The following is a 55,276-nucleotide window of genomic DNA, read 5'->3' as shown; positions in this document are numbered from 1 at the left end:
ACGCCGAGGTAGACGGTCTCGGCGGGGGCCGCCGCACCGCCGGTGTGGAAGGCGGCGTTGCCGACCCCGATCTTCGAGGTCATCGCGGCGGCGACCGCATGCTCCCAGTCGTTCTCGCCCTCGGCGTGCATGAGGCCGCCGACGTTCTGCGCGCCGGTCTCCTCCAGGAGCCGGACGGCGGTGGTGATGTAGTTCGGCGAGAGCATGCCATGGCCGTCGACGCGGACCACTATGGGATGCCGGGAGGCCTTGATCGCCGCGTTCAGCGCGGCGGGGGTGCGGCCGGTGGGGTTCGGCACGGTGCGGACGCGCGGGTCGTCCCGCACCAGCTCGGCGGCGATCTCGTCCGTGCGGTCCGTGGACGGACCGAGGGCGATGACGACCTCCATCTCGCCGGGGTACTCCTGCGCGAGGATCGCTTGGACGGCCCCGCGCAGATGCCGCTCCTCGTCGAGGACGGGCATGATCACGGAAACAGCGGGGTGTCGCACGTCGGGCTTGGCGTTCATAGAGGGCTCACGTTACCGCGAACGGGGGACACCGGTGCGCGCCGCCGAGTCGTAAGACCGGGCTGGAGATCGTATCGGCCTACGGTGCTCACGGATCCCACGTACGGCCTCGCCCGGAGGTGTCCTTCTTGGCCAGCCCGCCTCGGTCGCCTGCGCGCCCACAGCGCCGACCGCAGCCACCCCGCCGTGTGCCGCGCCCGCCCGAGCGGCCCGTGAGGTCCGTCCGGCCGCCGCGGCGGCCCCGCTGGGCGATGCGGGCGATGACGACACTGTCCGTGCTGGTGCTGGCCTCCGCCGGGATCGGGCACGCGGTGATCAGCAGCCTGGACGCGGGCATCGCCCGGGTCGACGCCTTCAAGGACATGAAGAACCGGCCCAGCGCGGGCCATGGCACCAATGTGCTGCTGGTGGGCACCGACGGCCGCGACAAGATCACCGAGCGGGAGCGCCGGCAGTTCCGGCTGGGCGGGGTGCCCTGCCACTGCACCGACACGATGATGATCGTGCACATCTCGGAGAACCGGGACCGGGCCACCGTGGTGAGCCTGCCGCGCGACTCCTACGCCGAGGTGCCCGAGCACACCGACGACGGTTCCGGCCAGCAGCACGCCGCGCACCCGATCAAGCTGAACGCGGCCTACGCCGAGGGCGGCCCCCAGCTGACGATCCGCACGGTCGAGAACATGACCCATGTGAAGATCGACCACTACCTGGAGGTCGACTTCGCGAGCTTCATGAAGACCGTGGACGTCCTCGGCGGGGTGCGGATCTGTACGGCGACCCCGCTGAAGGACTCCTACACCGGCCTCGACCTCGCCCCCGGCACCCACACCCTCACCGGCGGGCAGGCCCTGCAGTACGTACGGGCCCGGCACATCGACGGGGCGAGCGACCTGGGCCGGATGAAGCGGCAGCAGCAGTTCCTGGCGGCGCTGATCGACCGGGCCACCTCCTCCGGGGTGCTGCTGAACCCGATGCGGTTCCGGGACGTCACCCGGGCGGTGCTCGGCTCGGTCCGCGCCGACGAGGGCTTCGGCGCGGACGAGCTGCTCGACCTCGGCCGGGCCATGCGCAGCTTCTCCCCGTCCTCCTCCGAGTTCGTCACCGTGCCCATCGGGCAGATGAACTACGACGTCAAGGGCATCGGCTCGACCCTGAAGTGGGACCAGGTCAAGACGGACCAGCTCTTCACGGCCCTGCGCGACGACACGTCGCTCACCGCGGACCACCCGCACCATCCGCACACCCCGCCGCCCGCGACGGTGGACGTGGACCCGCGGCAGATCCGGGTCCAGGTGGCGAACGGCACCGGCACGATGGGCCTCGCGGGGCGCGTCGACGCGGCGCTCGCGGCCACCGGCTTCGCCACGACCCGCCGACCGGCGACCGCCCCGGCCCATGTGCCGCACACGGTGATCTTCTACGACCCCCGCTGGGACCGCTCCGCCCGCGCGCTGGCGGCGGCCCTGCCGGGCAGCGAACTGCACCCGGTACCGGGCCAGGGCCCGATGCTGAAGGTGACCGCCGGGGAGGACTTCAAGGAGGTCCACCAGATCCGCTTCGAGGACCCCGCACAGCCGCAGCAGGCCGCGGTGCGGGGGGACGAGGTGGTGTGCTGAACGCGTCGCTGTGAGGGGCCCGCGCCCCTTCGCGGAGCCGCCCTCAGGGTGCCTAGTCCTGAAGCCCCTCCGCCGCCCTCTTCTCGCGGAGTTCGCGGATGGCGCGGCGGCGGGCCAGGCGGTGGGTGCGGCGGATCTGGGCCTCCTGGTGGCGGCGGCGGTCACGGTCGGTCTCCGGGAGCACCGGCGGCACCCGGCGGGGCTTGCCGTCGGAGTCGACGGCGGCGAAGACCAGGTAGGCGGAGCCGACCTGGGTGGCCGGGGTCGACTCGTTCCAGCGCTCGGCGAGCACCCGTACACCGACCTCCATGGAGGTCCGGCCGGTCCAGTTGACCTGCGCCTTCACATGGACCAGATCGCCGACGCGGATGGGTTCGAGGAAGGCCATCTCGTCCATGGAGGCGGTGACGGCGGGACCGCCGGAGTGCCGGCCGGCCACCGCGCCCGCCGCGTCGTCGACCAGCTTCATGATCACCCCGCCGTGCACCGTCCCCAGCAGGTTGGTGTCGTTGTGGGTCATGATGTGGCTGAGCGTGGTGCGCGAGGCGGACGTCGGCTTGCCGGGGATGTCCGGTTCCGGGTCCGTGACCTGGTCTGTCATGGCCTCCACCTTATGCCGCCGCGCCGATCCCGGATTTTGTGTTGGCTTCGCAACAGCGTCGCTCCTATTTTCCGACAGCCCTTGTAAGCCATACGGCGGAGCCCTGCACACTGGTCCGCATGAATGACTGGCCCGAGGGATGGTCCGACAACAACGGCGGACCCCGGTACGGACGCGGAAGCGCCGGCGCGCAGCCGGAGGGCGCGCGTGCGATGCGTCAGGTGCGGCGCGGCCCGGCGGTACCGCCCGGGCAGCGCTCCTACGGCGACCCCGGTCCGGCGGCGCCGCCGTACGGGGCCGGTATCCCGCAGCAGCCGTCGTACGTCGACGGCCAGGGACACGACCAGGGCGCCGACTACGACAGCGGCTACAACACCGGCCAGGTGTACGGCGGCGGCCGCGGCGGCTTCGTACCCAACGACAACGACCCCGATCCGGACTACCAGCAGTACCGGCCGCGCCCGAACTGGCGGCGCCGGATCAAGTGGATCGCGATCACGCTGGTGACCGTGTTGGTCGTCACAGGCGTGGCGACCTACTTCTGGGCCGACTCCAAGCTGCGCCGCGAGGTCGACCTGTCCACGGTGATCGACCGGCCCGCGTCGGGCGCGGGCACGAACTACCTGATCGTCGGCTCGGACAGCCGCGAGGGCATGTCCAAGGCGGACGAGAAGAAGCTGCACACCGGTGCCGCCGAGGGCAAGCGCACGGACTCGATGATGATCCTGCACGTCGGCGACAACGGCGACACGCTGGTCTCGCTGCCGCGCGACTCGAACGTGACCGTCCCCTCGTACAAGGGCTCCACGTCCGGGAAGGTCTACCCGGCGCAGGGCCGGCAGGAGAAGCTCAACGCGACCTATGCCGAGGACGGCCCGACGCTGCTGGTGCGCACGATCGAGGCCAACACCGGGCTGCACATCGACCACTATGTGGAGATCGGCTTCCAGGGCTTCGCGAACATCGTGGACGCGGTCGGCGGTGTCGACATCAACATCGACAAGCCCTTCAAGGACAAGTGGTCCGGCGCCGACTTCAAGGCCGGCGACCAGACCCTGAACGGCCAGCAGGCCCTCGCCTTCGTCCGTACCCGGCACGCGTTCGCCGCGTCCGACCTGCAGCGCACGAAGAACCAGCAGAAGTTCCTGTCGGCGCTGGCCCACCAGGTGGCCACCCCGTCGACGCTCCTGAACCCGTTCACGTTCTACCCGGTGATGGGCGCGGGCCTGGACTCCCTGATCGTCGACAAGGACATGTCCCTGTGGGACCTGGCCTCGATGTTCTGGGCGATGAAGGGCGTCCAGGGCGGCGGGGGCACCTCCCTGAACATGCCGATATCCGGCTCCGTCGGCGGCAACCTCGTCTGGGACAAGACGAAGGTCAAGACCCTGGTGGACGAGCTGAACAACGACCAGAAGGTCACCGTCTCCGGCAACTGACCGACGGCACGCAGATCGAGGGCACCCGCGCGGACGCGGGTGCCCTCGATCGTGTTCAGACGGGCCTCACATCTTGGCGCCCGCCATCGCGCGGCACATCTCCGCCGCGCGGCGACACGCCTCCGCACAGCGCATCATCTGGGGATCGTCCGGCATCGCCATACACGCGTCAGCACACATGTCGCAGGCCTTGGCACACATCGCGCACATGTCGCCCGACATGGGCGAGCGGCGCATCATCATGTCGGCGCACATGCGGGTCGTCTCGGAGCAGTCCATGAGCGCGCGCATGATCTGCATCTGGGCCTGGCCGCCCATGTGCATGCAGGAACTCATGGTCTCCTCGCACATGGTGTGCGCGGCCATGCAGGCGTTGACGCAGTCCTGCATCTGCCGGGTCATGGGCGTCATCGTTCCGGGCTGGGTCATGGCTCCTCCTCAGGAGGCGGGGACCCGGGCCGGGTCCCGTGTGCTTCCGTCCTACGACGCCCCGGCCCACCCCGCATGTGACCGACCGGTCGGCAGGTGCACCCCCATGCCAAATCTCGTAGGGACCTCCGACGACCCGAACGAACCAGCGGTCTCGGGCCGACACACGGCTACGGAGGCGAGATCGAGTCCGCGAACTCCAGCCAGTTGCGCCTGAAACCCCGGACCGCCCAGTTCACCGAGGAGCAGCCCGACCTGCCGGCCGGCGCACCCGGTGGCACCGGACCGGCGGCGCACTTGGCGTCGTGGGCGCAGGTGCTCCTGGGGCCGCCCTTCGAGGCCCCGTAGCGTCCGTCTCGCGCCCCCTGAGGCGCACGGCCCCCGGCGCAGGTCGCCCTGCGGGCCTCTCGCGTACATGCAGCAGCCGCGTACGCTCCGCGCATGGCTGACTTGCTGCAGGTATCCACCGCAACCCCCACCCGAGACCAAGCCGTTGACCTCGCCCGTACCGTCGTCGCCGAACGGCTCGCGGCCGGAGCGCAGATCGTCGGCCGCGTACGACAACAGCCCCCGGCGTCACGCCGGGGGCTGTGTTGTCTGTACAGGTCAGTGGCCATTTTCAGCCCGGCATCTGCCCAGGATTCCCCCAGCATGACGCCCTGGAACGGCCCTGATCGGGTCGCAACGGGCAGAAAGCCAAGGAGCGCCCCTCCGGACCTTCGAAACAGCTTCTGACCTGCAAAAACCCCGCTAGGGAAGATTCCTGGCCATCACGATCCGCTGAACTTGGTTCGTGCCCTCATAAATCTGCGTGATCTTGGCGTCGCGCATCATGCGCTCCACCGGGTAGTCGCGGGTGTAGCCGTAGCCGCCGAGGAGCTGGACGGCATCGGTGGTGACCTCCATGGCCACGTCCGAGGCGAAGCACTTGGCGGCGGCGCCCAGGTAGGTCAGGTCGGCGTCGCCGCGCTCGGAGGCGGCGGCGGCCTGGTAGGTGAGGGCGCGGGCCGCCGAGATCTTCATCGACATGTCCGCCAGCATGAACTGGATGCCCTGGAAGTCGGCGATCGCCTTGCCGAACTGCTTGCGCTCCTGGACATAGCCCTTGGCGTAGTCGAAGGCGCCCTGGGCGACACCGAGCGCCTGGGCGGCGATGGTGATGCGGGTGTGGTCCAGGGTCTTCATGGCGGTGGCGAAGCCGGTGCCCTCCGCGCCGATCATGCGGTCGGCGGGGATGCGGACGTTGTCGAAGTAGACCTCGCGGGTCGGGGAGCCCTTGATGCCGAGCTTCTTCTCCGGGGCGCCGAAGGAGACGCCCTCGTCCGACTTCTCGACGACGAAGGCGGAGATGCCCTTGGTGCGCTTGTCCGGGTCGGTCACGGCCATGACCGTGTAGTACTCGGAGACGCCGGCGTTGGTGATCCAGCGCTTCACGCCGTTGAGGATCCAGTGGTCGCCGTCGCGCACGGCCTTGGTCTTCATGCCGCCCGCGTCCGAGCCCGCCTCCGGCTCGGAGAGGGCGTACGAGAACATCGCGTCGCCCTTGGCGAGCGGGGTCAGGTACTTCTTCTTCAGCTCCTCGCCGCCGGAGAGGATCACCGGGAGCGAGCCGAGCTTGTTCACGGCGGGGATCAGGGAGGAGGAGACGCAGGCGCGGGCCACCTCCTCGATCACGATGACGGTGGCGAGCGCGTCGGCGCCGCCGCCGCCGTACTCCTCGGGGACGTGCACGGCGTGCAGGTCGTTCGCCACCAGGGCGTCGAGGGCCTCCTGCGGGAAGCGGGCCTCCTCGTCCACCGCCGCGGCGTACGGCGCGATCTTCGCCTCGACCAGGGAACGGACGGCGTCGCGGAGCATGTCGTGCTCCTCGGACGGGCGGTACAGGTCGAAGTCAGCCGATCCGGCCACGGTCTCTCACGCTCCAAAGACGCAGTGATACTGACGCTAATTACCGTTAAGTAACTCAAATTTTAGAGGCCCGCCCGCAGCACGCCTACGTGAGCTACACGACAGCGGGGAAATTGCCCGGTGGGCGGCCCGACTATGCTCGGCTCCGCATCACCGACGCACCCGATCTGGAGCACATCCATGAGCCTGAAGATCACCGTGATCGGCACCGGATACCTGGGCGCCACGCACGCCGCGGCCATGGCCGAGCTGGGCTTCGAGGTGCTGGGTCTCGATGTCGTGCCCGAGAAGATCGCCATGCTGGAGCGCGGCGAGACCCCGATGTACGAGCCGGGTCTCGAAGAGCTGCTGCGCAGGCATGTCGCGGGCTTCGAGGGGTCCACGGGGCGGTTGCGGTTCACCACCGACTGGGCCGAGGTCGGCGCCTTCGGTGATGTGCACTTCGTGTGTGTGAACACCCCGCAGAAGCACGGCGAGTACGCGTGCGACATGTCCTACGTCGACTCCGCGATCTCCGCGCTCGCCCCGCATCTGCACGGTCCGGCGCTGGTCGTCGGCAAGTCGACGGTGCCGGTGGGCTCGGCCGACCGGCTGGCCGGCTATCTCGCCGAGCACGCCCCGGCGGGCGGCGACGCCGAGCTGGCCTGGAACCCCGAGTTCCTGCGCGAGGGCTTCGCCGTCGAGGACACCCTGCACCCGGACCGGATCGTGGTGGGCGTGCGCAGCGAGCGCGCCGAGAAACTGCTGCGCGAGGTGTACGCGACGCCGGTCGGCGAGGGCACGCCGTTCGTCGTGACCGACTTCCCGACCGCCGAGCTGGTGAAGACGGCCGCGAACTCCTTCCTCGCCACGAAGATCTCCTTCATCAACGCGATGGCGGAGGTGTGCGAGGCCGGCGGCGGCGACGTGGCGAAGCTGGCGGAGGCCATCGGGTACGACGACCGGATCGGGCGGAAGTTCCTGCGGGCCGGCATCGGCTTCGGCGGCGGCTGTCTGCCGAAGGACATCCGGGCGTTCATGGCGCGGGCGGGCGAGCTGGGCGCGGACCAGGCGCTGACCTTCCTGCGCGAGATCGACTCGATCAACATGCGCCGGCGCGGCGCGATGGTGGAGATGACCCGGGAGGCGCTCGGCGGCGGCTCCTTCCTCGGCAAGCGGGTCGCGGTGCTCGGCGCCACGTTCAAGCCCGACTCGGACGACGTGCGGGACTCGCCCGCGCTGAACGTGGCCGGCCAGATCCACCTCCAAGGCGGCCAGGTCACCGTGTACGACCCGAAGGGCATGGCCAACGCGCGCAAGGTCTTCCCGACCCTCGGCTACGCCGGCTCCGCGCTGGAGGCGGTGCGCGGCGCCGATGCCGTCCTGCACCTGACCGAATGGCGGGAGTTCCGCGAGCTGGACCCGGCGGCGCTCGGCGAGACCGCCTCGTCCCGGCTGATCCTGGACGGCCGTAACGCCCTCGACCCGGAGCTGTGGCGGCGGGCCGGCTGGACGTACCGGGCGATGGGCCGCCCCACGGCGTAAGGCGCGTCCAGGGTGACGCCGGTTCGGCCGAGGCTCAGTCGGCCGAACCGGCGTCTTTCCGCATTCTGCACCACCGGACACATACATGGCCGGTGAACTCCCTGTGTGTTACCCCTCCTTGGCCCGGTACCGGCGCATCTTCGCCCGCGCCCCGCACACCTGCATGGAGCACCAGCGGCCGCGGCCGGCCGGGCTGCGGTCGTAGTACGCCCAGTGGCAGGTCTCGGCCTCGCACGCCTTCAGGCGGTTCCAGGTGCCCGCGACCAGCGCCTCGGCGACGGCCGCGGCGACCCGGGTGAGCAGCGGTGAGCCGGCCGCGGGGGCCGCGAATCCGGCGGAGCCGTCCCGCTCGTCGACGGCGACGTACAGGGGCGCGCCGGACAGCAGCGCGCCGAGCGGGGTCACCTCGCGGTGCGGGCGATGACCGGCGTGCGCGAGCAGCGCGGCCCGCAGCGACTCCCGCAGCTCCCGTGCCTGCTCCAGCCCGCTCTCGGCGATCCCGAGGCGGTCACGGCCCTCCCGGGTGTCCAGCGCGTCGGCGCCGGTCTCGACGTCCAGGGTGTTGACCAGGGACTCGACCAGCGCCAGGGCTCCGGGGGCGGCCGATCTCTCATTCATGCTTGCGACGTTACCTCCGATGGGGGACCATGAGGTAACCGTTACCGGTTGCCCGCCTTTACGGGTAACCCGAGGAGGTAGTCATGGCTCTCGCCAAGCTCGGCGTCGTGGTGCTGGACTGTCCCGATCCCCGTGCGCTGGCCGGTTTCTACGCGGCGGTGCTCGGCGGCGCGGTGGAGGGGGACGGGGAATGGGTGGACCTGAAGGTGCCCGGCGGGCCGGCCCTGGCCTTTCAGCAGGCCCCCGGGCATGAGCCGCCGGTGTGGCCCGCGCCGGACGGCTCCCAGCAGTTCCATCTGGACCTGACGGTGGAAGACCTGGACGCGGCCGAGAAGGGCGTGCTGGAACTGGGCGCGCGACCGCTCGACGCGGAGGACCGCGCGCGGACCTTCCGTGTGTACGCCGACCCCGCGGGGCACCCGTTCTGTCTCTGCGCCTGCTGAGACGTCCCTGCTGTCCCGACCGTCCCGGAGGAGGGAATCATGGGCTCCGTCGCCCGTTTCCGTAACGTCGTGCTCGACTGCCCCGATCCGCATGCGCTGGCCGCCTTCTACGCGGCGGTGGCCGGTGGCACCCCGCGGGCCGAGGACGACGACTGGGTCGTGCTGCAGGTCCCGGACGGGCCGCGGCTGGGCTTCCAGCGGGTCGAGGGGTACGCCCCGCCGCGGTGGCCGCGGGCGGACCGCGACGGCCAGCAGTTCCATCTCGACTTCGACGCGGGCCGCACCTGGGCGGAGATCGACACCGCCCATGAGCGGGTGCTCGCGCTGGGGGCGCGGCCGCTGGACCTGGCGGACCGGGAGACCAAGGACTTCCAGGTGTACGCCGATCCGGCCGGGCATCCCTTCTGCCTGTGCCGGATCGAGCACCCCTGAGGTGAGCGCGGGCCCACGACCTGGGCGAGGGCCCGCGCCGGTCTAGGGCCTGTCCGGCGGATCCTGTCGCGGACGCGGGGGCCGATGAGGCGCCGTCACTTTCCCGCGACCTGATCCGCCGGACAGGCCCTAGAGGGGGTCCGGGCGGCGGTGCTGGGCCGCTCGGGCCGCGAAGTCCGCGCTGCGCAGCACCCGTTGGACATTGCCCCAGGTCAGCAGGGCCAACTCGGGCTCGGACCAGCCGCGCCGCAGCAGTTCGGCGATCAGATGCGGGTAGCGGGAGGCATCGGCGAGGTCGCGGGGGTGGACGACCCCCGAGTCGTAGGTGCCGGACAGGGCGACGGACTCCGGTCCTGCCACCTCGCGGACGTGGTCGAGGTGGTCGGCGACGTCCTGGACCGTCGGCCCGGTCTGCTCGGCTATCAGCGGCACCATGCACAGGCCCCTCGCCGCGCCCAGCGCGGCCAGCAGCTCGTCGGGCAGGTTGGCCGGGTGCGGGCGCAGCGCACGGGCGGCGGAGCGGCTGCACAGCACCGGGGTCCTGGACAGCGCGAAGACGCGTTCGGCGGTTGTCTCGGGGGCGCCGGAGACATCGGCGAGCACACCGAGCCGGTTCATCTCGCGGACGACCTCCTCGCCGAAGCGGGTCAGCCCGCCCTCGCCCGCCCAGGCCGTGCCGGTGAGCGTGAGCACGCGCAGACCGAGGGCGCACAGGATGCGCAGCACGCCGAGGGAGTCGTCGAGCGCGGTGGCGTGGGCGGGGCCCAGCACCACGGAGACACGGCCGCAGTTGCGGGCGTCGATGACCTGCCCGGCGCTGCGCACCAGGCGCAGTCCGTCCGGGTGGGACTCGATCACCGAGCGCGCGTGGTCCAGCTGCTCCAGGGTCAGGGCCGTGGCCCGGCCGGCGCCCGATCCGTCGTGCAGGTGCAACGACCAGAACAGCGCGCCCACATGCCCCTCCCGCATCCGGGGCAGGTCCGTGTCGATGGTCGCCTCGCCCTGCTCCAGGTCGTACCGGGGCTGCTGGCGCAGGGCCCAGGGCAGCCCGCTGTAGCCGTCGGCGACCGGGTGGGCGGCGAGCAGCGCGTGGGCCTGGTCCAGAAGCACCCCGCCCGGGGTGTGCGGCTCCGGGGCCCGGGGCTCCTCCTGCCGGAGCGAGCGCGCGGGAGGGGCCGGGAGGGCGGGAAGAGTCGTGAGCGAGGGAGGGGCGTCCGGTGGGGCGTCGTCCTCGCCGGCCTCGGCCGTGCGGGGCATGTCGGGCTGGAGATCGGCCATGGCGGCTCCGTACGTCGTGGGCTACGCCGGTCATGGCTCACGCCATGACGCGGGCGGCGTACCGCCACGGTCGCACGGAGAGGAGCAGGACTTCCCGGTGAGTGGGGCGTTCGGGGTACACCGGTCAGCTCTCGCCGGCCGTGCGGATCACCTCGTCCAGGGTCTCCCGGGAGCGCTGGAGGTCGGCGATCACGCGGTCGATGCGCTCGCGTTCCGCGGTGAGGTCGGCGACCAGCCGGGGCGTGGCGATCGCGGAGGGCCCGCCGTCCTGGTCGCGCATGCAGGGCAGCAGCTGCCGGATCTTCTCGCTGTGCAGCCCGGCCGCGTACAGCTCCTGGATCCGGATGACCCGGTCGACGGCGCGCTCCGGGTAGTCGCGGTGACCGCCCGGGGTGCGCTCGGCGGCGAGCAGCCCCTGGGCCTCGTAGTAGCGCAGGGACCGCTCGCTCACGCCCGTGCGCCGGGCCAGTTCACCGATCCGCATGTCCGCCTCCGCCGGGAACAGGGCTTGAATCTGACATCAGTGTCACGTTCTACCGTGCCGGCATGACGCAGACAACGGACCCCGCGGACTCCATGACCTCCGCGACCTCCACGGACTCCACGGACTCCACGGACTCCGCGATCTCCACAGACTCCACGGATTTCCTGGCCCCCGCCCGGCTGGGCCGGCTCGGCCTCCCGCACCGCCTGGTGATGGCCCCGCTGACCCGCAACCGGGCCGAGGCGGACGGCACCCCGACCGATCTGATGGTCACGCACTACACCCAGCGCGCCTCCGCCGGGCTGATCATCGCCGAGGGCTCGACGCCGAACCCGGTCGGGCAGACCTACCCGGACATCACCGCGATCCACACCGACCGGCACCAGCAGGGCTGGCGCAAGGTCACCGACGCGGTGCGGGCGGCCGGCGGGCGGATGTTCCTGCAGCTCCAGCACGGCGGGCGGGTCAGCCATCCGGCGACGACGGGCCTGATCCCGGTGGCGCCCTCGCCCGTCCCGCTGCCGGAGACGATCTTCACGCCCGGCGGGCACCGGCCGGCCGCCGTACCGCGGGAGATGACGGCGGACGACATCCGCGCCACCGTCGCCGACTTCGCCTCCGCCGCGCGCCGGGCCGTCGACGCGGGTTTCGAGGGCGTGGAGGTGCACTCGGCCAACGGGATGCTGCTGCACCAGTTCCTCGCGGACAACACCAACCGCCGCACCGACGGCTACGGCGGCTCCGTCCGGCGCCGGGTGCGGTTCGCGGCCGAGGTGACCGAGGCGGTGGCCGACGCGATCGGCGCGGACCGGGTGGGCATCCGGATCTCCCCGGCCTCCACCGTCAACGGCGTCCACGAGGACGACACCGACGGCCTCTACACGGCGCTCCTGGACCGTCTGAAGGGGCTGGACCTCGCCTATCTGCACCTGGTGCGCTCGGCCCCCGAGGCCGGCTGGTACCGCCGGATCCGCGCACAGTGGCCGGGGCTCCTGATCGGCAACCCGGACCTGACCGACCTCACCACCGAGGCCGTCGCCGGGGCCGCCCGGGAGATGCTGGCGGCCGGCGCCGACCTGGTGGCGCTCGGCCGGCCCTTCCTCGCCAACCCGGACCTGGTCGAGCGGCTGCGCGTCGGCGCGCCCCTCAACCCGGTCCGGGACCGGTACTTCATGTACGTGGGCGGGGCCGCCGGTTACACCGACTACCCCGCCCTCGCGGATCAGACGTCGCCGTCGAGCGACTCGATGGTGGCGTTGGACGGCGCGCGCGTCGCCTGAAGCCCGCGTGCCACGTCCTCCGCGGCGCCCAGCACCCGCACCGCGTTCTGCCAGGTCAGCTTGGCCAGGTCGGCCTTGGACCAGCCGCGTTCCAGCAGCTCGGCGAGCAGGTTCGGGTAGCCGGAGACGTCGTCCAGGCCGTCCGGGGTGAAGGCGGTGCCGTCGTAGTCGCCGCCGATGCCCAGGTGGTCGACGCCGGCCACCTCGCGCATGTGGTCCAGATGGTCCGCCACCGTGGACACCGTGGCGATCGGGCGCGGGGTGCGCTCCTCGAAGGCGCGGTGGATCTTCATCGCCTCGGGCGAGGTGTCCAGGTGGTGCAGCCCATGGGCGCGCATGTTCTCGTCGGCCGCCAGCGTCCAGTCGACGGCCGCCTGCAGCACGAACTTCGGCACGAACGTCACCATCGCCATGCCGCCGTTGCCGGGCAGCCGCTCCAGGACGTCGTCAGGGATGTTGCGCGGGTGGTCGCACACGGCGCGCGCGGAGGAGTGCGAGAAGATCACCGGCGCGGACGTGGTGTCCAGCGCGGCGCGCATCGTCGTGGCCGCCACGTGCGAGAGGTCGACCAGCATGCCGAGACGGTTCATCTCGCGGACGACCTCGCGCCCGAAGGCCGTGAGGCCGCCGGCCTTGGGCTCGTCGGTCGCCGAGTCCGCCCAGTCGTTGTTGTCGTTGTGGGTGAGCGTCATGTAGCGCACCCCCAGCTCGTACAGACCGCGCAGGGTGCCCAGCGAGTTGTCGATCGAGTGCCCGCCCTCGGCGCCCATCAGGGAGGCGATACGGCCCTCAGCGCGCGCCGCCTCCATGTCGGCGGCGGTCAGCGCGGCCCGCAGATCGGCGGGGTGCCGGTCGATCAACTGCCGTACGCAGTCGATCTGTTCGAGCGTCGCCGGCACCGCGCCCGGCAGGTCCGAGCGCACATACACGGACCAGTACTGCGCCCCGACCCCGCCCTCGCGCAGCCGCGGGATGTCGGTGTGCAGATGGTCGTTCTGAGGTACGGCGATGTCGCGGGCGTCGAGGTCGTAGCGGACCTGCTCGCGCAGCGCCCAGGGCAGGTCGTTGTGTCCGTCGACGACCGGGAACTCGCGCAGCAGGGACCGTGCTTCGTCCAGTGAGGTCATGGTCTGTTACTTCCCGAAGCCGAAACCGCCAGACCCCTCGACCTTGGAGCGCAGCCGCTTGCCCTTCTCGGTGGCCTGGTCGTTGAGGTCCTGCTGGAAGTCGCGCATCTTGTGCAGCAGGTCCTCGTCGTGCGCGGCGAGGATCCGGGCCGCGAGCAGACCCGCGTTGCGGGCACCGGCGACGGAGACGGTGGCGACCGGGACACCGGCCGGCATCTGCACGATGGACAGCAGCGAGTCCATGCCGTCGAGGTACTTCAGCGGCACCGGCACACCGATGACCGGCAGGGGCGTGACCGAGGCGAGCATGCCCGGGAGGTGGGCGGCACCGCCCGCACCGGCGATGATCACCTTCAGCCCGCGGTCGGCGGCCTGCTCGCCGTACGTGATCATCTCGCGGGGCATGCGGTGCGCGGAGACGACGTCGACCTCGTAGGCGATCTCGAACTCGTCCAGCGCCTTGGCGGCGGCCTCCATGACGGGCCAGTCGGAGTCCGACCCCATGACGATGCCCACGACAGGGCCGGCAGCGGTACTCATTCGGTGATCGTGCCTCTCAGATAGCCGGCTGCGTGACGGGCGCGCTCCAGCACGTCGTCCAGGTCGTCGCCGTAGGTGTTGACGTGTCCGACCTTCCGGCCGGGCTTCACGTCCTTGCCGTACATATGGATCTTGAGCTTGGGGTCGCGGGCCATGCAGTGCAAGTAGGCGGAGTACATGTCCGGGTAGTCGCCGCCGAGGACGTTGACCATCACGGTCCACTTCGCGCGCGGGCGCGGGTCGCCGAGCGGGAGGTCGAGGACGGCGCGGACGTGGTTGGCGAACTGCGAGGTGATCGCGCCGTCCTGGGTCCAGTGGCCGGAGTTGTGCGGGCGCATCGCCAGTTCGTTGACGAGGATGCGGCCGTCGCGGGTCTGGAACAGCTCGACGGCGAGGTGCCCGACGGCGTCCAGCTCCTTGGCGATGGTCAGGGCCATCCGCTCGGCCTGCAGCGCGAGGGACTCGTCCAGGCCGGGGGCCGGGGCTATCACCGTGTCGCAGACGCCGCCGACCTGCTGGGACTCCACCACCGGGTAGGCGACGGCCTGGCCGTGCGGGGAGCGCACGACATTGGCGGCCAGCTCGCGGACGTAGTCGACCTTCTCCTCGGCGAGGACCGGGACGCCGGCGCGGAACGGTTCCGCGGCCTCCTCCGGGGTCTCCACGACCCACACGCCCTTGCCGTCGTAGCCGCCGCGGACGGTCTTCAGGACCACCGGGAAGCCGTCGCCCTCGGCCGCGAACCGGATCACGTCCTCCGGGTCGGCGACGATCCGGTGCCGTGGGCACGGCACGCCGATCGCGTCGAGCTTCGCGCGCATCACACCCTTGTCCTGGGCGTGCACCAGTGCGTCGGGCCCCGGACGCACGGGGATGCCGTCCGCCTCCAGGGCCCTGAGGTGCTCGATGGGTACATGTTCGTGATCGAAGGTGATCACATCGCAACCGCGCGCGAACTCACGCAGCGTGTCCAGATCGCGGTAGTCGCCGATGACGACATCACGCACGACCTGCGCCGCGGAATCCTGAGGAGTGTCACTGAGGAGCTTGAACCTGATGCCCAACGGGATGCCCGCCTCGTGCGTCATACGCGCGAGCTGCCCCCCGCCGACCATGCCGACTACCGGGAACGTCACACCCCTAGCGTATCGGCCACGCCGGGGCGGCCGGATCGTGTCCCTCCGGCGGTCTCTTACCCGCCGCTTTCCGCCCTCTTTCCGACCTGTTTCCTCGCGATGACCCGGTCCGGAGGCATCGGCGGGTTCGCCTGGATAGCATGGCTGGGCTACGAAACCTACCGACGGGAGCTTGCTCAGCCATGGAACCTCGTTCCTCGGGGCTGCGACGGCTCGTACGCGAGGTGGCCAAGTTCGGCACCGTCGGCGTTGCGGGCATCTTCGTCAATCTCGGCGTCTTCAACCTGGTCCGGCACGTCTCCGACCTGCCGGTGGTGCGCGCCAGCATCATCGCGACGGTGGTCGCGATCGTCTTCAACTACGTGGGCTTCCGGTACTGGACGTACCGGGACCGCGACAAGGGCGGGCGCACCAAGGAACTCACGCTGTTCCTCCTGTTCAGCGCGATCGGCCTGGTGATCGAGAACGGCGTGCTCTACCTGGCGACCTACGGCCTCGGCTGGGACAGCTCGCTGCAGAGCAACATCTCCAAGTTCGCCGGCATCGGCATCGCCACCCTGTTCCGCTTCTGGTCCTACCGCACCTGGGTGTTCCGCGTGCAGCCGACGCAGGAGGCGGAGTCGATCCTGGTGGCCGAGTCGAAGAGGCCGCACCCGGAACCGAAGTCCCAGCGCGTTCCGTAACCGGACAGCGTCCCTCAGGGGAGCGTCCCTCAGGGGAGCGCGGCCTCAGCGGACCGTCGGACGGTCCTCGTCCGGCTTGCGGGCCGGGGGCGTGCGGGAGAGGAACAGGCCGAACACCGGCGGCATGTTCTGGAGCAGCTCCAGCCGCCCGCCGTCGGCCTCCGCGAGGTCCCGGGCGACGGCCAGGCCGATGCCCGTGGAGTTCCGTCCGCTGATCGTCCGCTCGAAGATCCGCGCACCGAGGTCGGCCGGGACACCGGGCCCCTCGTCGGTGACCTCGACCACGGCCTGATTCCCGGTGACCCGGGTGCGCAGCGCGACCGTGCCGCCACCGTGCATGAGGGAGTTCTCGATCAGCGCGGCCAGCACCTGGGCGACCGCGCCCGGCGTGCCGACGGCCTGCAGATGCCGTTTGCCGGAGCTGACGATGGCCCGGCCGGCGCTGCGATAGGCGGGCCGCCACTCGGCGAGCTGCTGCTGGATGACCTCGTCCAGATCGAAGGTGACGGCGGAGCCGGTGCGCGGATCGCGGGAGTTCGTCAGCAGCCGCTCGACCACGTCCGTGAGCCGCTCGACCTGGGTGAGCGCGACGTTCGCCTCTTCCTTCACGATGTCCGGGTCGTCGGTGAGGGTGATCTCCTCCAGCCGCATGGACAGCGCGGTCAGCGGCGTGCGCAGCTGATGGGAGGCGTCGGCGGCCAGGCGCCGCTCGGCGGTCAGCATCCGGCCGATCCGCTCGGCGGAGGAGTCCAGCACATCGGCGACCCGGTCCAGCTCGGGGACGCCGTAGCGCTTGTGCCGGGGGCGGGGGTCGCCGGAGCCGAGGCGTTCGGCGGTCTCCGCGAGGTCGGTCAGCGGGGAGGCGAGCCGATTGGCCTGCCGTACGGCGAGCAGCACGGCCGCGACCACCGCGAGCAGCGCCACCAGCCCGATGATCAGCAGGGTCCGGCCGACCTCGCGGGTGACCGCGGAGCGCGGCTCCGACACGGTGACCGTCTCGCCCTCTTCGCCCTGCTGGGTGGCGTGAATCACGTCACCCTGCGGCTTGGTGCCGATCTCGATCGGGTCATGGCCCGGCATGCGGATCACCGCGTACTGGTCCTTGCTGACCGGGTTGCGCAGCACCTCCGCGTTGACGTTCTCGGCGGCGAGGATCCGGCTGTCCACGATGCTGGCCAGCCGCACCGCCTCGGAATCCACCCGTTCCTGGGCACTGTTGCTGATCGTCCGCGACTCGACGATCACCAGCGAGATGCCGAAGACCGCGATCACGACGAGGACGACGGCGAGGGTGGACTGGATGAGACGTCGGCGCATGATCCGTTACCTGAAGTGATCGCTGGGCCCTGCGGGGCCCATCCGGGGAGGGAGCCGCCCGGGGAGGGGTCAGCTCTTCTCGAAGCGGAAGCCCACGCCGCGGACCGTCGCGATGTACCGGGGGTTCGCCGCGTCGTCGCCGAGCTTCTTGCGCAGCCAGGAGATGTGCATGTCGAGGGTCTTCGTCGACGACCACCACGTGGTGTCCCAGACCTCGCGCATCAGCTGGTCACGGGTGACGACCCGGCCGGCGTCCCGCACCAGCACCCGCAGCAGGTCGAACTCCTTGGCGGTGAGCTGCAGTTCCTCGTCGCCCATCCACGCCCGGTGCGACTCGACGTCGATCCGCACCCCGTGCGTGGCCGGCGGCTGCTGGGGCTCCGCGGCGCCGCGCCGGAGCAGTGCCCGGACCCGGGCGAGCAGTTCGGCGAGCCGGAAGGGCTTGGTGACGTAGTCGTCGGCGCCGGCGTCCAGGCCGACGACGGTGTCCACCTCGTCGGCCCGCGCGGTCAGGATGAGGATCGGCACGGTGTGGCCGTCGGCGCGCAGCCGGCGGGCGACCTCCAGGCCGTCCATGCCGGGCAGGCCCAGGTCCAGTACGACCAGATCGACGCCGCCCTGCATTCCGGCGTCGAGCGCGGTGGGTCCGTCCTCGCGCACCTCGACCTCGTAACCTTCCCGGCGCAGGGCGCGGGCCAGCGGCTCCGAGATGGACGCGTCGTCCTCGGCGAGCAGTACACGGGTCATGAGGTGATGGTAGACCGCCCGCGTCCGGTGCTGGGGTGTGATCGCTACCAGGACTTCTTACCTTCGTACTCCACTGGTACGAACCATTGCTCCGGGGATGGGATCGTTGGGGAGACCTTGGAATCCGTTCCCGCGGTTCCCTCGACACCTGTGATCCCCGTCTCAAGTCCTTCCATATCCGGCAGTGTCCTGCCGTATGGTGACCTGAACGCCTGTAGTACACCGGGGACCTTCGGCGGGAACATGACGCTGAGGGTCTCTTTTGTGTGCGGGCTGGTGAACACCAGCCTTGAAAGGAATGACCTCTGGCCGGGCCCCGGACGCATCGTCGCGTCGGGGCGTGGATCCCGGTGGTCGCCGTCCGCCGCCTCCGTGACCCGGAGGCGGACTCCTCCTGGGCGTGGGGGTGGGCGGCCGACCCTGCCGGTGCCGGCCGCACCCCCACCGGGCGCGCGACGCTCCAACGCGCGTCCCGACCAGCAAGGAACGACCATGGCGTCCAGCCTGACGAAGGACTCGGTCCGCCCGGGCACCCCCGGCTCCGAGAAGACCTTCTTCGGCCACCCCCGCGGCCTGGCCACTCTCTTCATGACCGAGATGTGGGAGCGATTCTCCTACTACGGCATGAGGGCCCTGCTCCCGCTGTATCTGGTGGCCCCGGGCGGCCTGCACCTGAACGCGGGCACGGCCACCGCGATCTACTCGGTGTACGTGTCGCTCGTGTACCTGCTCGCCCTGCCCGGCGGCTGGTTCGCCGACCGTGTGCTCGGCCCCCGCAAGACGGTCGCCGTCGCGGGCCTGATCATCATGCTCGGCCATCTGTGCCTCGCGCTGCCCGTGGCCGCCAGCTTCTTCGTCGGCCTGGGTCTCGTCGCCATCGGCTCGGGTCTGCTGAAGGCCAACATCTCCACGATGGTCGGCCACCTCTACAAGGGCCCCGAGGACCCGCGCCGTGACGGTGGCTTCACGCTCTTCTACATCGGCATCAACATGGGCGCCTTCGTCGCGCCGTTCGTCATCGGCACCATCGGTGAGAACGTCAACTGGCACCTGGGCTTCGCGCTGGCCGCGCTCGGCATGGCGCTGGGCCTCGCCCAGTACCTGCTGGGCGGCCGCCACCTGAGCGAGAAGAGCAGTGTGGTCCCGACCCCGCTGTCGGCCCAGGAGAAGTCCGCCACGCTGCGCAAGGGCCTGATGTGGCTGGCCGTCGCCGCGGTCTTCTACGGCGTCGTCGGCGGCACCGGTCACTTCACCCTGAACTGGGCGCTGATCCCGCTCACCGTCATCGGTCTGATCGTGCCGATCCTGGTCATCGGCCGGATGCTGCGGGACAAGGACCTGGACTCGGGCGAGAAGTCGAAGGTGCGGGCGTACATCTGGTTCTTCGCCGCCGCCGCCGTCTTCTGGATGATCTACGACCAGGGTGGTTCGACCCTGTCGCTCTTCGCGAGCAGCTCGGCCAAGAACTCGATCCTCGGCTGGGGCTTCCCGGTCTCCTGGTACCAGTCGGTCAACCCGGTCATGGTCATGACTCTGGCACCGGTCTTCGCCTGGCTGTGGCTGTGGCTGAACCGGCGCGGCAAGGAGCCGAGCACGATCGTGAAGTTCGCCTCCGGTCTGGTCATGATCGGTGCGTCGTTCTTCGTCTTCCTCATCCCCCTGTCGATCGCCGAGGGCGGTCACAAGGCCGCGGCGCTGTGGCTGGCCGCGATCTACTTCGTGCAGACCATCGGTGAGCTGACGCTGTCCCCGGTGGGTCTGTCCGTGACGACGAAGATGGCGCCGAAGAAGTACGCCTCCCAGATGATGGGCGTCTGGTTCCTCGCGGTCACCGCGGGCGACTCCATCACCGCGCTGCTGTCGAACCCGGCCGTCGGCGGGGTCAACCTCGACAAGACGGGCTTCGTCACCCTGGAGGCCGTGCTCGCGGTGATCGCCGGTGTGGCGGTGTGGATGTTCCGCAAGAACGTCAACAAGCTCATGGGCGACGTTCACTGACGTAGTTCCGTGAACCGGTCCCGCTGAAGAGGGCCACCGCATCTCCGGATGCGGTGGCCCTCTTCCGTTCGTTCTTCCGTCCGCTCCGGGTTCAGCGCGTCCTGCGTCGCGGCATGAACGTGAAGACCGCGCCGCCCAGCAGGATCGCCGTGCCCGCCACCAGGCCGAGGGCCTTCAGGGCGCCGTGGTCGTCGGCGCCCGTCTGGGCGAGGCCGCCGGCGCCGGTGCTGCTGCCGCCGGTGCTGGTGCCGCCGGTCGAGCCGCCGGAGGTGGACGTGCCGCCGGACGCCCCGCCCGGCTGCTGGCTGGTGTCCAGCGTGAGCGAGACCTGGGTCCTGGTCGGCGTGCAGACCGTGGTCGTACCGAGCGCCTTCACCGTCAGGACGCCCGGGGACAGGGTCGAGGAGCCGCTCGCGCCGGGTTTGTAGGTGCCGGTGAGGTCGGGGATCGCGATCGGGTCGCCGGACTTGATGGGCTTCGCGTTCATCGGCCCCTCGACATGCACCGTGCCCTTGTCGGCGCCGCCCAGCGCCACCTCCATGGACGGCTTCACGGAGTTCGCCGGTATGTCGGCGGGACTGTTCATCACCGACTTCTTGAACTGCACGGTGAGGTCGAAGTTCCCGCTGTTCTTCCTGGCGTTGATCTGCACCGGCGAGGTCGCGTTCTTGTCACCGATCGGGGTCTTGCAGGCGTAGGGGATCTGCACCTCCTTGCCGGTGAAGTCGCTCTGACCGCCGCTGCCGCCGGAGGACGTGGCGGTCGGGGTGGCCGTGGGGGTGGCCGAACCGGTGGGCGTGCCCGACCGGGTCGGGGTGGCCGTCGGGGTCTGGGTCGGCGTCGTGGTGGGTGTGCCGCCGCCACCCGTCACCTTGATCGTCGCCGCCTTCTGCACGGTCTCCTTGGGCGTGCACTTGGTGTCCGTCGACATCGCGTTGACGGTGTACGCGTCCGGGGTCAGCGTCACCTCGCCGGCCGCCGTCAGTTTGAGGCTGCCCTTCATGTCGGACAGCACCATGGCGCCGCCCTTGGGGATCGCCGGGTTCTGCCGCGGCCCCTGCATCGCGATGTCGGCGCTCTGCGCGCCGGCCGCCTTCAGCACGCCGGACGGCTGGACCGAGTTCGCGGGCAGGTCGATGATGTCCGGGTTCTTGGACGCTGCCTGGACGAACTTCCATACGACGTCCACCGTGTCGCCCACCTTCGCCGTGGCCGGCGCGGTGATCTCGACCTTCGTGGTGCCGTCGACCGGGCTGATGCCCGCCGGCGGCACACAGTGGGTGGCGAACGCCACCTCGGCCGCCTGCGCCGGGGTCGCGGCGAGGCCCAGCAGGACGCCCGCACCGCTCAGCGCCAGCGCGGCGCCCGCGGCCGTACCTCTCCTTCGGATGCTCACGTGGGTCCCTTCCTGGTGGGAGTCGTTGGACTCGTCGGGCTGTCGGGGTGCGGTGCGGAGAGCCGGCCGGCCGGGTCGCCCGGGACGGAGTCCGGGCTGAACCACGGCAGGGTCGGGGTCGAGGGGGGCGGTTCGGCCGCGCGGGAGCGCGGCAGCGGCAGCCGCAGGGCGGGCCGGGCCAGGCGCCGGTGGGCGCTGCGGGCGCCGCCGCCCGGACGGCGTGGCCGTACCCGGTCCACCACGGCCATACCGATGCGGAACACCGCGGCCGGGATCACGAGGCAGAGCAGGAGCCAGAACAGCGTCACGCCCCAGGGGCGGCCCACGCCCCACGGCTGTTCGGCGAGGACCTTGCCGGCGTACCGCAGGGAGACGGTGTAGTCGCCGTGAGCGCCGGCGGTCAGTTCGACGGGCAGTCTGACCTCGGCCTTCTTGCCGGGCGACAGGGTGCCGTGCCACTGCTGGTCGTCCCACTGCGGGGCGAAGACGCCGTGTGCGGAGCCGACCTGGAAGACCGGATCCCTGATCGCGCCGGTGCCGGAGTTGCCGACGGTGAAGACCAGGGTGCGGCTCGGCGGGGCGCCGAACCAGGTCAGTACTCCGCTCGACCCGGTCAGCCGGGTGTCGGACAGGATCGACAGCCGGCCGCCGGTGTCCTCGGCGGGCAGCGGGGCGACGGGATGCCCGGCGACCCGCAGAACGGCGTCCGCCTCCGCCTCGGCACCGGTGACGGTGGCCACATGCACCACACAGGGGCAGGGCACGGGCGGTTCGGCGACAGGGAGCCGCTTGCCGAAGGTGCCCCGGGCGTCGGTGGTCACGGCCCGGCCGTCGCCGTTGGCGCAGGAGTTGGTGCCACCGATGACACCCCGGGACGGTGTGGCCTGGCCGCACACCAGCAGCATCAGCAGGGTGTGCGGCCTCCAGCCCGTGCCGGTGGCGGTGACCGAGCCGCCGGTGCCGGCCTGGGATGCCGACAGCTTCACGACCGGGCCGTCCGCCGCGGCCGCCGGGCCGGCGAGCGACAGCGGCAGGAGGGGCAGGAGCAGCGCGCACACCGCCGCCGCCACCGCCGCCGGCACCCGCACCATCCGCAGCTTCCCGCTCACTTCACCGCGCCTTCCGTGAACGCGCCCTCGGGCCACAGGTCTTCGGCGGCGCCGGCGCCGTGCGCGCCACCGTCGGATGCGGTGCGGCCGCCGTCCGCCGGGGCACCGGTCGTCGGGCCCTCACGCGCCGGGGCGCCTGGCCGTGCGCGGTGCCGGCGGCGCACCGCGAGCAGTGCGGCCGGCCCCGCGAGCAGGGCGGCGCCCGCGCCCGCCACCGCCGGCCAGGGCACGAACCGCGCCGACGCGGTCGCGGTGCCGTGCGCTCCGCCGGGGGCGGTGACCGTCAGCCGTACGTCGACGGCGTCCAGCGCGGGGCGGTCGGGCCACGGCTCGGTGAGCCTCACCCGGGCGCCGGGGCGCACCCGGACGGGAAGGGTGCGGGGCGCACGGTCCAGGACCCGGCCGAGCACCCCGTCCGCGCGCACCGCGAGCCTCGGCACGAGGACGGTCGTACCCCGGTTGACCAGCTCGTACGTGATGCGGTCGGTGTGCACCGCGAGATGCTCGACGGTCAGCGCGGCGAGCGCCGGACCGCCGATGCGCAGCCGGACGGGGACGGTCGCCGTACGGCCCCGGGTGTCCCGTGCGACGACGGCACCGGACCGGTCGCCGGGTGCGGCCCCGGCCGGCACGGTCACCGTGAAGGGCACCTCGGCGCGGGTGCGGGCCGGGACGCGTATCCCGTTCCCGGCCTGCTCGGCGAAGACGGCCCGCAGGCCGGTGCCGGACAGCCGGACGACGACCGGCGCGCGTCCGGGGTTGGTGACGGACACCGTGTCCTGCAGAACCGTTCCGGGCGGGCCCTCGGCGTAGAAGGAGGGGCGGCCGCCGCCCGCGGGCAGGACGGACCAGCCCGTGGCGGCATGGGCGCGGGGCGCGGTGGCCGCCACGGCGCCCAGCGCGGCGCACAGGCACAGCGCCGCGGGCAGGGCGGCGCGGGCCAGGAGCCCGGTGCGGGCCCGGGGCGGGCGGCGGGTCAGGGCGCGGGCGGCGGACGGCATGGGCGGCTCCAGCGGTGGCCTGGGGTTCGGCGGTCGTCGGCCGGTCAGCGGCGCGCGGTCTGGCCGCGCCGGGTCAGCCAGAGCGTGCCCGCCGCGCCGGCGAGGAGCACCGTGCCGCCGAGGGTGCCGAGGGCGACCGCGGAGTCCTCCGGCCCGGTCTGCGGGAGCTGTCCGCCGGAGGAGGACGAGGAGGACGACGACGAGGCACCCGAGGACGCCGAGGACGAGGAGGAGGAGCCGCCGGGCGCGGTGACGTCCAGCGTCAGCCCCGGTCCCGGATTGTTGGTCGGCGTGCAGGTCGTCGTCGTACCCAGCGCCTTGATGACGAGCGTGCCCGGCGTGAAGGTGACCTTGCCGGTCTTCTTCGGCGTGTAGGTGCCGCTCAAGTCACTGATCTTGATGGGGGTGTTGGCGGGGATCGCGGCCGCGTTGGGCGGACCGCTGACCGGCAGGGTCCCGCTGTCGGCGCCGCCCAGCCCGACACTGGCGCTCGGGGTCATCGCGCCCTTGCCCAGCTCGACGGGGCTGGAGGAGACGCCCTTCTCCCAGGACATGGTGATCTTGTAGCCGCTGCCGCTCCTGACGCCCTTCATGTCGATGGGCGAGACGGCGCTCTTGACGCCGATCGGGGTCTGACAGCGGTAGTTGACGTTGACGGCGTCGGCATGGGCCGCCGGCGCGGCCAGCAGCACCGCCGAGCCGGCCAGGGCCGCGGCGGACGCGAGCGCGGCGGTTCGTTTCGGGTACGACACGATCGGTCCACCCCATTCATTCCCGACGAAATTCCCGACGACAGTTACTGACGTTTCCTGACGGCACATCAGATTCGGCCGTCAAGGTACGCCCGGCGTCGTGAGGAAGGAAGACGCATCACACGCCGGAGTTGTGGCGATCCGGCGTGTGCGGCGGGTGGCGGGAGTGGAGGGTGGGCCCGGGGTCCGGGCGGCAGGGTTCTACGGCCTGCGCAGCACCTCCGGCAGCCCCCAGCGCCGTAGCACCTCGGGGACGGCGACGCTGCCGTCGGGCCGCTGGTGCTGTTCCAGCAGCGCCGGCACCAGTCGGCTGGTGGCCAGGCCCGAGGCGTTGAGGGTGTGGACGTACGCCGTCTTGCCGCCGCCGGCCGGGCGGTACCGGATGCCGCCGCGCCGGGCCTGGTAGTCACGGGCGTTCGAGACCGAGCTGACCTCGGCGTAGGTGCCGAGGCTGGGCAGCCAGACCTCGACGTCGTACGTCTTGGCCTGGGCGGCGCTGGTGTCGCCGGCGGCGAGCCGGGTGACCCGGTGGTGCAGCCCCAGCCCGGCGACCAGCTCCTCCGCTCGGGCGAGCAGTTCGAGCTGCGCCGCGTCCGAGTCGTCGGGCCGGGTGAGCTGGAACAGCTCGACCTTGTTGAACTGGTGGCCGCGCAGGGTGCCGCGCTCGGCGGTGCGGTAGCCGCCGGCCTCCTGGCGGTAACAGGGCGTGTAGGCCACGTACTTGAGCGGCAGCTCGGGCTCGTCGAGGGTCTCGCCCTGGTGCATCGCGGCGAGCGCGGTCTCGGCGGTGGGCAGCAGGAACCGCTCGGGACGGCCGTCGGCCGCGCGCTCCGTCACGAAGACGTCGTCCGCGAACTTCGGGAACTGGCCCGCGGTGTAGCCGGCCTGCCAGGTGAGCAGATGGGGCGGCAGGACGAAGGTGTAGCCCGCCCGGCGGTGGCTGTCCAGGAAGTGGTTGAGCAGCGCCCACTCCAGCGCGGCGCCCTCGCCGCGGTAGATCCAGTTCCCGCTGCCGGCGAGCGCGGCACCGCGCCGGTGGTCGACCAGGGCGAGCTCCTGGCCGAGCCGGACGTGGTCCCGGGGCGGGAACGCGAACTCCGGGCGGACGCCTTCGGCGCGGATGACCTCGTTGTGCTCCTTGCCGCCGGCGGGCACGTCCGGGTCGGGCAGATTGGGCAGGCCGTCGAGGAAGGCGCGGTGTTCCGCATCCAGCCGGCCGTGTGCGGCGGTGGCCCCGGTGACCCGGTCGGCCAGTTCCGTGGCGCGGGCCAGCAGTTCGCCGGGCGCCTCGCCCGTGCGGCGCCGGGCCGCGATCTCCGCCGAGACGCGGCGCCGCTCGCCGCGCAGCCGCTCCAGGGCCGTACGGGCCGCGCGCAGCCGTTCGTCGAGGGCGAGGAAGGCGTCGAGGTCCACGTCCAGGCCGCGTTTGCGCAGCCCCGCGCGGACCCGTTCGGGATGCTGTCGGATGAGGGTGACGTCGAGCATGGCGCTCTGCTCCGTATGTTCGGCGGGGCGGCGGCGTCCGCCCCGGGGCGTCCCTCGGGGCGTGGGCGAGAGGGTGCTCGCGGTGCCACCACGCCTTCGCCGTCTGCGACGGCCTCGTCGGGCCCGATGACGGGGGCCGGCCGGCGGGGCATGAGGGCCGCCGTGGCGCGACGGTCCGTTCCTCCCCGCGCTCGGGAGGGGATTCACCCGGGGTGCGAGGCCGCCTTCCCAGCTGCCGGCGGCTCTCTCGGCTCGCGAACGGCCCGGGTTACTCGTCTCCGTCAGCGCGTTGCGCACAGCGTAGGCAGCGCCGTACCCGGCGGCCATCGAATTTCCGCGCGCCGCCCGCGGACGGACCCGGTCGGACTACCCCGGGCCGCCCAGCTCCGCCCAGACCGTCTTGCCCGGCCGGCCCGTGGTGCGCACGACGCCCCAGTCCAGGCACAGCCGCTGCACGATGAACATGCCATGGCCGCCGGGGCGCCCGGCGCGGTGCGGGGTGCGGGGGGCCGGCTGGCCGGTGCCGTGGTCCGAGACCTCCAGCCGGATCACCTTGTTGTCGCAGGCCAGGACCAGTTCGTCGGGGCCCTCGGCGTGCAGACAGGCGTTGGTGACGAGTTCGGAGACGACGAGTAGCACGTCCTCGGCGGCGGCCCGCTGGTCGGCGCCGACGGCGGGCAGCCAGCCCCATGCGTACAGCGCCTGCCGGGTGAAGTCGCGGGCGAGCGGGACGACCCCGCTCTCCCCTTGCAGGCGGAGTCTGCGGACCAGTGGTCCGCCGGTGTCCGCGGTACCGCCGGGGGTCCCGGACGGCACGGACGGCGCGGCTGCCCCCGTGGGCGCGCCGGCCGTCGGCGTGCCCTGCTCGGACGCCCCGGGAGCGCCGCTGGGCTCCGGGCCGCGGTCGCCCGGCGGGTAAGGCCGGGTGGTGCTCATCAGCGCTTCACCTCACCGATTCACCGGTTCACGATTCAAAGGCCGGCACGGGTCCGTGCCGGCCGGTCCATGGTCCGCCCGCCGTCCGCACGGGATGTGCTGCTCGCCCGTCCGTCGCACGTACGTCCCGTCCATCGTCGCGCCGGTCCCGGGGCGGTCCGGGCCGGCTGTCGTCAGGGTGTGTCCCGCCTCCTCCTGCCCTCTCCTGCCCGGCCGATCCGGCACAACACCCCTGTTTTCGGCGTTGCGGACGCGGGCGCGCACGGCCGGCGGCGCGAGGAAGGGCGGGGACGGCGGGCTCAGTCGGCGCCGTCGGCCAGGGCCGCCTCCACGGAGTCATGCACGGTGAAGACCGCCTCGGCCCCCGTGATCTCGAACACCCGGGCCACCACGGGCTGCATCCCGGCCAGATGGACCCCGCCGCCGGCGGCCTCCGCCTTCAGCCGGGCACCGAGCAGCACGTTCAGGCCCGTGGAGTCGCAGAACTCCAGGCGCGTGCAGTCCACGACCAGGCGCGCGAAGCCCTTGGCCAGGAGGTCGTCGAGGGGCTCACGCAGCAGATCGGCGGTGTGGTGGTCAAGCTCACCCGCCGGCTGCACGACGGCACTGGAGCCCGCTTCCCGCACCTCCACCAGAAGCCGGCCCGACTGTGCGCTGCCGACCATCCCGTGGTCCATGCCGTCTCTCTCCCGAGGTCGCGAACGCTGACTGCTCTCGAACATTACGCCTTCCATGCGCACTCCGGCACCCGAAGAACTTCACAGAATAGGACATACCTGAACAGAACGCACTTGCGATCGGTTCGGTGGAGCAGGTAGGGCTAGTAAGTACACCTACCGCTACACGCCGGCTTTGGAGGCGCCGCACACCGCAGTGCACGAACTGGCTTCGGCAGCCATATGCCGAGAACGATGGAGGACACCATGTCAGCCCGGCTCGACGCATCGCATACCCGGACCGCGACGTCGACACCCCCTCCGGAACCGCCGGATCATCCCATCGACGCCCTCGACCCCTTCGAGGGACTCCCGGAGATCCCCCCGTACGACGAGATCGGCCCGGTGGATGCGCGGGCGCTGTCCAAGACCCTCTTCGAGCGCCTGGAGTCGCTGGAGGAAGGGACGCACGAGTATTCGTACGTCCGCAACACCCTCGTCGAGCTGAACCTCGCACTCGTCAAGTTCGCCGCCTCCCGCTTCCGCTCGCGCAGCGAGCCGATGGAGGACATCATCCAGGTCGGCACCATCGGCCTGATCAAGGCGATCGACCGCTTCGAGCTGTCGCGCGGCGTCGAGTTCCCGACCTTCGCGATGCCGACCATCATCGGCGAGATCAAGCGTTTCTTCCGTGACACCTCGTGGTCCGTGCGCGTGCCGCGCCGGCTGCAGGAGCTGCGCCTGGACCTGGCCAAGGCCGGGGACGAGCTGGCCCAGCGGCTGGACCGCGCGCCGACCGTCCCGGAGCTGGCCGACAAGCTCGGCATCTCCAACGACGAGGTCGTCGAGGGCATGGCCGCGTCGAACGCCTACACCGCCTCGTCGCTGGACGCCCAGCCCGAGGAGGACGAGACCGAGGGCGCGCTCGCGGACCGGATCGGGTACGAGGACCACGGCCTGGAGGGCATCGAGTACATCGAGTCGCTCAAGCCGCTGATCGCCGAACTCCCCTCCCGGGACCGGAAGATCCTCTCCCTGCGCTTCGTGGCGAACATGACCCAGTCGGAGATCGGCGAGGAACTCGGCATCTCCCAGATGCATGTCTCCCGCCTGCTGTCCCGCACGCTGGTACGGCTGCGCAAGGGGCTGACACTCATGGAATGACCGCGCCGGCCCGGCGTCGCCAACGACGCCGGGCCGCCGCGGTGTTGACCGTCGCCGCCGACCGGCGCCCCATGCGCCAACCGTTATCCGATTACCCGCGGTAACCTCTTTTCCCCTCCCGTCCCCTCCACCACCATGGGCCGCCGAACCGCTTGGTTGGTCAGATGCCTTCGCGGGACGGACGGTGGTGCATGACCGAGGAGGACCGGACCGCTGCGGCCGAGGAGTGCGCGGACGTACCGGACGCCCGGCTGACCGACCTGCTGCACTCCCCCGCCCCGACGGCGTACCCCGACCCCGACGCCCGCGTTCGTCCCCCCTGGCACCTCCTTCGCACAGGTGGTGAACCTGTCGACGGGCCGCTGCCTGGACATCCGCGACGGCGACCTGGAGCAGGGCAACGACGTCGTCACGGCACCCTGCTCCGGTTCCGCGACCCAGCGCTGGCGGTTCGACACCTATCTCGGCGTGCTCCGCTCGGCGGCCGACGACGACTTCTGCCTGGACAGCCGCGGCGCCACCGACCGCGGTGTGGGCATCTGGACCTGCGACTCGGTCCACAGCGACAACGGCGACAACCTCCGCTTCAGCGTCGGCCCCGACGGCACGATCCGCCCGGACATCGCCATCGAAACGGCGGTGACTCCGGACGGCCGGCACGGGGTGGCCCTGCGTCCGCTGGACGGCGAGCGGGACCAGCGGTGGCGGGCGGGGACCCGGTAACCGCCCCCTGCCGACGACTACGCTGTCCGCGCACCGTCAAGTCCTGGTGATCGCGTGCACAGCACCCTGAGTGCCGACGGCCGATGGCGCCCGTCCCCTTCGTCGCACCGTCGTCCCCCGCTTTGTGGAGGAGTGCCCATGACCGTCACCGCGGCCCGCAGCGGCCGGCTGACCGATCTTCCCGTCCTGCTGGTCGCGGTGGTGTGGGGTTCCAGCTATCTGGCGGCCAAAGGGGTCACCACGGAACGGACCGTACCCGCCGTGCTGGTGCTGCGGTTCGCCGTGGTGCTGCCGGTGCTGGTCGCCGCGGGCCGGCGGCGGCTGCGCGCCCTGAGCGCCGTGCAGCTGCGCGGGGCCGGGCTGCTGGGACTGATACTCGCCGGGATCTTCCTGCTGGAGACGTACGGCGTGGTGCACACCTCGGCGACCAACGCCGGGCTGATCATCAGCCTCACCATGGTGTTCACCCCGGTGGCCGAGAGCCGGGTGCGCGGCACCCGGCTGCCCGGCGCCTTCCTGGCGGCCGCGGGGCTGTCGGTGCTCGGCGTGGCGCTGCTCACCCAGGGCGCCGGTTTCACCGCCCCGACCGGCGGCGACCTGCTGATGCTGGGGGCCGCCGTCGCGCGTACCGTGCATGTCCTCGCCATGTCCCGCATGGAGTCGGTGCGCGGCGCGGACGCGCTGTCGCTGACCACCGTTCAGCTGGGCGGGGCGGTCGTCGTGTTCGCCGCGCTGGCGGCGCTGCCGGGCACCGGTGCCTCGCCCTGGGTGGCCGCGGCCGGCTTCGGCGCCGGGGACTGGCTGGGGCTGCTCTATCTGTCCGCGTTCTGCACCCTGTTCGCGTTCTTCGTGCAGATGTGGGCGGTGCGCCGTACCTCTCCGTCCCGGGTGAGCCTGCTGCTCGGCACGGAGCCGGTGTGGGCCGCGGCGGCCGGCATCGCCGTCGGCGGGGACCGGCCCGGCTGGCTGGGCCTGCTGGGCGCGGTCCTGGTGCTCGCCGGCACCTCGTGGGGACGGTCGGTGGCGGACCGGGAGCGGGGGTCCGGAAGGACCACGGAGACGGCGACCGCGGGGACGGCGACCACGGGGACGGGGGCCGGGACCGCGGGGACGGGGGCCGAGGCCACGGGGGCCGGGGCCGCGGTGTGAGGTCATGCGCCTCCGGGCCGCCATGGCCGCCCGTGGCCGCCGAGCACCCGCTCAGACGACCCGTACGCCGCCCCGCCACACCCCGCTGACCAGCGGCACCCCCGGCCGGTACGCCAGGTGGACATGGCTCGGGGCGTCCAGGAGGGTCAGGTCGGCGCGGGCGCCCGGGGTGAGGTGGCCGATGTCGGTGCGGCGCAGGGCCGCCGCGCCGCCGGCGGTCGCCGACCAGACCGCCTCGTCCGGGGTCATCCGCATGTCACGGACGGCCAGGGCGATGCAGAAGGGGACGGAGGAGGTGAAGGACGAGCCCGGGTTGCAGTCCGTGGACAGGGCGACCGTCACGCCCGCGTCGAGGAGGCGGCGGGCGTCCGGCCACTTCGCCCGGGTGGAGAACTCGGCGCCGGGCAGGAGCGTGGCCACCGTGCTGCCGTTGGCCAGGGCGTCGACGTCGTCGTCGGTGAGGTGGGTGCAGTGGTCGGCGCTGGCCGCGTCCAGTTCGACGGCCAGCTGGACGCCGGGGCCGTAGGAGAGCTGGTTGGCGTGGATGCGGGGGTGCAGACCCTTCGCCCTGCCCGCCGTGAGGATCGCGCGGGCCTGGTCGCCGTCGAAGGCGCCCTTCTCGCAGAACACGTCGATCCAGCGGGCGTGCGGGGCGCACGCGTCCAGCATCTCGCCGGTGACCAGGGCGACATAGGCGGCCGGGTCGTCGGCGTGGTCGGGCGGGACGATGTGCGCGCCGAGGTACGTCACCTCGTCGGTGTGCCGCGCCGCGAGGCGCAGCGCGCGGGCCTCGTCCTCGACGGTCAGGCCGTAGCCCGACTTCGTCTCGAAGGTGGTGGTGCCCTGGCGGAGGGCCTCCGCCAGGTAGTGGGTCAGGTTCGCCTCCAGCTCCGCGTCGCTCGCCGCCCGGGTGGCCGCGACCGTGGTGCGGATACCGCCCGCCGTGTAGGAGCGGCCGGACATACGGGCGTTGAACTCCTGCGTGCGGTCCCCGGCGAAGACCAGGTGGGAGTGGGAGTCGACGAAGCCCGGCAGCACCGTCCGGCCGCCCGCGTCGACCCGGTTGTCAGTGGCGGGTGCTTTGCTGGCTTCACCGGTCCACGCGACGCGGTCGCCGTCGATGACGACGGCCGCGTCCTGGACCAGGCCGAGGGGGGACCCGTCACCGAGGGAGGGGTCGTTGGTGACCAGCGTGGCGATGTTGGTGATGACGGTGCTGCTGCTCATGGTGTCCTCGTGGGTGGTGGTCAGGAGCGGAGGGCCTCGACTGCCCGCGCGAGGGCCTGCGGCACATCGGGTACGAGCGTGTGCGCGCCGTCGCGTACGACCTGCCGGCCGCCCACGACGGTATGCCGTACGTCCGCCGAGGTCGCCGCGAAGACGGCCGTCTCGGCGCCCAGCCTGGGCAGCGTGCCCGCCGTCCTGACCGAGTCGAGGGCGATCGTCGTGAAGTCGGCGAGGGAGCCCGCCTCCAGGGTGCCGGCCTCGTCCCAGCCGAGGGCGGCGTGGCCGTCGACGGTGGCGGCCCGCAGCAGGGAGTTCGCCGTCCAGTGGCCCCGGGTGCGGGTGCGCAGCCGCTCGTCCAGCTCCATCGCGCGCGCCTCTTCGAGCAGGTCGATGACGGCGTGGCTGTCGGAGCCGAGGGAGAGCGGGGAGCCGGCCCGCTGGAGGGCGACGGCGGGGCCGATGCCGTCGGCGAGGTCCCGCTCGGTCGTCGGGCACATACAGGTGCCGGTGCCGGAGCCGCCGAGCAGGGCGATGTCCTCGTCGGTGAGATGGGTGCTGTGCACACCGGTGGTGCGCGGCCCGAGGACGCCGTGGTCGGCGAGCAGCCGGGTGGGCGTGACGCCGTGGGCGGCCAGGCAGGCGTCGTTCTCGGCGGTCTGCTCCGACAGATGCACATGCAGCGGGGCCCGCCGCTCCTGCGCCCATCCCGCCACGGTCGCCAACTGCCCGGCGGGCACGGCCCGTACGGAGTGGATCGCCGCCCCGATCCGCGCGTGATCCCGCTCCTTGAGAACTGCACAGCGTGCCGCCCAGGCCTCCGCGCTGCCGTCGGAGAACCGCAGCTGGTGGGTGTTGGGGGCCTCACCACTGTGCTTGTTCAAGAGGGCGGAGGACAGATAGCAGGTGTCGAGGAGGGTGATCCGGATGCCGGCCTCGGCGGCGGCGTCGATCAGTGCCTCGCCCATCGCGTTGGGGTCGGCGTAGGGGGTGCCGCCCTGCGCGTGGTGCACGTAGTGGAACTCGCCGACACAGGTGATGCCGGCCAGGGCCATCTCGGCGTACACCGCGCGCGCCAGGGCGTGGTAGGTCTCCGGGGTCAGACGGTCGGCGACGGAGTACATCACCTCGCGCCAGGTCCAGAAGGTGCCGCTGCCGACCTGGACGGTGCCGCGCAGCGCCCGATGGAAGGCGTGGCTGTGGGCGTTGGCGAGCCCCGGCAGCGTGAGTCCGCGCAGCACCTCGGCGCCGGGCGGCGGGGTGGGGACGCCGGTGCGGACGGCACTGATCCGCCCGCCGTCCACATCGAGCAGCACGCCCGGCTCGACGGTGGTGTCGCGCCAGGCGTGTTCCAGCCAGTAGGTCGCCCTGGTCACCTGCAGGCCAGCCCTTCCAGTACGTCGGCGAGCGCACGCACCCCGGCCACGCAGTCGTCCTCGGCGGCGTACTCGGCCGGGGAGTGCGAGACACCGGTGGGGTTGCGTACGAACAGCATGGCGGTCGGAATGCTGCCGGAGAGGATTCCGGCGTCGTGTCCGGCTCCGGTCCCGAGGACGGGCACCTTCAGCTCGGTGTCCTTGCCGAGGATGCGGGCGAGTTCGTCGCGCAGGGCGTGGTCGAACTCGACGACCGGGGTGAAGGACTCCCGCACGACGTCGAGATCGATGCCGTGGGCGTGCGCGTACTCCCGGGCCGCCTTCTCGACACCGCCGACCACCGTGTCCAGGGTGTCCTGGTCGGCGGCGCGGGAGTCGAGCCAGCCGCGCACGAGGGAGGGGATCGCGTTGACCCCGTTGGGCTCCACGGCGATCTTCCCGAAGGTGGCGACGGCGCCCGCGAGTTCGGCCTCCCGGCGGGCGGCGAGCACGGTCTCGGCGTACGACAGCATCGGGTCGCGCCGGTCGGCCAGCCGGGTGGTGCCGGCGTGGTTGGCCTCGCCCCGGAAGTCGAACCTCCAGCGTCCGTGCGGCCAGATGGCACTGGCGATGCCGACCCGGTCGCCGGACAGGTCCAGCGCGCGGCCCTGCTCGACGTGCAGTTCCACGAAGGCGCCGATGCGGGCCAGCCGCTCCGGGTCGGCTCCGATGCCCTCGGGGTCGTACCCGGCGGCCTCCATGGCCTGCGGCAGGCTGATCCCGTCCCCGTCGGTGAGCCGGTGCGCCTGCTCGACGCTCAACTGCCCGGCGGTGAGCCGCGACCCGACACAGGCGAGCCCGAACCGGGCCCCTTCCTCGTCACCGAAGTTGACGAGGGCGAGGGGCCTGGTGAACCGCACGCCCCTGCCACGCAGTTCGTCGAGCGCGGCGAAGGAGGACACGACCCCGAGGGGCCCGTCGAAGGCCCCGCCGTCCGGCACGGAGTCCAGATGCGACCCGGTGACGACGGCGTCCCCGGCGGCCGGGTCCCCGAGCCAGGCCCACTGATTCCCGTTCCGGTCGACCTCGTGGACCAGCCCACGGTCCTCGGCCTGCTGCCTGAACCAGGCCCGGCAGTCGGCGTCGGCCCCGCTCCAGGCATAGCGGCGGTAGCCGCCGGAGGCGGAGTTGCGGCCGATCGGCAGCAGCTCCGCCCACATGCTGTGGAAGGTCACGCCTGGTCACCCTCGCGCATCGGCACCCGGACCCCACGCTCGGCCGCAACCGACTCCGCGATGTCGTACCCGGCGTCCACATGCCGGATGACACCCATACCGGGGTCGTTGGTCAGGACCCGACGGATCTTCTCGCCGGCCAGCTTCGTCCCGTCGGCCACCGTCACCTGACCCGCGTGGATCGACCGCCCCATGCCCACGCCGCCACCGTGGTGGATGGACACCCAGGACGCCCCGGACGCCACGTTCACCATGGCGTTCAGCAGCGGCCAGTCGGCGATCGCGTCGGACCCGTCGAGCATGGCCTCGGTCTCGCGGTACGGGGAGGCGACGGAGCCGCAGTCCAGGTGGTCACGGCCGATCGCCAGCGGAGCGGCGAGCTCCCCGCTCGCCACCATGTCGTTGAACCGCTCGCCGGCCTTGTCGCGCTCGCCGTAGCCGAGCCAGCAGATGCGCGCGGGCAGGCCCTGGAAGTGGACGCGCTCGCGGGCCATCTTGATCCAGCGGGCCAGGGACTCGTTCTCCGGGAACAGCTCCAGGATCGCCTTGTCGGTCTTGGCGATGTCGGCGGGGTCGCCGGACAGGGCGGCCCAGCGGAAGGGGCCCTTGCCCTCGCAGAAGAGGGGGCGGATATAGGCGGGGACGAAGCCGGGGAAGGCGAACGCCCGGTCGTATCCGGCGAGTTGGGCCTCGCCACGGATGGAGTTGCCGTAGTCGAAGACCTCGGCGCCGGCGTCCATGAAGCCGACCATGGCCTCGACGTGCCGGGCCATGGACTCCCGCGCACGCGCGGTGAAGCCGGCCGGGTCCTTGGCGGCGGCGTCGGCCATGTCCTCGAAGGCCACGCCCACCGGCAGATAGGACAGCGGGTCGTGGGCGGAGGTCTGGTCGGTGACGATGTCGATGGGGGCGTTCATCGCGAGCAGCTGCGGGACCAGCTCGGCCGCGTTGCCGAGGACGCCGATGGACAGCGGGCGGCGGGCGTCGCGGGCCTCGGTGGCGAGCTGGAGCGCGTGGTCCAGCGAGTCCGCCCTGACGTCCAGGTAGCGGTGCTCGATGCGGCGCTCGATGGCGCGCGGGTCGCAGTCGATGCAGATCGCGACGCCGTCGTTCATGGTCACGGCGAGGGGCTGGGCGCCGCCCATGCCGCCGAGGCCGGCCGTCAGGGTGATCGTGCCGGCCAGGGTGCCGGCGAACTTCTTCGCGGCGACGGCGGCGAAGGTCTCGTAGGTGCCCTGGAGGATGCCCTGGGTGCCGATGTAGATCCAGGAGCCGGCGGTCATCTGGCCGTACATGGTCAGGCCGAGGGCCTCCAGACGGCGGAACTCCTCCCAGTTGGCCCAGTCGCCGACGAGGTTGGAGTTGGCGATGAGGACGCGCGGGGCCCACTCGTGGGTCTGCATCACACCGACCGGGCGGCCGGACTGGACCAGCATGGTCTCGTCCTGCTTGAGGGTCTTCAGCGTGCGCACCATCGCGTCGAAGGAGCGCCAGTCACGGGCGGCCTTGCCGGTGCCGCCGTAGACGACGAGCTTGTCGGGATGCTCGGCGACCTCCGGGTCGAGGTTGTTCTGCAGCATCCGCAGGGCGGCTTCCTGCTGCCATCCCAGGGCGCTCAGTTCCGTGCCGCGCGGTGCTCGTACGGGGCGGGGTCCCGACATCGTCTGCCTCCTCCTGTTACTGCCTCTATTCACATCCTGATGGCCTGAATAGAACTAGTCAATACATCTGGCCGAGCCCGTCCGCGCGCCGCCGGTGTTTGGCTGGATGCACAGGCGACCCAGACGAGGGGAGAGACCGTGGAGCGGGACACCGGGGGCATCGGGGACAGCGGGGGCAGCAGGGACAGCGAGGCGCGGCAGCGCGCCGCCCGGCGGGACGAGGCGGTGCGGGCCGCCGTGGAGCAGGGGCTGCTGGGGCCGGACGCGGCCGTGGTCGGGCTGCTCGACGTGACCGGGATCCAGGAGTCGGCGGCGGCCCTGCGGGCGGCGTTCGACGCGGTCGTGGCGCCCGGGACGCCGGTGCTGCACGCCTTCGCGGTGAAGGCGACCCCGCTGGTGCCGGTGCTGCGGCTGCTGCATGAAGCGGGCATCGGCGCGGAGGTGGCGAGCCCCGGCGAGCTGGCGCTGGCCCGGGCGGCCGGGGTGCCGGCCGCGCGGACGGTGCTGGACTCCCCGGCGAAGACCCCGGCGGAGCTGCGCGAGGCGCTGGCGCTGGGCATCGCCGTGAACGCCGACAACCCGCAGGAGCTGGACCGCCTGGACGCCCTCGTGCGCACGGCCCCCACCCGGTCCCCGCTCGGCATCCGGGTCAACCCGCAGATCGGCGGCGGCACCATCGGGGCCACCTCGACGGCGACGCCGACCTCGAAGTTCGGGGTGGCGCTGCGCGACGAGGGGGCGCGCGAGTGGGTCGTACGGGCGTACCTGGAGCGGCCCTGGCTGACCCGGCTGCATGCGCACACCGGCTCGCAGGGCATCCCGCCGGCGCTGCTGGCGCGCGGCGTGGCGGAGACGTACGCGCTCGCGGAGGAGATCAACGAGCGGGCGGGCGGGCGGCAGATCGACACGCTCGACATCGGCGGCGGGCTGCCGGTGAACTTCGCGGGCGAGGCGACCGCGCCGTCGTACGCGGACCATGCCCGGCTGCTGGCCGCCGAGGTGCCGGGGCTGTTCGACGGGCGGTACGGGCTGGTGACCGAGTTCGGGCGGTCGCTGCTGGCCAAGCAGGGGACGGTGGTGGCCCGGGTGGAGTACGCCAAGAGCGCGGGCGGGCGGCGGATCGCGGTGACGCACGCGGGCGTGCAGGTGGCGACGCGCACCGTGTACGCGCCGCAGGCATGGCCGCTCAGGATCGCCGCGTACGACGCCAAGGGGCGGCCGAAGCCGGGGCCCGAGGTGGTGCAGGACGTGGCCGGGCCGGCCTGTTTCTCCGGCGATCTGCTCGCCGAGGGGCGCGCACTGCCCCTGCTGGAACAGGGCGACTTCGCGGCGGCGCTGGACACGGGCGCGTACTACTTCGCCCACCACTACGCCTACAACTCCCTTGCCCGGCCCGGCATCCACGGCTTCGCGCCGGACGGCTCGGGCGGCGTCACCTTCGCGACCGTACGGGAGCCGCAGACCGTCGACGAGGTGGTGGCGGAGTCCGGCGGGGCGCACGCGGACGCACTCACCACCCTCCGGGCGTCCGGCAGCCGTTGACGCACGCCGGGCGCCCCTCGAACGAATGGATCAACTCACCTGGCACACACGTCAGTTGACCAACACTAGTACCCCGGACGCATGTTCCACTGGAAAATGCCAAAGGCTCCTCCTCCCGCGCACACGTTGCGTAGTGTCGCTGTCACTCAACCGGATTCCCAGGCGGGAGGGGAGCCACGGTGCCCGGAATCGACGAGTGTCTGCTGGCAGCGATGCGGTTGCCCGGTGCGCGGGGCGCGGCACTGGTGGACTGGACGAGCGGACTCGCCCTCGGCACGGTCGGGGACGCGCCCGGCGGCGATCACGAGACGACCGCCGCGGAGGCCGCCGAACTGGCCCGGATGGCCGCCGAGCACGGCGCCTTCGCGGCCCGGAGCGATGACGGGCGCCCGCCCGTCGAGGACGTGATCGTCAGCAATCACGACAGCTACCACCTGCTGCGGTTCGTGGACACGTCCTTCGACAGCAGCGTCTTCCTGCATCTGTGGCTCGGCCGCGAGGAGGGCAACCTCGCCCTCGCCCGGATCCGGCTCGGCGAGATGGCGGCCCGGCTGGTGCTGGGATGACCCTGGTGCAGATACCTACGCCGCCTCCTCTGCCGGTGCGGGACAAAACGGCCGGCCGGGCGCTGTCGCCGATGCTGACCCGGCTCGCCGAGGAGCGGGCCACCGGCATCCTGGTCCGTGAGCACGGCACCCTGTATCTCGCCGAGGGCCGGGTGGTACACGCCGAGAGCCCGTTCGCCCCCGGACTCGATGTGCTCCTCACGGCCCACGGCACCCTCGCGAGCGCCGCCTGGCAGCGGGCCGCCGCCCGCGCGTCCGGCCCGCTGCGGGCCGCCGAACTCCTGCTGGACGAGGGGCTGTTGCCCGCGGGCGCGCTGGAGCTGTGCCATCTGGACGCGGTGTACGACGCCGGGTACTTCACCCTGGCCCCGAGCAGCACCCCGGGCCGCTTCCGCTACGACAACACGCCCCGCGTCGGCCCGCTGCCCTCGGTGCCGGTCGTCGCCCTCGAACGGGAGACGCTGCGCCGCCGGCTGCTGCTGCACCGGCTGTGGCCCGACCCGGCCGCCGACGGCGCCCCGCTGATCCGCACGGACCCCGCGCGCGCCGCGCCCGTCACGCCCCGGCAGCGGGCGGTCCTGGACCGCGTGGACGGTGTCCGCACGGCCGTCGGGATCGCCCGGAACCTGGGCCGGCAGGCCTTCCACACGCTGGTCGACGTGCGCCGGCTCGCGGCGGCCGGCCATGTCACCCCGCTGGCACCCCACCCGCCGGAACCCCGTGTGACGGCGCCTTCCCCGCTGCCCCCACCCCCGGTCACCGACCCCGACATCGCGCTGCTGAAGAGGCTCAGGGATGCACTGGAGGCGCTTTGAACGGCACCGCCCCGCCGAGAGGAGAGAGCTGATGGTGTCCGAGGAGGACCTCCAGGCCGTCCTGGACGAGCTGCACCGGCTGCGCAGCCGGGTACCGCAGCTCACCGGGGCCCTGGCGGCCGGCGTCGACGGTCTCGTCGTCGCCCATGACACGCCCGGAGTCGACCCGGAGGGCCTCTCGGCCCTGACCGCCGCCGCGCTCGGCGTCGCCGTCCGGGTCACCGACGCCACCGGGCACGGCGGCTTCCGGGAGCTGCTGGTGCGCGGCGAGCGCGGCTATGTCGCCACCTACGCGGCCGGCCGCACCGCCGTACTGACCCTGCTCGCCCAGGACCGGGTCAACGTCGGCCGGCTGCACCTGGAAGGCCGCCGGGCCGGCGCCCGCGTCGGAGAGCTGCTCGACGCCGCCGAGGCCACGGCACAGGCCGTACGCCGGCCCCCCGCGACCACACCCGCACGCGCCCGGAGCACGCGCACACCACGCGCCGGTACCGCACGCACCACAACCGACAGTTGAGAGGATCACCATGGCAAACACCGAGACGGCCCTGAAAGAGGCGCTGACCTCCGTCGAGGGCGCCACCGGCGTCGCGCTCGTCGACTACACCAGCGGCATGGCGCTGGGCACGTTGGGCGGCAGCAAGAGCTTCGACATGAACGTGGCCGCGGCCGGGAACACGGATGTGATCCGCGCCAAGATGCGCACGATGGAGATGCTGGGCCTCAAGGGTGAGATCGAGGACGTCCTGATCACGCTCTCGGACCAGTACCACCTGATCCGCCTGCTCAAGAGCCGCGGCGGCAACGGCCTGTTCCTCTACCTGGTCCTCGACTCCTCCCGGGCCAACCTGGCGATGGCCCGTCACCAGCTGAAGAAGATCGAGCAGGAACTGGAGATCTAGGGCGTGTTGCGAAAGTCCCGGGAGACCGGGACCAGCTCGGCGGTACGGCGGCGGGCCCCGCCCGGGGCCGCGTCGCCGGCCGCGACGCCCGTGCCGCGCAGGCCCTTGACGGCCTTGCCCGCCGGGCGTCCACCACGCCGGTCGAGCCAGTCGACGCGCACCCACAGCAGTGTCTCCTCGGCGCGCTCGCGCCGCCCGAGCCAGGCGGCCTTCAGCCGCAGCCCGGTGCCGAGACCGGCGAGCAGCATGCCGCCGGCGGCGGGCAGCGCGAAGGACGAGCCGAGCGCGACGACGGAGGCCGCCAGCAGCCACCAGCGGTGGCCCCGCCGCCAGTTGCGCACGGTCACCGCCCGGTCCTGCAGTACGTCGTACTTGCCCGCGCGGGCCGCGCCGCGGGCAAGGGCGACGTACCGACCCCGGCGCACCAGTGCCACGACCGCCATGCCGACGAGGAACAGCGCGGCACCGGTGAGCACCCCGATCCGGCGGCCGGTCACCCCGGGCGGCAGCACCCCGATCCCCGCGGCGCACACCCCGAACCACCACAGCGGAGCCGCCCCGGCCCGTACGACGACGGCCACCCGGGCCAGTCCCTGTCCTCCGCGTCCTCCGCGCGCCACGATCCGCCTCCTCTTCGTACCGGCACCGTCTCTTCGTACCGGCACCGTCCGCCGTACCGGCACAGTGCTGTCGGCCGGGCACGGTAACGAGGGAACGTGAGACGAGTCTGAGAGCGCGCCCGCGGGCAGGTCACTCCACGAACAGGCCCCGCGCCGCGGCCTTCGCGTCGAACTCCTCCAGCCGGGCCTGCGCCTCGGGAAGATCGTCGCAGACCGCCTCCAGCAGCACCCGTCCGAGCAGCATCGGCGCGCACGCGGTGTCGAAGGCGAGCCCGGTGCCGACGGCGGCGGGCAGCAGCAGATCGGAGTGCCCCGCGACCGGCGCGAACGCGGAGTCGGCGACGGTGACGGTGGTCAGGCCCATGTCCTTGGCGTAGGCGAGGGTGTCGACGACCTCGCGCGGATGCCGGGGCAGCGCGAAGCACAGCAGCGCGGAGGCGCCCGCGCGGACGGCGGCGTCGATCCGGTCCTGGACCATCGTGCCGCCCTCGTCGAGCAGCCGGACGTCCGGGTGGACCTTGGCGGCGAAGTAGGCGAAGCCGTACGCCTGGGAGGCGGCCGCGCGCAGGCCGAGCACCGGCAGCGGGCGGGAGGCGGCGAGGATCCGGCCGGCCTTCTGCACCGGGCGCGGGTCGGCGAGCAGGTCGGCGAGGTGCCGCAGGTTCTCGATCTCGGCCTTGACGGCCTGCTGGTACTCGTTGAAGGCACCCGCCTCGGCGGCCGGTTCGGCGGGCACGACCTCGCGCAGATGCCGGCGCAGCGCCGGATAGCCGTCGAAGCCGAGCGCGACGGCGAACCGGGTCACCGACGGCTGGCTGACGCCGGCCAGCTCGGCCAGCTCCACGCTGGACAGAAAGGGCACGTCGGCGGCCCTGCGCACCATGCTGTGCGCGATCCGGCGCTGGGTCGGCGTCAGCCGGTGGCCCTCGAACAGCGCCTGCAGCCGGTTCGCGGGACTGTCGCTCACCGCACCGGAGGCCACCTGGGAGGCGGCGCCTTCCGTGGCATCTGCACCGATACCCCTGTCCACGCTCATGACGCGCTCCCCCTCCAGATGTCCGTGAACCGGTCGAGCAGTGCGGCCGCCTGCGTCACATCGTCCGTGAGCGGCCGGTCGGCCGGGTCGGCGTCGAGGACCGGCTCGGCGAGCGCGAACGCCGCTCCGGCCGGCAGCCCGGGGTCGGGCCTGAGGTCGCGCTGGCGCAGCGCCCGGACGGCGGCGACCAGCTCACAGCCGACCACCAGACGGTACGCACCGCACGCGCGCAGGGTCTGCCGCGCGGCGAGCGAGGCGAAGCTGGCCTGTTCCTCGACGCCCCGGGAGAGTACAGCGTGGCCGAGCGAGGCGGGCGCGGAGAAGGCCCGCAGATCACCGAGGGCCGCGCCGGCCGCGTACTCCAGGATCATCACCCCCGAGGAGGCCGGCTCGTGGTCGGCGAGGAAGGGGCGCAGCCGGGTGTAGGCGGGCTCGTTGAGGGTGGACAGACGGGATGTCGACAGCCGGGCCACCTGGGTCGCGGCGAGCCTGAAGTGGTCGAGGGCGAGGGCCAGTTGAGCCGCGTAGAAGCCGCCGTGGTGGTAGGCGGCGAGGTCCTCGGCGGCGATGAGCGGGTTCTCGGCGGCCGCGTTGATCTCCACGGCCAGCACCCGCTCCAGGGCATCGGCGGCGTCGTGCGCGGGGCCGTGGATCTGGGGCAGACAGCGCAGGCCGTAGGGGTCCTGGATCCGGCCGAGCGGCGGGGTCGGCCGGTCGGCGGCGCCGATCAGCTCGCGCATCCGCCGGGCCACCTCGACGCTGCCCCGGTGCGGGCGGGCGGCGTGCACCGGGTCGGCGTACGCCTCGTGGGAGCCGTCGACGGCGAGCAGGGACAGCGCCGCGACGACCTGGGTGGCGCCGATGAGCCCGCGCAGCTCGTGCAGGGCGAGCGCGGACTGGCCGAGGGTGAGGGCGTTGCTGCTGATCAGGGCGAGGGCGTCGTTGTTGTCGAGGGGCTGCGGCGCGGGGGCGCCCACACCGCGCCAGGGGTGTTCACCGGCGAGCGCGAGCCCGACCTGGGCCAGGGCCGCGATATCACCGGTACCGACGGAACCGAACTCGTTGACGACCGGATACGCGCCGCTCTCCAGCGCCTCGCACAGCGCGGTGACCACCCCGGGCCGCAGCCCGGCACCGCCGGCCAGCAGCTGATTGGCGCGGACGGCGAGCATCGCCCGCACCTCACGCGCCGGAAGCTCTTCGCCGATGGCACCGGCGTGGCTGCGCAACAGCCGCAGACCGTGCCCGGCGGCGGCCTCGGTGGGCACGTCCTCGTTCCGGTTGGCACCGACACCGGTGGACCGGCCGTAGACCCGCCCGGTGGCCGCGATCTGCCGCGCGGCACTCCAGGACCGCTCCACCCGCCGCATCGCACCGCCCTCGGCAACGGGACGGACGGCACCGCCGGCAAGACGTACGACACCCTCGACACCGAGTCCGGACCCGTCGAGGACCACGGTCGCCGATCGCTCGGACGGCACGGGCTGCGACGTATCCACGGCACGAGACGACACCATGCCCAGACTCCCCTCGACCCGTCACCAGACTATTCACACACCAAGAACTCTGCATGACGTTATACAGCCGAGCAAGGGGCGTCTCATGACCCAGCCCGACCCGGCAGCCCGGTCCCGAAAGGGGGGCTTTCCCCAGTGCGCGGGGCGGGTGTGGTTTCTAGGGTGGGGGCATGAGCACACTGGACTCGCGGGACGCCGGCCTGAATCTGCGGAAGGACCCGGACCTGCGGAAGGAACTCGACGCCACCGTGCGGGCCCGCACGGATCTCGGTGCCGAGTACGACTCCGCGCTGGTCGACTCCTTCCTGGAGAAGGTCGAGCAGCGGATCGACGACGCCGTGGACCGCCGGGTGCGGCGGCACCTGGCCGAGCAGCGGATGACGACCGCGCGCGGCACCCGGCGCCCGAAGGACGCCGACAGCTGGCCGGAGCGCTTCGGGTTCGCCATCGTCTCGCTGGTCCTCGCCGTGCCGCTGACGGCCATCAGCGGCGCCTTCGGAGGGATGACCGGGATGGTGGCGACCTGGGCCGGCATCGTCGGTGTCAACGCGGCCCAGGCCGTGCGCACCAACCCGGAGATCCTCTCCGGCCGGCGGCGCACGGAGTCCGACGGCTGACGTCCCGGAAGAAGACTCCGGGAAAAGACTCCGGAAGAAGGCCCCGGGAAAAGACTTTCGCGGGGACCGCCGCACCCCCGTTTCCGGGGGGCGGGACGACGGCGGTCCCCGCGAGGGACGCGGTCCGGGTCAGGGCCGGGCCTCCGCGTCCGTGGCGTCCATGGAGGTCCGGGAGCCGCTCCGGAGGTTCCTTGGCGCCGTTCGGCGTCGGCCTGGGCGGAGAGCCGCTCCCCCCTGCCGACACCCCTAATGTGCCGGATCCGTGTTAAGCGGGTGCTGCGCGCACGTGACGCGCTCGTACCACTTCCGCGAACCCCGCCTCACCTCAAGTGGTCGGCGTAAACCACCAGTTCACCGGGGGTTCGCCGGCATGTGCGGCCCCTTGCCTGCCGCCCTGCCTGCCGCCCCTACTTGCCGCCCTTGGCCAGGAAGGCCAGCAGGTCCTGCCGGCTGACCACACCGGTCGGCTTGCCCTCGACCAGGACGATCGCCGCGTCGGCCGAGCCGAGCACGGACATCAGGTCGCCGACCGGCTCGCCGGAGCCGACCTGGGGCAGCGGGGCGCACATGTGCTTCTCCAGCGGGTCGTCGAGGGACGCGCGCTTGTTGAACAGGGCGTCCAGCAGCTCCCGTTCCACCACGGAACCGACGACCTCGGCGGCCATCACGTCCGGGTGTCCCGCGCCCGGCTTGACGACCGGCATCTGCGAGACGCCGTACTCGCGCAGCACCTCGATGGCCTGGCCGACGGTCTCCTCGGGGTGCATGTGCACGAGGGAGGGGATGACGTCGCCCGCCTTGTGGCTGAGGACATCGGCGACGCGGGCGCTCGGGCCCTCGTCCTCCAGGAAGCCGTAGTCGGCCATCCACTCGTCTAAGTCAATCTGTAAACCGGTAGTCAGATCCCAGACCGCTTGGCGACCATGGTCGGGGGCTGATCACCGCAGGTGACCAGTACAGACGAAGGGGAGGGACATGGCCGGCAGCTCTCGCAGCTACCTCAACCCGGAGCTTGTGACAGCGCTCCAGCAAGGCCGCACGTTTGAGGAATGGCTCAACGGCCGTATACCGGGGATCGACTACGCCAGGATCAGCGGGGACCAGGCCGTCAGGTCGACCACGCAAGCCTTGACCAAGGAGAAGGGCCGAGGTGTCCGGCACCAGCACGAGGGCAACCAGGAAGTTGCAGGCGAGCACGGCATAGCCATCGTGCGCTTCTATGAAGACAACAACATCACCGCTGCCGACCCTGACATAACCCGCCCCTCCTTCCTGGAGATGACGAAGGCTCTACTTCACCGCAAGGTCCCCGAGGGATTCCCTGTCCAAGCCATCGTGGCCCAGGAGCACGAACGGGTTTGGCGCCTCCCAGAGGACTACATCAGGTTTCGGCGCGCCGTCATCACCGCCGATGACGGGGTCTTTATCGAGCGAGGCAAGGTCTACGACATCTCAAGCACCGGCGGCCACATCGTGGGCCTGGTGAACTCGGGGGTATCCGAAGGAGAGGTGTCCAAGACCAAGGAGCGCATCAAGCGAAACATCAGCCGTCGCGCACAGGACGGAACTACCCCCGGCGGCCGTCGCCGTTTCGGTTACCTTGCCCAGGACCCTTTGAAGGGACGCAAGGTTAACGAAAAGCTGTGCCCTGAAGAGAGCCCCTGGGCTATCAGGATGAAGGAATGGGCCATGGCAGGGGCAGCGTGGAAGACGATTGCAATTCACTTGCGCGAGAAGGGGATCAAAGGAGCAAGCGGCGCAGATTGGTCCGGTGAGACCGTACGCCAATACCTGACTAATGCCACTAACTACGGCTACCGCCAGATCAGAGGGAAACTGGTTGTCGACAAGGACGGAAAGCCGATTGTCGGCAAATGGGAAACCATAGGCACCCCGGATGAGTGGCGATACATCTGCAACCTCTCGAAGCAGAGAGGCGCCAAGACGGGAAGTAGGCTAACCAATGGCGGGGGAAAGAATCCTGGTCCGCCTGAAGGTCGAGCTAGGAAATACCTCTTTAGCGGGTTCCTCCGCTGCGGGAACATCCCGATTGACGTCGTATGCAACACAAAGATCGGGGGGACCCGCCGCCCGACCAAGAGCGATCCAGATATGCATGAATACGTCTGCACCGAGATTGGGTGTGGAGGCGTAGCCAGGAGCGGGAAAGAGGTTGACGCGCACCTCGAAGCCTTGGTAGTTGCAGCCCTAGAAGCGAGGTACAAGGCCGTCCCCAAGAAGGTGGATTCCTGGGATGGGGCGGAACTCCTCGCTTCCATCCTGGAAAAGAAAAAGTCCCTCTCATCCAAATGGATGGAAGGCGACATTAGCGATGAGACGTTCTATGACCTACTCCCCGACCTTGACGATAAAATCAAGGGGCTTGAACAAGATCGGGAAGAGCACGCCGTAGCTGTGGCCGAAAGTAATGCCTTCAATGGGTGGGACCGTTCGCGCTGGTACGGAAATCCCAAGAAGGGAATTCCACCCATGGACCTGACTCAAAAAAGGATGGCCATAGCCAAGATCATTCGAGCCGTTATCATCGCGCCTCTACCTGAAGGGCGATCCAGGCGAGCTCCCTTCGATCCGAATCTACTGAAGGTCATTCCTCGTAGGTGACGTCAGACAGGCCGAGGATTTGCCGGAGTTCTCGGTCCTGTTCTTCCGAGAAGGGCGGGAGCTTCTCCAGCTCCCGCTTCACCCACTCTTCGAGAGGGATCAGGGGATTACCATCGCCGTTACGCGGCATACCTCCACCCCTCAGCTATCATTTCCTTTCTGAGTTTCCGTAGGTTCGCTAGGTCTTCGGCTATGCCGTATGCAATGTCCGCTTCTGCCGGCGAGTGCCCCGAGCCGACATAGCGCCAGGCTGATTCCGTGACGGTCTCTCGGTCCTCCAAGGCGAGCGCGCCGCCGCCCTGGTAGTCCGCCCGCACCGCGCGCAGCTCCCCGTAAGTGGTGGAGTACTGACGTGATTTGGTGAGCACATGGCCCCGGTAGCCAAGCGTGTGGGCCCAGGCCCGCAGGTTCAGCCCCTCCAGCTCTGGCAGGCCGCCCAGGCGCCAGGACGTGGCCATAAGCGCCCGCAGGTGGGCATTCACTGGTGCAAGGCGGATGCTGTCGACGTCCTGTATTCGGTAGTCGATGCCGCCCGAGTCGCCGACGCTCTTGGATACGTATTTGGCGACGTAGGCCGCAACGGCGCTATCCGTCATGGCCGATGATTCGGTAAATGCGTCGCTACGGATCGCGTGAACGTCGAGTTGCTTCCCCCACTTGATGACCCGCTCACCGGTTGCCGGGGAATACGGGGTATGCACCTCTATTTGGTCGGCAGCCGACCGAACGGCATCTGAGAGCAGGTCAGTTGTCGCCCACAAAGGCGGGGGCGAGGAAGGGCCGTCGGGCCCGTCGAGGCGTACGACCGCGTGGAAGTGAACAGCGCCCCGCTTCTGGTACTCGGCGACCTTGGCGAACGACAGCGTCAGGTGTTCCCGCAGACGGGTTTGTGTGATTCCTACGGCCGTTGCCAGGTGCCGGCGGAGCATGTGGCAATAGCGATTCCAGAGCTTGCCCGCCGAGGCGTGCCAGAGCACGTGTCCGGCGTAGTCGTAGCAGTCCCTGCACAGCGGCTGTCCCACCGCTGGATCGTTCTCGGTGTGTCGTTGACCGCAGCCGGCAGGCCGCCCGTGTTCGCAGACACCGCCATCTCGGCGGGGACGGCATACGGCGCCGTCAAAGGCTCCGTGTACGGCGCCGAATGAGGGGGCAGTCAGGGTGACGAAGAGCCGGGGGTGACGCTGGACTCCTTCCGCTACTCCCTTGCCGCCCAGGAGGCCGGCACGGACCAGGTGGAAGGTATCGCCGGCGTGGAGGTAGGAACACGGCTCGCAGCGCGTCTCTCGTCGGTTGCGGCAGCGCACAGGCATCCGGCCGCCGGGTTCACCGCTGGTGTCGTAGTGCCGCAGCACTTCACCCGTGGCCACGTCGTGGGTCGTTGTGTGTCCTGCGAGATAGATCGGGTGAGCGCACCCGCCTATGGATGTGATCTGTTCGAGCCAGCGAGAGTATCCGGGTTCGTGAACGAGACGGATAAGGTCCCGCTCGGTAGAAGAAAGAAGGCGCAGACGCTCAGGCTCATCGAGGACCGAGCGCCGCGCCTTATCTGATATCGGAAACATGGGAGGCCCCCTTTCGTGGTAGATAGGCGCGGCATTCATGGGTTCAGCTCCGTCTTTGCTTGACTCAGCTACGGGTTCAGCGCAGCCTTCCCCTGTGGTTCCTTTTCGGGGTCAGCCGAAAAATAGGCTTCCGAGGATCTTGACGATCTCCCAGGCGGGATAGGAGAACGGGGTTCCTGCCAGCAGGAATCCGAACAAGGAAATCAGGGTTGCCTGATACCACTTGATTTCCCGGGATCGCGCGATCAGGACAACGTACAGGAACAGGAAGGCGTCGATGGCCCACATTTCGTTTTGCGTCATGCTGCTGCACCTCCTTTCACGAAATTCACGGGGTGCGGCTGTGTCAGGAACGGGTCCGCCGGGGGGTCCATCCGGGCAATCGAGGCCGCATCGACAGTGGTGACGAGGCGGGACCGGGCGCGCATCCACCGGCCGCCCATGGCGACCACGGCGACGCCCTGTTCGTCCTCGGTGATGTTCTGGGCGGTGATCACGGCGTCCGGGTTGATGTCACCCAAGGTCATCTCGGCTGACGCTGCGTCATGAGCGCGGTGGGCGACGCGTCCGCCCAGTTGGGCGCGGAGTGTGGTGACCCTTGGGCCTATGTCGGAGCCGACCCGCTGTCCGGCGACGACCAGGTGGACGCCGAGTGCCGCACCGAGCTGTGCGACGCGCAGCAGCAGTGTTCCGCACTGCTCCGTCTCGTCTTTCGACTCGCGAGAGCCGTCGGTGAGGTACAGCTCTGCCAGCTCGTCCACGATCACGACGAGGGGCACCGGCCGCAGATGTTCGGGCAGGTCCCAGATGGTCCGCTTGCCCGCCTCACGGCAGACTCGCATGCGCGCCTGGATCTCGTCGACCACGCCGGACAACAGTCCGACCGCCTGTGTCCGGTCGGTGGCCAGCGCCGAGAGCCGGCCGCCGAACAGGCCCAGTTCCATACCGCCCTTGCAGTCGATGCCGACCAAGCCGACCGGCTGAGGCGCCAGCCCGAGGACCAGCGCCGCCAACAGTGACGACTTACCGGACTGCGTGGCCCCTGTGACCAGCCAGTGAGGCACGCGCCGCAGGTCGACCAGCCAGGGTTCGCCATCCTCGATACGGCCCACGTCCGCCGACAGCAGCGTCGGAGCCGGCGCACGGGCGAACGGGACCTCACCGGTCAGAGGATCAAGAGCCGTGACATGGATGACCACCTGTCCTCGACGGGGAGAGGTGACCCGTACTCCGTGCACGTGCCAGGCGTGCTCCATAGCTTGGGCCGCCGCAAAGTACGGGGCCGGAGTCTGGCCCGGATGCAGCAGCACCCGCAGCTTCAGCCCGTTCTTCGTCGGCACCGGCCAGGACCGCCCAGGAGGCTTAGGGCGCAGCACCTGTCCCTGCACTACGAGGTCACGGCCGATGACCCGGCGGTCCGGCGAAGTGCTCACCGAAAGCCCGTTGAGGTGGGTCAGTGGCGCCACGTCGTCCAGATGCGCAGTGCGGTTCCCGGGTAGCCGACCAGCCACCAGCGCCATGGCCACTGCCGCATCGGGATGCCCCGCGCCGCCAGACGCGGTTCCCACCAGCGTTGCGTCAGCACACCGACGATCAGCAGCGCTGACAGGATCCACACCACCAGGGAAGCGGGCATCAGTCCGCTCCTTCTTCTTTGGTCCAGGCGAGCACGAGCCGGGCGCGCAGCATGGCCGACTCGGCATGACGAGCCGTGAGGCCGAGGAGGAATCGAAGGGCGGGGATGTCATCGGACGTCGCGAGCAGCGCTTCAGCACCAGCCAGCGCTCGCAGATCCCGCAGCAGCGAACCGAAATGCCCATCCACGCAGAACACCGGGCCATCGCGATCCGTAGCGTCCTCGCCGTCTGCTTCGTCCGCGCCTGCCGCCGCCCGCATGTCTCGGGCCATGCGATCCGCCTCGTCCGCGATCACGGCCGCGCACGGGTCCTTGCATGCGAAGACCTGTGACTCATCGGCAGGCGACCGCCCGACCGGTAGAGACGTGATCTTCGCGTTGAGGAAGTCGGCGTTGCAGACCACGCAGGCCATGCCGTCCGCCTGCCGGGCATTCAGGTGCCAGAAATACCGCTCCATCACGAATCGCCGCCCGCCGGCTTCCCGCGCGGACCGGCCGCAGGAGACGGAGCGGAGCTGCCGACGGAGCCCTGCACGGGCGTGATCGCAGCAGCCCGGTAGGTCGTACCGTTCCGGCCGTCGATCTCCCAGTCGTTACCCCACAGGTCCGTGACCCGGACCTCACCACCCTCCACGAGACCCTGAGGCTGGCCGTTGGTGACCACGTGGATCTCCTCCAGCCGGCGCCCCTCCATCTGGCGCACCACGAGACCCGTGATCCACAGGGGGTTTCCCTCGCGGTCACGTCGCTGTTCGCCCTCCAGCGTGACGCGCGGTTCCGGAGCGATCAGGCAACGGATCGTGCCCAACCGCCCGGTGTCGATCGGTTTGTTGATCAAGGCAGTTCACCTCATCCAGCATCACACCCACCCAGCCACTTATCCGAATGAGTTGGGTGATCATCTTGACTTGTCGCTCGACGCAGGGTCAACAACTTATCCGGATGAGTGGGTAGGGGGCTGTTCGACGGACCGGTCAACCACTTATCCTCATGAGTGCCCGTGCGCCGTACCACGAGGCACTGACAGCCAGTCCGCCCGAAGCCCACCCAGTACTCAGACCGGCGAACCGAGAAGGACACCAGCCATGGCAGCCCGAGAGCACATCGAACGCGCCCCGTCCATGTACTTGCAGGTGGCTCAGCGCATGGCCACCGACATCAAGCGCGGCCGCTATCAACCAGGCGATCTCCTGCCGTCCGAGAACGAGATGGTGGAGATGTACGGCGTAGGCAAGCACACCGCCCGTGCGGCCGTCGCCGAGCTGCGTCGCATGGGACTGGTGGAGTCCTTGCAGGGCAAGGGCAGCAGGGTTCTTCCGTCCGGCGGAGTCCTGCCCGCCACCCGTGTTGACCGGTCCATCCAGCGCACTGCGAAGGGGGATTGGCGCTTGCCGGTGGCGAAGGAGGCCGAGGCGCCTGCCGTCAGCAGGATCGCGCTGGATGGACCGCCAGCCCTGTTGCTTGACCAGCTTGACCAGGATGCCATCAGCGTGGACCGCATGCTCTGCGACGCGGCGACCGGTGCCCGGATGGCCCACCGTGTCCTGATCCCGATGGCCACCGCTGCCGACGTGCCCACGCTGGCCGAGCAGCCAGACGCCGAGATCGCCGACCTGTACCGGCAACTCGCCGAAGCCGGACTCAGTCTGAGTTTCACCGAACATGTCACCGCTCGCGCCCCATACCCCGACGAGCGCACGGCACTCGGACTGAGCGACGCCAGCCCCCTCCTGATCACCTACCGCGTGACCACCGACGCCGACCAGGACCGCCCCTTGTTGTGCGAAGAGTTGAAGGCCCCCGCCTCCACGTGCCGGCTCACCTACCCCGTGACGCCGACCAGGGCAGCCGCCAGGCGCACCACCCGCCGGCGATCCGAATCGGAGTAACTTCGCTTTACTTGTTCAAGGGCGCGCCTTCGGCGCGCCGGGCGGTCCTGCCGCCCCGGCCGGGCATGCGGCCTCCGGCCGGTCCCGTCCGGACGGCAACCGCCCGACACCGCCACCGCACCCGACCAAGCAGCAAAGCCCCCCGCTGAATCGTCGCGGGGGGGGCTTCGCCGTCCGCCCTGTTCGTCATCGGGAAAGCTAGCCGCACGGCCGACAGAGGCCCACTCTCGCCTGCTACCGGCGCCAAGTCGCCGCGCTATCACGCTCATTTACCAAGGAGGCCAGCGCCTCTCTCGGTCAACTACTTCATCGGGACCGCTCTGTTCGTGTGTGCGCTGCTGGATCTGGTGGTTCGTGGTCTGACGTGTAGAGAGTGTGTGTCCAGGCCGTGTGGGCGCGGCCCCTCCCCAAGGCCCGATGGATCAGCACTTGCTAACGTCGCCTGGCTGTTAGACCTGATCAAGAAAGAGAAACGGGGATTTGCCGTGACGAGACTTGCACGCGTTGCGACCGTTGTCGCGCTGGTGGGCGGTGTGGTGGCCGGTGCGGTTCCGGCTGCCACGGCGGCTCCGGCGAAGGCCAAGATGCTGGAATCGGTCACGCTGAGGGCGAAGCCGACCAACAAGTCCACCGCCCGGGGCATCATCCCCAAGGGCGCGGTCGTCAACACCAACGACACCGCCTACGTGGCGGGAGCCACGTACAAGGCCTGTGGAATAAAGGAAAGGCTCTGGTACCCGGTCACGTGGAAGGGGATGAAGGGGTACGTCGTCGCTGCCTGCATGGGGTTCCAGTGATGTATCCGCCGGTCTCGGATGTGTCCCGGTAGGCGGATCGGTCCGCTCGGGACACGCTCGTGAACCATCGCCCGTCGGTAGTGGCCGGTGCCACCCCGGCGGGCGCACACGTTTCTGCGGACGCGAGCCGGCGCCGGGCTGTGGGGGCCTCGGGCCTGCCTTTCACGACGTGAAGTCCTGCGTCCACCACAGGCGTCCGTGCGAGTTCCTTACGCCACCCACGTCCACACTGTGGCGCACAGCGCCGTGACGAACGGGTTGGGGCCGGTGGTACCAGGGGCACTACAGCGCACCCCTGGACCCCGCCCACGCGTGGCAACCTCACGCGCGAAACAGGTTTCGTGGTGGCCAAGATCCATGCGCGCGTGAGGTCACCACGCACGTAATCGCATCGTTCCGCCGTCGCGGGGTGCTGTAACCGAAACCCCGCAATCAACCGACGAAACACCGCCCCCACTCCACCTCAGGCGACGCGACCCAGAAGGTCCAACAGATGACCCATTTCAGCCATTAAGCGACAAGGTGAAGAATTCCCCCACACGAGTCAGTTGCGCCATTTTCCATAGTTCCCCCCTTTGGGTGCATGGCATGGTCAATGCGCAAGCAATCGATCGCGAATATCGGCAGATTGTCGATATTCGCGGAAAATTGACCACCCGGAGGGGGAAACGTGTTAACGCCCCAAAAGCTCCTCAAACGCGCCATCGCTTGCACAGCCACTGCTGCAATGGCGGCGGTGACACTGATGGTGTCCACGGCCAGCGCCACAACTCACCATGCGCCTCATGTCGCGACGAAGGCCGAGCCGACGACTACATGCGGCAGCAAGTTCTCGCTGTACTCAGAGGGTCGTTGGACCTACACCGAAGCCCGGTTCTGCCTCGCGACTGACGGTAGCCAACTCTGGCCCGTGCTGGAATTCTCCGAGTGCCAGTACTACTGGGGAGGGGCTTGGTACTACGCCAAGGCGAAGTACCCTTGCGGCTTCGATTTCGCCTACACGGTGACCCGTAATGGGCAGGATTTGCTGGACAGCAGCAGTTCCGGCAGCGGCGGTCCGGGCGGTGTTGTCGAAGGCAACTCCACCGGTTGCGCGGGTCCCGGTAACTACACGCTCAGGGCACGGTATGTCCTCAGCGGACCGTACTGGACCGACACCCAGATCAATTCCGGTTATCGCACGTACAACCTCAACGTGCCCTGCGGCTGACGAGGGTGTCATGCAGGAGTCTTCCCGGCAAAGCAACGCCGGGAAGACTCCTAGCTCTTGGCGGCGATCGGCCGCTGTGCCAGCGCCGAGGACGCCAACGTCGCCGCCTGGGACCGCCCTAATTCCGGCAGGTCCGCGCGTGCTGCTCGGCGGCAAACCGCGCAGGACCCGCACCCGTGATCAAGATCGGCCGTCGGCAGCCCTCGCACTGGATGAACTCTCCCCGCCTATCGGTTTCGATCCACACTCGCGAACCCTTCGCAGTCCGCCAGTCATCCCGCCTCATCCCGCATTCCCTTCCCCTACTCGCCTACCGTCCGCCAGCGCTCGTCAACATGCCCGCCGCCTTTCTCCCGCTATCTCCTCCAGGAGCCCCGCGAGCAGGCGAACACCCTCGATACGTAGCCAAACCACCGGTTCACCGTTCGGGCCCACATGCGCAATCGCCCGAACGATCCGGCGATCCAGCCCCAAATCCTCGATAACGGCGTTGAGTTCCTGCGCTGCCACATCCGCTTCCCGCCACGATGGCGCATAGCCGATTCCGGGAATGAACACAGCATCGTCCGGACCGACAAAGCCCCCGTCCGGCGACCAGCCTTCCTCCATCGCGCAACCCACTCCAGCCATGGCCGTTTTGGTCACAACGGCCGACTAACCCCACCCGTTTGAACGCGTGCCAGTCGAAAACCGAGCGATCAGTGTAAGTCTCATCGGGTTTTCACACCACTACTCTCTGTGCGGGAACCGGAACCACACCAACCGGCCCCCCGCCCCTGCACGCAATGCGCACAAGGCCTTCACATATGACAGAGTCATAGTCCACCAAGCGGCCCCCTCTCAGCCGAAGCCGAGAGGGGGCCGACTCACCTACTGAACGTCAGGTCAGTACAAGTACTCTTCGGTGATCCACCCGACATATCCGGCCGACAGGCCGCCCGCCGAAGCGGTCTGCAACATCACCTTGTCCCAGATCTGCCCCGTCGAGTCGTACGCCGAGGTGATGACCCGCACCGGCTGACCGTCGTAGACCAGGCCGAGTATCGCCCGATCCATCCCCGGGCCCATGCGCACCCGCAACCCGTCCACCGTCGCCGACTTGAACACCGACTGGTCCGCCGGATACGACGCACCCGCCCCACCGGAGCCACCCGACGAGTACCCCGGATCCGCCGGCATCGCCGAGGCCGCCGAGACGCCTACCAGGCCGACACCGGCCACCAGCGCGCCCGACACGACCAGCGCCCGCAGTGCCTTACGTCCCATGATCGAAATCCCTTCGACTCAAAGAGGACGAGCAGTCGCCGACCATCTCAGTCGCCAACCACTCATCCGGATGAGTGGCCAGCATTCAACACCACATCAGAGCGGTCAACCACTTATCCGAATGAGTCAGCGCCGAGGAGCAGTCCGACGTGCCAGGCACGACGAAGCCCCTGTCCGTGCGCACGGCAGTGCACACGGACAGGGCAGTCCTAGTAGTGCTTGGTCAGGTTGGTATCGGTTCCGGCATGTTGCGGTGACAGGTGGGGCAGGCGCCGGTCCAGACCGCGAGGAGTAACTGCAGTTCACGGACGACCCGGTAGAGGGTCAGGCCGGCGCCGTCTCTTTTGGGGCCCGGGTGATGCGTTGGAGGGTGCAGAAGGCGTGTGCGACGGAGACGAGGGTGACGTGGTGGTGCCAGCCCCGCCATGTGCGGCCTTCGAAGTGGGCCAGGCCCAGGGCCTGTTTCATCTCGCGGTAGTCGTGCTCGATGCGCCAGCGCAGTTTCGCGGTGCGCACGAGGGTGGCCAGCGGGGTGTCGGCGGGCAGGTTGGACAGCCAGAACTGGACGGGTTCGGGCTGGTCGGCGGGCCATTCGGCCAGCAGCCAGCGCACCGGCAGCTCCGGGCCGTCGGCTGCCTTGCGGATCTCGCGTCCGGCGGGCCGGATCCGCAGGGCCACGAAGCGGGAGTACATGCGCTTGACGCCGCTGCGGCCGCTGCCG

57 protein-coding genes and 1 pseudogene (1 of these 58 cut by a window edge) are annotated in these 55,276 nt (G+C 70.7%); 22 read left to right on the top strand and 36 right to left on the bottom strand.

Going from position 1 to position 55,276, the window contains the following annotated elements; translation table 11 throughout:
* A protein-coding gene (locus IE277_RS35320; protein WP_189957827.1) for a glycosyltransferase family 2 protein crosses the window boundary here: on the bottom strand, positions 1-509 show its start. The gene continues 520 nt to the left of window position 1, outside the view; only the first 509 of its 1,029 coding nucleotides appear in the window; the start codon lies at positions 507-509; its stop codon lies off the left edge, out of view.
* 128 nt (positions 510-637) lie between these two features.
* Between IE277_RS35320 and IE277_RS35315 the strand changes: the two genes are divergently transcribed.
* Positions 638-2,128, top strand: a complete 1,491-nt coding sequence (locus tag IE277_RS35315) for an LCP family protein (protein WP_444544853.1) — start codon at positions 638-640, stop codon at positions 2,126-2,128.
* A gap of 52 nt (positions 2,129-2,180) precedes the next feature.
* Here IE277_RS35315 and IE277_RS35310 read toward each other — a convergent pair whose 3' ends face one another.
* Entirely contained in the window at positions 2,181-2,729 is a 549-nt protein-coding gene (locus IE277_RS35310; protein WP_189957825.1) for an acyl-CoA thioesterase, read from the bottom strand.
* A gap of 119 nt (positions 2,730-2,848) precedes the next feature.
* Between IE277_RS35310 and IE277_RS35305 the strand changes: the two genes are divergently transcribed.
* Positions 2,849-4,168 carry an LCP family protein gene (locus tag IE277_RS35305; protein ID WP_189957824.1) on the top strand — a complete coding sequence of 440 codons (1,320 nt, stop codon included), beginning with the start codon at positions 2,849-2,851 and terminating at the stop codon, positions 4,166-4,168.
* A 66-nt stretch (positions 4,169-4,234) separates the two neighbouring features.
* Here IE277_RS35305 and IE277_RS35300 read toward each other — a convergent pair whose 3' ends face one another.
* Positions 4,235-4,597 (bottom strand): four-helix bundle copper-binding protein, encoded by a 363-nt coding sequence (locus IE277_RS35300; RefSeq protein ID WP_189957823.1) that lies wholly within the window; start codon positions 4,595-4,597, stop codon positions 4,235-4,237.
* 207 nt (positions 4,598-4,804) lie between these two features.
* On the opposite strand from IE277_RS35300, the gene IE277_RS35295 reads away from it, so the two are divergent.
* The gene (locus tag IE277_RS35295; RefSeq protein WP_189957822.1) at positions 4,805-4,945 is read left to right on the top strand and encodes a hypothetical protein; all 141 of its coding nucleotides are present in this window, start codon (positions 4,805-4,807) and stop codon (positions 4,943-4,945) included.
* A 402-nt stretch (positions 4,946-5,347) separates the two neighbouring features.
* Here the strand turns inward: IE277_RS35295 and IE277_RS35290 are convergent, their stop codons facing one another.
* On the bottom strand, positions 5,348-6,505 hold the full coding sequence (locus IE277_RS35290) for an acyl-CoA dehydrogenase family protein (RefSeq protein ID WP_268252690.1): 1,158 nt from the start codon (positions 6,503-6,505) through the stop codon (positions 5,348-5,350).
* A gap of 180 nt (positions 6,506-6,685) precedes the next feature.
* Here IE277_RS35290 and IE277_RS35285 point away from each other — a divergent pair, with 180 nt between their 5' ends.
* Positions 6,686-8,029, top strand: a complete 1,344-nt coding sequence (locus IE277_RS35285) for a UDP-glucose dehydrogenase family protein (RefSeq protein WP_189957821.1) — start codon at positions 6,686-6,688, stop codon at positions 8,027-8,029.
* Between the two features lie 108 nt (positions 8,030-8,137).
* On the opposite strand, the gene IE277_RS35280 is transcribed toward IE277_RS35285, so the two are convergent.
* On the bottom strand, positions 8,138-8,647 hold the full coding sequence (locus IE277_RS35280) for a CGNR zinc finger domain-containing protein (RefSeq protein WP_189957820.1): 510 nt from the start codon (positions 8,645-8,647) through the stop codon (positions 8,138-8,140).
* A gap of 83 nt (positions 8,648-8,730) precedes the next feature.
* Here IE277_RS35280 and IE277_RS35275 point away from each other — a divergent pair, with 83 nt between their 5' ends.
* Positions 8,731-9,090 carry a VOC family protein gene (locus IE277_RS35275; RefSeq protein WP_189957819.1) on the top strand — a complete coding sequence of 120 codons (360 nt, stop codon included), beginning with the start codon at positions 8,731-8,733 and terminating at the stop codon, positions 9,088-9,090.
* Positions 9,091-9,129: 39 nt separating this feature from the next.
* Positions 9,130-9,522 carry a VOC family protein gene (locus IE277_RS35270; protein ID WP_189957818.1) on the top strand — a complete coding sequence of 131 codons (393 nt, stop codon included), beginning with the start codon at positions 9,130-9,132 and terminating at the stop codon, positions 9,520-9,522.
* A gap of 129 nt (positions 9,523-9,651) precedes the next feature.
* On the opposite strand, the gene IE277_RS35265 is transcribed toward IE277_RS35270, so the two are convergent.
* Together IE277_RS35265 and IE277_RS35260 are read right to left on the bottom strand one after the other, a co-directional pair.
* The gene (locus IE277_RS35265; RefSeq protein WP_189957817.1) at positions 9,652-10,800 is read right to left on the bottom strand and encodes a dipeptidase; all 1,149 of its coding nucleotides are present in this window, start codon (positions 10,798-10,800) and stop codon (positions 9,652-9,654) included.
* Between the two features lie 124 nt (positions 10,801-10,924).
* A complete protein-coding gene (locus tag IE277_RS35260; protein ID WP_189957816.1) occupies positions 10,925-11,284 on the bottom strand; it encodes a MerR family transcriptional regulator in 360 nt (119 codons plus the stop codon).
* Positions 11,285-11,496: 212 nt separating this feature from the next.
* Here IE277_RS35260 and IE277_RS35255 point away from each other — a divergent pair, with 212 nt between their 5' ends.
* Positions 11,497-12,564, top strand: coding sequence for an alkene reductase (locus IE277_RS35255; protein WP_229882194.1), 1,068 nt, complete (start codon positions 11,497-11,499; stop codon positions 12,562-12,564).
* On the opposite strand, the gene IE277_RS35250 is transcribed toward IE277_RS35255, so the two are convergent.
* Genes IE277_RS35250 through IE277_RS35240 form a run of 3 tightly spaced genes read right to left on the bottom strand, consistent with a single transcriptional unit; the run spans position 12,507 to position 15,367 of the window.
* Positions 12,507-13,691, bottom strand: coding sequence for a dipeptidase (locus IE277_RS35250; RefSeq protein ID WP_189957815.1), 1,185 nt, complete (start codon positions 13,689-13,691; stop codon positions 12,507-12,509). The genes IE277_RS35255 and IE277_RS35250 overlap by 58 nt on opposite strands.
* A 6-nt stretch (positions 13,692-13,697) precedes the next feature.
* Positions 13,698-14,231, bottom strand: a complete 534-nt coding sequence (gene purE / locus IE277_RS35245; protein ID WP_189957814.1) for a 5-(carboxyamino)imidazole ribonucleotide mutase — start codon at positions 14,229-14,231, stop codon at positions 13,698-13,700.
* Positions 14,228-15,367, bottom strand: coding sequence for a 5-(carboxyamino)imidazole ribonucleotide synthase (locus IE277_RS35240; protein ID WP_189957813.1), 1,140 nt, complete (start codon positions 15,365-15,367; stop codon positions 14,228-14,230). The genes purE and IE277_RS35240 overlap by 4 nt, the downstream gene beginning before the upstream one ends.
* A gap of 182 nt (positions 15,368-15,549) precedes the next feature.
* Between IE277_RS35240 and IE277_RS35235 the strand changes: the two genes are divergently transcribed.
* Positions 15,550-16,050 carry a GtrA family protein gene (locus IE277_RS35235; RefSeq protein ID WP_189957812.1) on the top strand — a complete coding sequence of 167 codons (501 nt, stop codon included), beginning with the start codon at positions 15,550-15,552 and terminating at the stop codon, positions 16,048-16,050.
* A 45-nt stretch (positions 16,051-16,095) separates the two neighbouring features.
* On the opposite strand, the gene IE277_RS35230 is transcribed toward IE277_RS35235, so the two are convergent.
* Both IE277_RS35230 and IE277_RS35225 read right to left on the bottom strand, forming a co-directional pair.
* Positions 16,096-17,367, bottom strand: coding sequence for a sensor histidine kinase (locus IE277_RS35230; protein WP_189957811.1), 1,272 nt, complete (start codon positions 17,365-17,367; stop codon positions 16,096-16,098).
* Between the two features lie 69 nt (positions 17,368-17,436).
* Positions 17,437-18,114, bottom strand: coding sequence for a response regulator transcription factor (locus tag IE277_RS35225; protein ID WP_020940464.1), 678 nt, complete (start codon positions 18,112-18,114; stop codon positions 17,437-17,439).
* A gap of 492 nt (positions 18,115-18,606) precedes the next feature.
* Here IE277_RS35225 and IE277_RS35220 point away from each other — a divergent pair, with 492 nt between their 5' ends.
* Positions 18,607-20,112 (top strand): peptide MFS transporter, encoded by a 1,506-nt coding sequence (locus tag IE277_RS35220; protein ID WP_189957810.1) that lies wholly within the window; start codon positions 18,607-18,609, stop codon positions 20,110-20,112.
* Between the two features lie 91 nt (positions 20,113-20,203).
* Here the strand turns inward: IE277_RS35220 and IE277_RS35215 are convergent, their stop codons facing one another.
* From IE277_RS35215 to IE277_RS35185, 7 genes are all read right to left on the bottom strand, one after another.
* Entirely contained in the window at positions 20,204-21,508 is a 1,305-nt protein-coding gene (locus IE277_RS35215) for a hypothetical protein (RefSeq protein WP_229882192.1), read from the bottom strand.
* Positions 21,505-22,599, bottom strand: a complete 1,095-nt coding sequence (locus IE277_RS35210; protein WP_189957855.1) for a hypothetical protein — start codon at positions 22,597-22,599, stop codon at positions 21,505-21,507. Before IE277_RS35210 ends, IE277_RS35215 begins: the two co-directional genes overlap by 4 nt.
* A gap of 14 nt (positions 22,600-22,613) precedes the next feature.
* On the bottom strand, positions 22,614-23,618 hold the full coding sequence (locus tag IE277_RS35205; RefSeq protein ID WP_229882190.1) for a COG1470 family protein: 1,005 nt from the start codon (positions 23,616-23,618) through the stop codon (positions 22,614-22,616).
* A gap of 44 nt (positions 23,619-23,662) precedes the next feature.
* The gene (locus IE277_RS35200; RefSeq protein WP_189957809.1) at positions 23,663-24,370 is read right to left on the bottom strand and encodes an LPXTG cell wall anchor domain-containing protein; all 708 of its coding nucleotides are present in this window, start codon (positions 24,368-24,370) and stop codon (positions 23,663-23,665) included.
* Positions 24,371-24,571: 201 nt separating this feature from the next.
* A complete protein-coding gene (gene serS, locus IE277_RS35195) occupies positions 24,572-25,855 on the bottom strand; it encodes a serine--tRNA ligase (protein WP_189957808.1) in 1,284 nt (427 codons plus the stop codon).
* 366 nt (positions 25,856-26,221) lie between these two features.
* A complete protein-coding gene (locus tag IE277_RS35190) occupies positions 26,222-26,791 on the bottom strand; it encodes an ATP-binding protein (protein ID WP_189957807.1) in 570 nt (189 codons plus the stop codon).
* Between the two features lie 299 nt (positions 26,792-27,090).
* Positions 27,091-27,468 carry an STAS domain-containing protein gene (locus tag IE277_RS35185; protein ID WP_189957806.1) on the bottom strand — a complete coding sequence of 126 codons (378 nt, stop codon included), beginning with the start codon at positions 27,466-27,468 and terminating at the stop codon, positions 27,091-27,093.
* Positions 27,469-27,714: 246 nt separating this feature from the next.
* Between IE277_RS35185 and IE277_RS35180 the strand changes: the two genes are divergently transcribed.
* From IE277_RS35180 to IE277_RS35170, 3 genes are all read left to right on the top strand, one after another.
* A complete protein-coding gene (locus tag IE277_RS35180; protein ID WP_229882189.1) occupies positions 27,715-28,611 on the top strand; it encodes an RNA polymerase sigma factor SigF in 897 nt (298 codons plus the stop codon).
* Between the two features lie 342 nt (positions 28,612-28,953).
* A complete protein-coding gene (locus IE277_RS35175; protein WP_308433447.1) occupies positions 28,954-29,334 on the top strand; it encodes an RICIN domain-containing protein in 381 nt (126 codons plus the stop codon).
* A 138-nt stretch (positions 29,335-29,472) separates the two neighbouring features.
* Positions 29,473-30,483, top strand: coding sequence for a DMT family transporter (locus tag IE277_RS35170; RefSeq protein ID WP_189957803.1), 1,011 nt, complete (start codon positions 29,473-29,475; stop codon positions 30,481-30,483).
* 51 nt (positions 30,484-30,534) lie between these two features.
* Here IE277_RS35170 and hutI read toward each other — a convergent pair whose 3' ends face one another.
* The 4 genes from hutI to hutU are packed head-to-tail and all read right to left on the bottom strand — an operon-like array spanning position 30,535 to position 35,958.
* Positions 30,535-31,710 (bottom strand): imidazolonepropionase, encoded by a 1,176-nt coding sequence (gene hutI / locus IE277_RS35165; protein WP_189957802.1) that lies wholly within the window; start codon positions 31,708-31,710, stop codon positions 30,535-30,537.
* Between the two features lie 20 nt (positions 31,711-31,730).
* Positions 31,731-33,083 carry a formimidoylglutamate deiminase gene (locus IE277_RS35160; RefSeq protein ID WP_189957801.1) on the bottom strand — a complete coding sequence of 451 codons (1,353 nt, stop codon included), beginning with the start codon at positions 33,081-33,083 and terminating at the stop codon, positions 31,731-31,733.
* A complete protein-coding gene (locus IE277_RS35155; protein ID WP_189957800.1) occupies positions 33,080-34,297 on the bottom strand; it encodes an allantoate amidohydrolase in 1,218 nt (405 codons plus the stop codon). The genes IE277_RS35160 and IE277_RS35155 overlap by 4 nt, the downstream gene beginning before the upstream one ends.
* Entirely contained in the window at positions 34,294-35,958 is a 1,665-nt protein-coding gene (hutU, locus tag IE277_RS35150) for a urocanate hydratase (RefSeq protein WP_189957799.1), read from the bottom strand. Before hutU ends, IE277_RS35155 begins: the two co-directional genes overlap by 4 nt.
* A gap of 159 nt (positions 35,959-36,117) precedes the next feature.
* On the opposite strand from hutU, the gene IE277_RS35145 reads away from it, so the two are divergent.
* The 5 genes from IE277_RS35145 (at position 36,118) to IE277_RS35125 (ending at position 39,783) form a co-directional block, all read left to right on the top strand.
* Positions 36,118-37,500: a type III PLP-dependent enzyme domain-containing protein gene (locus tag IE277_RS35145; protein ID WP_189957854.1), complete on the top strand. Its 1,383-nt coding sequence runs from the start codon at positions 36,118-36,120 to the stop codon at positions 37,498-37,500.
* A gap of 179 nt (positions 37,501-37,679) precedes the next feature.
* On the top strand, positions 37,680-38,066 hold the full coding sequence (locus tag IE277_RS35140) for a hypothetical protein (protein ID WP_189957798.1): 387 nt from the start codon (positions 37,680-37,682) through the stop codon (positions 38,064-38,066).
* Positions 38,063-38,881: a transcriptional regulator gene (locus IE277_RS35135; RefSeq protein WP_189957797.1), complete on the top strand. Its 819-nt coding sequence runs from the start codon at positions 38,063-38,065 to the stop codon at positions 38,879-38,881. The genes IE277_RS35140 and IE277_RS35135 overlap by 4 nt, the downstream gene beginning before the upstream one ends.
* Positions 38,882-38,912: 31 nt before the next feature.
* The gene (locus IE277_RS35130; protein WP_189957796.1) at positions 38,913-39,398 is read left to right on the top strand and encodes a roadblock/LC7 domain-containing protein; all 486 of its coding nucleotides are present in this window, start codon (positions 38,913-38,915) and stop codon (positions 39,396-39,398) included.
* Positions 39,399-39,408: 10 nt separating this feature from the next.
* A complete protein-coding gene (locus tag IE277_RS35125; RefSeq protein ID WP_189957795.1) occupies positions 39,409-39,783 on the top strand; it encodes a roadblock/LC7 domain-containing protein in 375 nt (124 codons plus the stop codon).
* Here IE277_RS35125 and IE277_RS35120 read toward each other — a convergent pair.
* From IE277_RS35120 to IE277_RS35110, 3 genes are all read right to left on the bottom strand, one after another.
* Positions 39,780-40,403 (bottom strand): hypothetical protein, encoded by a 624-nt coding sequence (locus tag IE277_RS35120; protein ID WP_229882188.1) that lies wholly within the window; start codon positions 40,401-40,403, stop codon positions 39,780-39,782. The two genes, IE277_RS35125 and IE277_RS35120, sit on opposite strands and share 4 nt — an antisense overlap.
* A 130-nt stretch (positions 40,404-40,533) precedes the next feature.
* Positions 40,534-41,439, bottom strand: coding sequence for a MurR/RpiR family transcriptional regulator (locus tag IE277_RS35115; RefSeq protein WP_229882187.1), 906 nt, complete (start codon positions 41,437-41,439; stop codon positions 40,534-40,536).
* Entirely contained in the window at positions 41,436-42,956 is a 1,521-nt protein-coding gene (locus IE277_RS35110; RefSeq protein WP_189957794.1) for an aromatic amino acid ammonia-lyase, read from the bottom strand. Before IE277_RS35110 ends, IE277_RS35115 begins: the two co-directional genes overlap by 4 nt.
* Positions 42,957-43,126: 170 nt before the next feature.
* Here IE277_RS35110 and IE277_RS35105 point away from each other — a divergent pair, with 170 nt between their 5' ends.
* Complete coding sequence (locus tag IE277_RS35105; protein WP_189957793.1) at positions 43,127-43,573, top strand: hypothetical protein; 447 nt, start codon at positions 43,127-43,129, stop codon at positions 43,571-43,573.
* Positions 43,574-43,980: 407 nt separating this feature from the next.
* Here the strand turns inward: IE277_RS35105 and IE277_RS35100 are convergent.
* Positions 43,981-44,448 (bottom strand): annotated as a pseudogene (locus IE277_RS35100) (CBS domain-containing protein); the annotation flags it as partial.
* Between the two features lie 100 nt (positions 44,449-44,548).
* Here IE277_RS35100 and IE277_RS35095 point away from each other — a divergent pair.
* Positions 44,549-46,195, top strand: coding sequence for a recombinase family protein (locus IE277_RS35095; protein WP_189957792.1), 1,647 nt, complete (start codon positions 44,549-44,551; stop codon positions 46,193-46,195).
* A 119-nt stretch (positions 46,196-46,314) separates the two neighbouring features.
* Here the strand turns inward: IE277_RS35095 and IE277_RS35090 are convergent, their stop codons facing one another.
* From IE277_RS35090 to IE277_RS35070, 6 genes are all read right to left on the bottom strand, one after another.
* A complete protein-coding gene (locus IE277_RS35090; protein ID WP_189957851.1) occupies positions 46,315-47,757 on the bottom strand; it encodes a replication initiator in 1,443 nt (480 codons plus the stop codon).
* 111 nt (positions 47,758-47,868) lie between these two features.
* Positions 47,869-48,060 carry a hypothetical protein gene (locus IE277_RS35085; protein ID WP_189957791.1) on the bottom strand — a complete coding sequence of 64 codons (192 nt, stop codon included), beginning with the start codon at positions 48,058-48,060 and terminating at the stop codon, positions 47,869-47,871.
* The gene (locus IE277_RS35080; RefSeq protein ID WP_373310962.1) at positions 48,057-49,190 is read right to left on the bottom strand and encodes an FtsK/SpoIIIE domain-containing protein; all 1,134 of its coding nucleotides are present in this window, start codon (positions 49,188-49,190) and stop codon (positions 48,057-48,059) included. The genes IE277_RS35085 and IE277_RS35080 overlap by 4 nt, the downstream gene beginning before the upstream one ends.
* A 20-nt stretch (positions 49,191-49,210) precedes the next feature.
* Positions 49,211-49,393 carry a hypothetical protein gene (locus tag IE277_RS49780; RefSeq protein WP_373310961.1) on the bottom strand — a complete coding sequence of 61 codons (183 nt, stop codon included), beginning with the start codon at positions 49,391-49,393 and terminating at the stop codon, positions 49,211-49,213.
* A complete protein-coding gene (locus tag IE277_RS35075; RefSeq protein ID WP_373310960.1) occupies positions 49,393-49,854 on the bottom strand; it encodes a hypothetical protein in 462 nt (153 codons plus the stop codon). Before IE277_RS35075 ends, IE277_RS49780 begins: the two co-directional genes overlap by 1 nt.
* A complete protein-coding gene (locus IE277_RS35070; protein ID WP_189957790.1) occupies positions 49,851-50,231 on the bottom strand; it encodes a hypothetical protein in 381 nt (126 codons plus the stop codon). The genes IE277_RS35075 and IE277_RS35070 overlap by 4 nt, the downstream gene beginning before the upstream one ends.
* A 247-nt stretch (positions 50,232-50,478) precedes the next feature.
* Between IE277_RS35070 and IE277_RS35065 the strand changes: the two genes are divergently transcribed.
* The 3 genes from IE277_RS35065 to IE277_RS35055 all read left to right on the top strand — a co-directional run bounded on the left by IE277_RS35065 (position 50,479) and on the right by IE277_RS35055 (position 53,289).
* Positions 50,479-51,282: a GntR family transcriptional regulator gene (locus tag IE277_RS35065; protein ID WP_189957789.1), complete on the top strand. Its 804-nt coding sequence runs from the start codon at positions 50,479-50,481 to the stop codon at positions 51,280-51,282.
* Positions 51,283-51,608: 326 nt separating this feature from the next.
* Complete coding sequence (locus IE277_RS35060) at positions 51,609-52,079, top strand: hypothetical protein (protein WP_189957788.1); 471 nt, start codon at positions 51,609-51,611, stop codon at positions 52,077-52,079.
* Positions 52,080-52,815: 736 nt separating this feature from the next.
* Positions 52,816-53,289, top strand: a complete 474-nt coding sequence (locus IE277_RS35055; protein WP_189957787.1) for a hypothetical protein — start codon at positions 52,816-52,818, stop codon at positions 53,287-53,289.
* 330 nt (positions 53,290-53,619) lie between these two features.
* On the opposite strand, the gene IE277_RS35050 is transcribed toward IE277_RS35055, so the two are convergent.
* The 3 genes from IE277_RS35050 to IE277_RS35040 form a co-directional block, all read right to left on the bottom strand.
* The gene (locus IE277_RS35050; protein WP_189957786.1) at positions 53,620-53,898 is read right to left on the bottom strand and encodes a hypothetical protein; all 279 of its coding nucleotides are present in this window, start codon (positions 53,896-53,898) and stop codon (positions 53,620-53,622) included.
* Between the two features lie 276 nt (positions 53,899-54,174).
* Positions 54,175-54,555 carry an SH3 domain-containing protein gene (locus IE277_RS35045; protein ID WP_189957785.1) on the bottom strand — a complete coding sequence of 127 codons (381 nt, stop codon included), beginning with the start codon at positions 54,553-54,555 and terminating at the stop codon, positions 54,175-54,177.
* Between the two features lie 324 nt (positions 54,556-54,879).
* Positions 54,880-55,276, bottom strand: a 397-nt coding sequence (locus IE277_RS35040) for a transposase (RefSeq protein WP_189957784.1), incomplete at its 5' end; no start/stop codon positions are given.

The sequence above is a fragment of the Streptomyces alanosinicus genome (genome assembly GCF_014650595.1).
In the GTDB taxonomy this organism is placed as follows: Bacteria; Actinomycetota; Actinomycetes; order Streptomycetales; family Streptomycetaceae; genus Streptomyces; species Streptomyces alanosinicus.
Note: the sequence above shows the minus strand (reverse complement) of the source record. Positions and strands in the feature narration are given on the sequence as shown.

Bases quoted from the DNA above. Each gene is read 5' to 3' on its own strand.
- IE277_RS35310 (WP_189957825.1), bottom strand. From the start codon at position 2,729: ATGACAGACCAGGTCACGGACCCGGAACCGGACATCCCCGGCAAGCCG.
- IE277_RS35305 (WP_189957824.1), top strand. From the start codon at position 2,849: ATGAATGACTGGCCCGAGGGATGGTCCGACAACAACGGCGGACCCCGG.
- IE277_RS35300 (WP_189957823.1), bottom strand. From the start codon at position 4,597: ATGACCCAGCCCGGAACGATGACGCCCATGACCCGGCAGATGCAGGAC.
- IE277_RS35285 (WP_189957821.1), top strand. From the start codon at position 6,686: ATGAGCCTGAAGATCACCGTGATCGGCACCGGATACCTGGGCGCCACG.
- IE277_RS35280 (WP_189957820.1), bottom strand. From the start codon at position 8,647: ATGAATGAGAGATCGGCCGCCCCCGGAGCCCTGGCGCTGGTCGAGTCC.
- IE277_RS35275 (WP_189957819.1), top strand. From the start codon at position 8,731: ATGGCTCTCGCCAAGCTCGGCGTCGTGGTGCTGGACTGTCCCGATCCC.
- IE277_RS35270 (WP_189957818.1), top strand. From the start codon at position 9,130: ATGGGCTCCGTCGCCCGTTTCCGTAACGTCGTGCTCGACTGCCCCGAT.
- IE277_RS35265 (WP_189957817.1), bottom strand. From the start codon at position 10,800: ATGGCCGATCTCCAGCCCGACATGCCCCGCACGGCCGAGGCCGGCGAG.
- IE277_RS35260 (WP_189957816.1), bottom strand. From the start codon at position 11,284: ATGCGGATCGGTGAACTGGCCCGGCGCACGGGCGTGAGCGAGCGGTCC.
- IE277_RS35255 (WP_229882194.1), top strand. From the start codon at position 11,497: ATGGCCCCGCTGACCCGCAACCGGGCCGAGGCGGACGGCACCCCGACC.
- IE277_RS35250 (WP_189957815.1), bottom strand. From the start codon at position 13,691: ATGACCTCACTGGACGAAGCACGGTCCCTGCTGCGCGAGTTCCCGGTC.
- purE (WP_189957814.1), bottom strand. From the start codon at position 14,231: ATGAGTACCGCTGCCGGCCCTGTCGTGGGCATCGTCATGGGGTCGGAC.
- IE277_RS35235 (WP_189957812.1), top strand. From the start codon at position 15,550: ATGGAACCTCGTTCCTCGGGGCTGCGACGGCTCGTACGCGAGGTGGCC.
- IE277_RS35230 (WP_189957811.1), bottom strand. From the start codon at position 17,367: ATGCGCCGACGTCTCATCCAGTCCACCCTCGCCGTCGTCCTCGTCGTG.
- IE277_RS35225 (WP_020940464.1), bottom strand. From the start codon at position 18,114: ATGACCCGTGTACTGCTCGCCGAGGACGACGCGTCCATCTCGGAGCCG.
- IE277_RS35220 (WP_189957810.1), top strand. From the start codon at position 18,607: ATGGCGTCCAGCCTGACGAAGGACTCGGTCCGCCCGGGCACCCCCGGC.
- IE277_RS35210 (WP_189957855.1), bottom strand. From the start codon at position 22,599: ATGGTGCGGGTGCCGGCGGCGGTGGCGGCGGCGGTGTGCGCGCTGCTC.
- IE277_RS35205 (WP_229882190.1), bottom strand. From the start codon at position 23,618: ATGCCGTCCGCCGCCCGCGCCCTGACCCGCCGCCCGCCCCGGGCCCGC.
- serS (WP_189957808.1), bottom strand. From the start codon at position 25,855: ATGCTCGACGTCACCCTCATCCGACAGCATCCCGAACGGGTCCGCGCG.
- IE277_RS35190 (WP_189957807.1), bottom strand. From the start codon at position 26,791: ATGAGCACCACCCGGCCTTACCCGCCGGGCGACCGCGGCCCGGAGCCC.
- IE277_RS35185 (WP_189957806.1), bottom strand. From the start codon at position 27,468: ATGGACCACGGGATGGTCGGCAGCGCACAGTCGGGCCGGCTTCTGGTG.
- IE277_RS35180 (WP_229882189.1), top strand. From the start codon at position 27,715: ATGTCAGCCCGGCTCGACGCATCGCATACCCGGACCGCGACGTCGACA.
- IE277_RS35170 (WP_189957803.1), top strand. From the start codon at position 29,473: ATGACCGTCACCGCGGCCCGCAGCGGCCGGCTGACCGATCTTCCCGTC.
- hutI (WP_189957802.1), bottom strand. From the start codon at position 31,710: ATGAGCAGCAGCACCGTCATCACCAACATCGCCACGCTGGTCACCAAC.
- hutU (WP_189957799.1), bottom strand. From the start codon at position 35,958: ATGTCGGGACCCCGCCCCGTACGAGCACCGCGCGGCACGGAACTGAGC.
- IE277_RS35135 (WP_189957797.1), top strand. From the start codon at position 38,063: ATGACCCTGGTGCAGATACCTACGCCGCCTCCTCTGCCGGTGCGGGAC.
- IE277_RS35130 (WP_189957796.1), top strand. From the start codon at position 38,913: ATGGTGTCCGAGGAGGACCTCCAGGCCGTCCTGGACGAGCTGCACCGG.
- IE277_RS35125 (WP_189957795.1), top strand. From the start codon at position 39,409: ATGGCAAACACCGAGACGGCCCTGAAAGAGGCGCTGACCTCCGTCGAG.
- IE277_RS35115 (WP_229882187.1), bottom strand. From the start codon at position 41,439: ATGAGCGTGGACAGGGGTATCGGTGCAGATGCCACGGAAGGCGCCGCC.
- IE277_RS35110 (WP_189957794.1), bottom strand. From the start codon at position 42,956: ATGGTGTCGTCTCGTGCCGTGGATACGTCGCAGCCCGTGCCGTCCGAG.
- IE277_RS35105 (WP_189957793.1), top strand. From the start codon at position 43,127: ATGAGCACACTGGACTCGCGGGACGCCGGCCTGAATCTGCGGAAGGAC.
- IE277_RS35095 (WP_189957792.1), top strand. From the start codon at position 44,549: ATGGCCGGCAGCTCTCGCAGCTACCTCAACCCGGAGCTTGTGACAGCG.
- IE277_RS35090 (WP_189957851.1), bottom strand. From the start codon at position 47,757: ATGTTTCCGATATCAGATAAGGCGCGGCGCTCGGTCCTCGATGAGCCT.
- IE277_RS35085 (WP_189957791.1), bottom strand. From the start codon at position 48,060: ATGACGCAAAACGAAATGTGGGCCATCGACGCCTTCCTGTTCCTGTAC.
- IE277_RS49780 (WP_373310961.1), bottom strand. From the start codon at position 49,393: ATGCCCGCTTCCCTGGTGGTGTGGATCCTGTCAGCGCTGCTGATCGTC.
- IE277_RS35065 (WP_189957789.1), top strand. From the start codon at position 50,479: ATGGCAGCCCGAGAGCACATCGAACGCGCCCCGTCCATGTACTTGCAG.
- IE277_RS35050 (WP_189957786.1), bottom strand. From the start codon at position 53,898: ATGGAGGAAGGCTGGTCGCCGGACGGGGGCTTTGTCGGTCCGGACGAT.
- IE277_RS35045 (WP_189957785.1), bottom strand. From the start codon at position 54,555: ATGGGACGTAAGGCACTGCGGGCGCTGGTCGTGTCGGGCGCGCTGGTG.